Origin of the sequence: Planococcus versutus, assembly GCF_001186155.3 — a bacterium.
GTDB classification, from domain to species: Bacteria; Bacillota; Bacilli; order Bacillales_A; family Planococcaceae; genus Planococcus; species Planococcus versutus.
Window position 1 is genome coordinate 970,001 of the sequence record NZ_CP016540.2, and the last position, 57,671, is coordinate 1,027,671.

Genomic DNA, 57,671 nt, shown 5'->3' on the forward strand with positions numbered 1-57,671 from the left:
GTAGACGATGGACAACAGGTTGATATTCCTGTACCACCTCCCCGCCGTTTGAGCAATGGGGGGACGCAGAAGGATAAGGAGAGCGTGCCGTTGGTTGTGCACGTCCAAGCAGTGAGGCGTGGAATGAGGCAAATCCCATTCCTGATACGTTGAGCTGTGATGGCAAGAGGTTTACCTCAGAGTCCCTGATTTCACACTGCCAAGAAAAGCCTCTAGCGAGGCGGGAGGTGCCCGTACCGCAAACCGACACAGGTAGGCGAGAAGAGAATTCTAAGGTGAGCGAGTGAACTCTCGTTAAGGAACTCGGCAAAATGACCCCGTAACTTCGGGAGAAGGGGTGCTCTGGTAGGGTGAATAGCCCGAGAGAGCCGCAGTGAATAGGCCCAGGCGACTGTTTAGCAAAAACACAGGTCTCTGCAAAACCGTAAGGTGACGTATAGGGGCTGACGCCTGCCCGGTGCTGGAAGGTTAAGAGGAGTGCTTAGCGCAAGCGAAGGTGCGAATTGAAGCCCCAGTAAACGGCGGCCGTAACTATAACGGTCCTAAGGTAGCGAAATTCCTTGTCGGGTAAGTTCCGACCCGCACGAAAGGCGTAACGATCTGGGCACTGTCTCAACGAGAGACTCGGTGAAATTATAGTACCTGTGAAGATGCAGGTTACCCGCGACAGGACGGAAAGACCCCGTGGAGCTTTACTGTAGCCTGATATTGAATTTTGGTGCAACTTGTACAGAATAGGTAGGAGCCTTAGATTCCGGAGCGCCAGCTTCGGCGGAGGCGTCAGTGGGATACTACCCTGGTTGTATTGAAATTCTAACCCACAAGCCTGATCGGCTTGGGAGACAGTGTCAGGCGGGCAGTTTGACTGGGGCGGTCGCCTCCTAAAGAGTAACGGAGGCGCCCAAAGGTTCCCTCAGAATGGTTGGAAATCATTCGCAGAGTGTAAAGGCAGAAGGGAGCTTGACTGCGAGACGTACAGGTCGAGCAGGGTCGAAAGACGGGCTTAGTGATCCGGTGGTTCCGCATGGAAGGGCCATCGCTCAACGGATAAAAGCTACCCCGGGGATAACAGGCTTATCTCCCCCAAGAGTCCACATCGACGGGGAGGTTTGGCACCTCGATGTCGGCTCATCGCATCCTGGGGCTGTAGTCGGTCCCAAGGGTTGGGCTGTTCGCCCATTAAAGCGGTACGCGAGCTGGGTTCAGAACGTCGTGAGACAGTTCGGTCCCTATCCGTCGCGGGCGCAGGAAATTTGAGAGGAGCTGTCCTTAGTACGAGAGGACCGGGATGGACACACCGCTGGTGTACCAGTTGTTCTGCCAAGGGCATCGCTGGGTAGCTATGTGTGGCCGGGATAAGTGCTGAAAGCATCTAAGCACGAAGCCCCCCTCAAGATGAGATTTCCCATTGCGCAAGCAAGTAAGATCCCTCAAAGACGATGAGGTAGATAGGTTCGAGGTGGAAGCGTGGCGACACGTGCAGCTGACGAATACTAATCGATCGAGGACTTAACCAACAAACTGTACGCGAATCATGCACGATTTGTTTCACCTGTCGTTTATCCAGTTTTGAAAGAATAAGTGCAAGTTTTTGAAAAAAAGCTTGAAAATACCGGGAGTACTGGTATAATAAATCTTGTCTTTCAAAATAAAATCAGTCTGGTAATGATGGCAAAGAGGCCACACCCGTTCCCATCTCGAACACGGCAGTTAAGCTCTTTTGCGCCGATGGTAGTTGGGGGTTTCCCCCTGTGAGAGTAGGACGTTGCCAGTCTGAAAAAATATTCCGAAGTAGCTCAGTGGTAGAGCACCGCACTGTTAATGCGATGGTCGTAGGTTCGAGTCCTACCTTCGGAGCCAATATGGAGAGCTGTCCGAGTGGCCGAAGGAGCATGATTGGAAATCATGTAGGCGGGCAACCGTCTCAAGGGTTCGAATCCCTTGCTCTCCGCCAGAAGTTCTGTTTAAAAAAGCACGGCCCCTTGGTCAAGCGGTTAAGACACCGCCCTTTCACGGCGGTAACACGGGTTCGAATCCCGTAGGGGTCACCAATTTCATGGAGGATTAGCTCAGCTGGGAGAGCATCTGCCTTACAAGCAGAGGGTCGGCGGTTCGATCCCGTCATCCTCCACCATTTTCTTAGAAATCACATAAGTGTTTTTTGAAAAGTAGTATTATCGCGGGGTGGAGCAGTTCGGTAGCTCGTTGGGCTCATAACCCAAAGGTCGCAGGTTCAAATCCTGCCCCCGCAACCAATTGGTCCCGTGGTGTAGCGGTTAACATGCCTGCCTGTCACGCAGGAGATCGCCGGTTCGATCCCGGTCGGGACCGCCATTTTTAATAAATAAAGTGGGTCAGTAGCTCAGTCGGTAGAGCATTAGATTGAAGCTCTAAGTGTCGGCGGTTCGATTCCGTCCTGACCCACCATTTTTTTAATTTCTCCATGCCGGAGTAGCTCAACTGGTAGAGCAACTGACTTGTAATCAGTAGGTTGAGGGTTCAAGTCCTTTCTCCGGCACCATTCTTAGGTGGGGTAGCGAAGTGGCTAAACGCGGCGGACTGTAAATCCGCTCCTTCGGGTTCGGCAGTTCGAATCTGCCCCCACCACCAGTTTTAGGGGCATAGTTTAACGGTAGAACAGAGGTCTCCAACACCTCCGATGTGGGTTCGATTCCTACTGCCCCTGCCAATTTTAAAATTTTATGATGGCGGTCGTGGCGAAGTGGTTAACGCACCGGATTGTGATTCCGGCACTCGGGGTTCAATTCCCCTCGTCCGCCCCAAGTTTTCATTTCATTAAGTGAACTTATAAAATAGTAAAGTGGCGGTCGTGGCGAAGTGGTTAACGCACCGGATTGTGATTCCGGCACTCGGGGGTTCAATTCCCCTCGTCCGCCCCATCTTTTATTAGTGGGGTATAGCCAAGCGGTAAGGCAACGGGTTTTGATCCCGTCATGCCCTGGTTCGAATCCAGGTACCCCAGCTTTATTGCGGAAGTAGTTCAGTGGTAGAACGCCACCTTGCCAAGGTGGAGGTCGCGAGTTCGAACCTCGTCTTCCGCTCCACTATTTTGGCGGCATAGCCAAGCGGTAAGGCATGGGTCTGCAACACCCTTATCACCGGTTCGAGTCCGGTTGCCGCCTCCATAATAATTTGCCGGCGTGGCGGAATTGGCAGACGCGCGGGACTCAAAATCCCGTTCCTTCACGGGAGTGTCGGTTCGACCCCGACCGCCGGTATCATAAAGGACCTGCCTGTCCTTTCAAACCCCTTATCTATGAGTACTCATAGATAAGGGGTTTTTGTTTTGCTTATTAGGATGTAATAAACCCGAATGGAATATTCAGTTTTATTAAGGCTTTGTAAATTCAGTATAAAGCTAGTATTATTATTGTGTAAAATAAGCTATTATAATTTAGCCAAGAAATTATTTTACGAAAATAGGAGGCAAAGAAAATGGCGTTCAAAAAGAAGGATAAGTTCGCTTTACAGTTGAGTGATATTGCGTTGAATTTAAAAGAGAGCGCTACTTATTTTGCGGATTTTAAATTGGAAAATACAAATGATTTAATCGTTTTCTCCAATACCATGAAGGATTTCGAAACAAAAGGTGATTCTTACGTGCATTCGATTATTCAAGATTTGAATAACGCTTTTATTACACCAATTGAACGTGAAGATATCTTAGCTCTGGCCATGAGCATGGACGACGTTTTAGATGGATTAGAAAATACAGCTGCATTATTTGAAATGTATTCAATTGTAACAGCAGATGAATACATGCTTGAATTTGTAGAAGCTATTCAATTAAGTACTTTAGAAATTGAAGTTGGCGTAGAACTTATGGTTTCTAAAAAGCTGCCTCAAATGAGAGAACATGCCATTAAAATAAAAGAGTACGAATCTCAATGTGATGCAATCTTGCGCCGATCAATTAAAAATTTGTTTCACACAGAAAAAGATCCGATTCGAATTATTCAATATAAAGATATTTATGCAGAGTTAGAAGAAATCGCTGATCACTGTCAGAAAGTAGCAAATACATTCGAATCAATCATCATGAAAAACGCTTAAGGAGCAAAGAGACTTATGGATATGGTATTGCTGTTAACGGTATTGATCGTCATCTTTGCGATTATTTTTGATTTTATCAATGGATTTCATGATACGGCAAACTCTATAGCTACTGCCGTCTCTACAAAAGCACTAACTCCGAGACGGGCCATTCTTCTAGCCGCTATTATGAACTTTGTTGGCGCTATGGCTTTCACAGGAGTTGCCAAAACAATCACTAAAGACATTGTAGACCCTTTTCTGCTTAGTGATGGCTCTGTGGTTATACTTGCTGCCTTATTTGCTGCTATCACTTGGAACTTGTTGACGTGGTATTATGGCATTCCTAGTAGTTCTTCGCACGCATTAATTGGGTCTATTGCAGGTGCTGCCATAGCAAGTGCTGGATTTGCTGCTCTTAACTACAGTGGCTTTCTAGCAATATTGCAGGCGTTGATTTTTTCACCGATTCTGGCATTGATCATTGGTTACTTGATGTATAGTATTTTTAAAGTAGTGTTTAGAAATCATAATTTAACAAAAACCAATAGAAACTTCAGACTGATCCAAATAGCTACTGCTGCTTTGCAGTCATTTTCTCACGGGACAAACGATGCACAAAAAGCTATGGGGATTATTACAATGGCTTTGATTGTTAATAATTACCAAAATTCTGATGACGTGCAACTGTGGGTTCAAGCGACATGTGCACTTGCGATGGCTATAGGAACTTCTGTAGGTGGCTGGAGAATTATTAAAACAGTTGGCGGTAAAATCATGAAGATTCGTCCGGTTAATGGTGTAGCAGCTGATTTGACTGGAGCAGCGGTGATTTTCGGTGCTACATTAATTCATTTACCTGTCAGTACAACACATGTTATTTCCTCTTCTATTATGGGTGTAGGAGCAGCGCATCGTGTCAAAGGAGTTCAATGGGGAACAGCGAAAACTATGCTCATTACGTGGGTAATTACTATGCCGATTTCAGCATTGTTAGCCGCTATGTTTTATTTTCTTCTTAGCTTGGTTTTGTAGAAAAGAATAATTGATGTTCAAAATCTAGTATATTGCTAAAGTATTGGTTTGTTAAATCAGTTGTGCTATAATAATTCTTGTCCGCTAAATCATTACTTGCCGGCGTGGCGGAATTGGCAGACGCGCGGGACTCAAAATCCCGTTCCTTCACCGGAGTGTCGGTTCGACCCCGACCGCCGGTATACTGCAAGATTATATGAGAGGCCTTGACATTGTTGTTGGGCTTTTCTTTTTGAAATTTTTAAGATGGATTGCTGAGTATAAGTAGCAGTAAATAGATTCTTAAAAGAACTAGTAAAAGACCACCGCAAAAGCTAAAGCTTTTGCGGTGGTCTTTTGGTTAACGTTAAATAATTCCTTGAAATCGAAGAATGATTTCCGCAATGACTGCTGATCCAAGAAATGTTCCGAGCAGAACAACCATGCCAATTACGATAGTTTTCCACCCTAATTGTACAAAGTCAAACCATGAACGGCCAATGGATACGCCGGCATAAGCTAAGATAGGTGTGGCAATTGATAATAAAGTAACTTCCGTCGTGTAAGTGACAATTTGTGCTGCTCCTGGCATGCCGGGAATTGTTAAAACTAGACCGATAATGCCGATGTAAGCGATGCTAGGTAACTTGAATGGCAGCAAGCGATGAATAATCAATCCGGCCAGACTAATACCTATTAGGATGGCTATTCCGGGAAGTGCATCCCAAGGCAGTATGTCGTAGCCAATCCAATTGCCAATCAGCATGATAAAACCAATAATCATGAAGACCAGTATCCATTCTTTAAGACTTTTTATCATAGTCTACGCTTCCTTTCACTGCTTTTTTCTCTTTATTTTTAGAGAGGATTTCATACAGTTTAACAGTTAAAGGCAAACCGATAAAAATACTCATGTATAGACCTGTCACTGAGGAGATCAAGTTGCTGACTCCTGAAAAAGCAGTCAAGGTTTCACTCATCTCAGGAAATGCGGCAATTAAAGGGCCTAGAGAAGCTGCAGCCATACTGCCGCTGCCCACACCTGTTGCCATTGCGAAAGAAATTGGATGCAGGGGCGTAACAGTAGCTAAAAAGCCTGAAATCAACCCAATAAAGATCGATCCGAAGACGGTACCAAAAATATACATGGCCATAACGCCTCGTCCTTCGGGAGAGGATAAACCATATTTATCGGTAATCAAAGCAAGATTGGCTTCTCGTCCAATAGAATGCGTCATGCCGATGCTTTCTCTTTTGAGTCCTAGAAATACAGCTAAAGGAAGAGCCAATAAGATTGTGCCAAGATTACCAAATTCCTGCAATAATAAAGCAGGACCGGCTTCAATAATTTGAGGAAGAGCTGGTCCTGCTTGAACACCGAATTTAGCTATTAGTATAGAAACTGAGAGAAATACTAAAGGTTCTGCATTAATTGATTGTTTGTCGGTTACCAACGGAGTGAAATATAATCCGAGACCAATCACAACTGCATAAAGCATCGGTAACAAAAGAATGGTTCCAGGTCCAACTGGAATAGCGAATGTACCAATCGACTCAGTCACAGCTACAATCGCTAAAACGATGACATGCAGCCGCCAATCTTTCCACAATTTAAAAGCTTGTTCGCCCATTTAACATCTACTCCTTCTGTGTGGGAGAACTAGCTCTCCATTAGTGATTAGCTTTTTGCATAGTTAAGTGTCGCCATACCCAATGCTTTTGCGGCTATCAGCAAAGCACGTTCATCAATATCAAATTTTGGATGGTGATGTGGGTATGCCTCAGTGTTGTCTGGGCTCTGTGCACCCGTAAAAAAGAATGTTCCTTTTATGTGTTGAAGGTAATACGAGAAATCTTCGCCACCCATAACAGGTGGTGTTTCTCTAACTTCTTCTACTCCAGGGACAGAGGATACGAGGGCTGCTAGAAAATTTGTTTCTTCTTCGTGATTGACTGTCGTTGGATAACCACGTGTGTATGTATATTCATAATCTGCTCCTGAAACGAGACAAGTTCCTGCAATGACGCGTTCAATTTCTTCTTCAATAAAACTACGAATGTCTTCTTTGAATGTCCTTACAGTTCCAGTCATTTCAGCAGTATCCGCGATAACATTATAGGGATTTTTAGCTTCGAAATTACAAATCGAGACCACAGCAGATTCCAGTGGGTTTATTCGACGGCTGACGATTTGTTGTAAGTTATTAATCAGTTGTCCACCAATGACAATGCTGTCTTTTGTATCGTGAGGACTTGCAGCGTGCCCGCCTCTTCCAAGGATTTTAATATCAAAGCGATCTGGAGCGGCTTGAAGAGGACCAGAGCGATAACCAATTTCTCCAAGAGGCATTTGTGCTTGTAAATGCGTACCGAAAATGACATCAACGCCATCGAGACAGCCGTCTTCAATCATGGCGATGGCTCCGCCGGGTGGTAGTTCTTCTGCATGCTGATGCAAAAAGACAATCGTGCCTTCAATTTCTGAGTGCATGCTATTTAATGCTTTTGCTAAACCAAGTAGACTAGCTGTATGCCCATCATGACCACAAGCATGCATGACACCATCATTTTTAGATTTAAAAGGTACGTCAGTTTGTTCTTGAATCGGTAGAGCGTCAAAGTCTGCGCGCAAAGCAATGGTTGGACCAGGTTTGTCACCTTTTAAGTAGGCTAGCACACCATTGCCGCCAACATTTCTACGGACCTCGTGCCCTAATTTTTCATGGAAAAGAGCAATATATTCTGCTGTTTCTACTTCCTCAAAAGATAGTTCTGGGTATTCATGAAGATGGCGCCGAATATCGACGATCTCACCGTACAGTTCATCGAGCTTAGTGAATAATTGATCCAAAAAAAAACCTCCCATAGAATAATAGTCTTATACTATCATAATTTTCAGTAAAATTTAAATTTTTTTAGAAAATAAAATATATTCAGTTATATTTACTTCCATTACTGTTTCAAAAAGTATATTCAGAGTTACTAAGAGATAATTCTTGAAAGAAACAACTATAGACTACATTAGTAGTATAGATATAATGCATGCTCGAATTGATTTGTTTAGATAGTTAAAATAGTAAAATCAAATGGATTAGAAAGAGTGACTTGCTTTAAAAATAATAAGTATGGAATTTAATGATGAGTTATTTCTTCAATTTAAGATCAATTTTTTCAATAAGGCACTTTTGAATTTTTTCTCGTAAATGTGTATGCTAGACCTAATCAGTGATTCTGTATAATAAAGGAGAATTTGATGAAACCTATACATAGTGACATTTTAGAATTTAGAGGAAGTCATCATGAGTTTGGTGTTAAGCAAGGAGAATTGTTAAAAGAAAGTATTCTATTGGACAATCGAAGAAAACAGTGGAAAGCGAAAAGACCGCGATTTGAAATAGATGTAGAAGAAACAAAAGCTGCTTATTATCAATTTGCTCCAGGAATATGGGATGAATTAGCAGGGCTCCAAGAAAGCTTAGAGTTACCGATGGAAGAAATTTTGCGTGATTTTGGAGGCTATCGAATTGATGCCATGCCATCTGGCTGTTCGATCGTGACAGGAACAGATTTTATGGTTCGAAATTACGATTTTCACCCGCAGACCTATGAAGGACGTTTTAGTTTGTTTCAACCAGACGACGGGGGCTATGCAACGATTGGTCCAACATCACGGATTACGGGACGAATGGACGGCATGAATGAAAAAGGACTTGCTATGGGTTATAATTTTACACATCGAAAAAAGCCAGGAGACGGCTTTGTGTGTTATTTAATCGGGCGGATCATCCTAGAAACCTGTGCAACAATTGAAGAAGCGATAGAACTGTTAAAACAAATTCCTCACCGCGGGTCGTTCAGCTATATTGTCACAGATACAAGCGGGAGAACACGCATCATTGAAGCAAGTCCCCGTTCGGTTGATGTCCGCATCAGTAACGCATGTACCAATCATTTTGAAATTCAGCAGCACGAAAACCGCAATTATTTAAAGGATTCGTTTGACCGTTTAGAAGTTATTCAAAGTCAGCAAAGTCAAACGGCAAACGCATTGAAGGCATTTCGTTTATTTAACGATATAGACAAAGGTGTATTCTCGAAGCTTTACAAAAGCTGGGCGGGTACGATTCACACCTCTCTTTATTTGCCAAAAGACAAAAAAGTTTGGTTTGCACTTGGTGGAAATCAACAGCCAACCGTTTTTGATTTCGCAAGCTGGCTACGCGGAGAAAATTTGAACGTTCAGCAAATCCATGGAGTAGTAGATACGGATATTGGTTTTGCACATGTCGACAAACAATTCAGCTAAACAAAACAGGCGCCAGCAATTTATTTGCTGGTGCCTGTTTTTTATAGTTCTGCCATATGAGCAAATGGAAAATGTGTGTCAATATTCCCGTTGATCCGCTTGGCGTATAGTCGTTCACCTTGTAACCATTTATCGAAATCGAGCATCAGTGGAAGACGGTCAGGACCGATAGCAAATCCAATTTCGAGATTACGCGGAAAATAAGAAGCCGTATGCAACGTTCCTGAAGCGGTGCTGTACTTTGTTGAAAAGACACCTTGATTAGAGTCGTTCAATAGACGGAATGCACTATAGGCATCAATTTTATTTTGTTGTTGCTTTAACATTGCTTCTTCTCTTCTGCGAGAATCATCAATTTGGTAACGGTTTTCTTCTACGAGCAATTCAAAATGATTGGTCGACACAGCTGATTCACGAACAACGACAGAACGAGGAGATGCTTCAACGACCACTGATTTTCCTGTGCGATCAAGTAGAACATAGCTAAACGAACGACGGTGAGGCAGTTCTTCTAATAAATCGACTGCATCATCAATGGTTGCGCAATTCTCTAAAATCAAACGGCCAATCATATTACAAATAAAGCCATCTTCAGAGTTGCGTCGATTAATGAAGTTATACCCCATAACAAGCCCTTTTTCATTCATACCATCTGTGCGACCGGTTATTTGCATCGTAGGTCCAATTGTAGCAAATCCACCATCAGTTGGTTGATATAAAGCAAGTCGGCCTTCATAGCCTTGTGGGGAACTATCGTAATTACGAACCATAAAGTCGGATTCGGTATAAATCGAGCAACCACTTCGTGTGTATTCTAAATAATAGCCGCCGAATTCTCGAATGGCATCATGCAACGACCAATTTAACGCATCAGCAAGCCCGTTAATTTCTTCCCACACACGTGGTGCTAACGTTTGCAATATGTTTTTAGCGCGTTGTTCATCTATAATCAAATGGCGACTGGAAGCTGTTCGTTGTTTTTGACGATTGGCAAGAATTACGGACTTTTTCAATAATTCTCCTTGCATCTGGCCAAAATCATAATGGCTTCCACGAAACTGGACGATGTCACTGTGTACTCGTTTCACGTATTGATCCCTCTTTTACTAATTAATGTAAGAAGAGTTTACTTCATTTATCGGGAAATAGAAAAGAATCTGCCTATGTTCAGGAATTTAAGATTTTAATACGGTCTACACGAAAAAGTTATTCCATAAAAACAAAAAGTAAAAAGACGATTTTAGAAGCAAAGTAATGATTAAAATGTAAACTAGATAAAAAAACCCATACTCAAAAATTCGTAGCACGGATTTTGAGTATAAGTAATTAGATAACATAAAACTCGGCGTCCCCGCCGTTAATGCCAGTAAACATATTCGAAGCGGCGGTAAGCAGCTGCAGAGCCGTATCTTTTTCCATAGAAGGACGCAAGTAAAAGATATGCAGAGCGTTTTTAGTCTGCTCGTTAACTGCTGTCCGTTTAGAATCTACATAAGGGCTACCAAACGCGCCTTCAGCATCTTTGGATACGAGAATGCTGGTCAATGTATTGACGCGGTTATTCAAGCCCTCATAGCGGTCTGAGTTATTCCCAACTACGATTTCTATGTCGCCTTCAATTTGATCTGCGTCATATAAGCCCAAAGGGATTTCATATTGTAACGACAAGAAACTATTCATATCAACAGCCGAATTGACAACTGACAAGTAATTTTGTTTTTTAACACGACGAAATAATGCCTCTGCCGATGGGCGGTAACGACTTGGGTCGGCTCCTAAGGCTTTCCAAACTAGTTGCCATTCAAGCAAGCCTGGAAAATCCATAATTTCTTTATCGTCCAATTCAAAGTATAATTGCTCTTGAAAAAGTTGAAGACGGCCTTTTAACATTTGAGGTGAATCCGAAACGGTGATATTGTTATAATGAATGACACCAAGTTTAAAGTCACCTAGTATTTCGTTTATATAAGGATCGATTGTTAGCTTCATTGCAATCTTCCTTTCATTTGAAGGTTTTTATTATCGTATCATAGAATTGAGTGAGGGGTTACAACATGAATCTTGAACAATTTCAAAAAGATATTGTTGCGTATGCCTCGGATATCGGAATTGATAAAATCGGCTTTGCTTCTGCTGAACCTTTTTATAGCTTAAAGCATCAATTGATTCGTCAGCAACAGTTAAATTACCAGTCAGGCTTTGAAGAATCAGATGTGGAAAAACGCACGAGGCCCGAGCTGTTACTAAATGAAGCCGTCAGCATTATTGCCATTGCCATTGCTTATCCATCAAAAATGGTAGATGCACCGCAAGGAGTAAAAGGCGCGCGGCGGGGAATATTTTCTCGTTCCTCTTGGGGCAAGGATTACCATGCCGCGCTAAGGGAGCGGCTGACGCTACTTGAAGCGTTCATTGCGTCACGTTATCCAGAAGCACGGATGCGGTCAATGGTAGATACAGGAGAACTATCTGACCGAGCAGTGGCAGAACGAGCTGGCATTGGCTGGAGTGCCAAAAACACGAACATTATCACGCCAGAATTTGGTTCGTACGTGTATCTGGGGGAGATGATCACCAATATTCCGTTTCGGTTTGATGAACCAATGGAAGACCAATGCAGGGATTGTCGCTTATGTATCGATAGTTGTCCAACTGGTGCGATTGTAGAAGGTGGTCAATTAAATGCTCAGCGCTGCATTTCGTTTTTAACGCAGACAAAAGGATTTTTACCAGATGAGTTTCGAAGCAAAATCGGCAATCGGCTATATGGTTGTGACACGTGCCAAACAGTATGTCCAAAAAATAAGCGGAAAGCCAATCAAATCCACGCCGAATTTGACCCCGATCCGGAAATTGCCAAGCCATTGCTTGAGCCTTTATTGGCTATTTCCAATCGTGAATTTAAAGATAAATTCGGATATGTATCCGGTTCATGGCGTGGTAAAAAACCGATTCAACGCAATGCTATTTTAGCGTTAGCGCATTTTAAAGAACAGTCTGCAGTACCCGTACTGATTCAGTTGTTGCAAAGCGATGAGCGACCAGTCATTCGAGGAACTGCGGCTTGGGCAATTGGTAAAATCGGCACTGACGAAGGATTAAAAGCATTAAAGCAAGTGCAACAGCTAGAAAAAGATGGTGAAGTGCAAGAAGAAATTCAAAAAGGATTGGCATTTTTTGCTGAAAGATTGAAAGGATAAGTGACAGATTTGGCTATTCATATTGTATTGTACCAACCGCTGATTCCAGCAAATACAGGAAATATCGCGCGTTCATGTGCAGGGACTGGAGTTAAGTTGCATTTAATACGTCCACTGGGTTTTTCAACAGACGATAAAATGTTGAAACGTGCGGGGCTAGATTACTGGGAACATGTCGATATTCATTATTATGATGAGTTGCAGGAGTTGTTTGATAGCTACCAAGACGGAGTGTTCTACTATATTACCAAGTTCGGCGCAAAGCCGCATACTTCATACGATTTTTCGAATAAAGACAAAGACCATTTCTTCGTTTTTGGACAAGAAACAAAAGGACTGCCGAAAGAATTGATTGAACAAAATCCAGATCATTGCTTGCGAATTCCAATGAACAATCATATTCGTTCGCTTAATCTATCCAATACAGCATCAATTTTAATGTATGAAGCTTTGCGTCAGCAAGATTATCCAGGTCTAGAATAAAAAAAGGACAGCGGATTTCGCTGTCCTTTTAAACTATTCTCTTTCGTTTGTTCCAGGCTTGTCATCGTATCCAGCAGTGAAAAGAGCTACTAAGAACGAAACACAAACACCTAAAATAAGGATTAAGTTCATAAGAATGACCTCCTTGAAATGTGCATCTTTGTTTAGTATAGCTTACAAGCGGGAAAAATGAAATATAAAACAGGATTGAAAATGTGTATAATTTCTGACGTTCTAGTAAAAGTGAAACTTTTTCTATCTTCATTCGTATAAAGAAGATAAGAACGTTTAAAGAAGGGATGAAACGATATGAAAATGAAAATTTCTGTCGCTTTGCTTTGGATTACAGGTTTAGCTGAAGCATTTTTAGCGATTCCATTAATTGGCGGAGGCTTCGTTATTAGCACAGGTTATTCAGTTTTAGGTGTAATGTTCGTGCTTCATGCGATTACGTTATTCTTCAGCTTCCGTGAATATTCACCAAAATCAGGATCGATTCTTGGAGTCATTACAAGTACAATCGCTTGGATTCCAGGCATTGGTTGGGTATTCCACTTGATTACTGCAGCTGTTTTATTATTTTCAGCGGCATTTACAAGAAATAGAATCTAAACAAAAAAACCGCCAATTTGGCGGTTTTTTTATATCTACCTCAATGAGGTGCGATTAATAGTTGAATTGTAAACAAAATCGCAAAGACATACAGAATTGGATGAACCGACTTGCCTTTGCCTTTGAAAATTTTCATTAACGGATAAGAAATAAACCCAAAAGCAATACCCGTCGCAATGCTTGACGTTAACGGCATAGCGAGGACAATCAAAAAGGAGGGGAAGGCTTCGTCGAATTTTTCCCATTCAACTTGTTTGACTGCACCAATCATTAAACTGCCAACGATAATTAATGCGGGGGCTGTAATAGCAGCCACACTTGATAAAGAGCCGACTAGCGGTCCGAAAAACGCTGCGAGTATGAAAAGAACTGCTACGGTGAAACTTGTAAGTCCGGTCCGGCCACCCGCTGCAACACCTGCAGTAGACTCAACATATGCGGTAGTTGGACTTGTTCCAACCATAGCACCTGCAGTCGCTGCGAACGAATCTGCCAGTAAAGCTTGTCGCATTCTTGGCATTTTATTGTCTTTCATTAAGCCCGCTTGTTTAGCGACACCAATCATTGTGCCAGTCGTATCAAATAACGTCACGAGTAAGAATGAAAAGACAACGCCGTAAAGACCAAATTCAACAACTAATTGAAGAGCTTCTAGCGGATTCCAAATCAGAATGCCTTCAGGTAATGACGGCAATTTTATAAATCCGGCTTCAAACTTTAATTGGCCGGTGAAAAAAGCAACGATTCCCGTGACGATCATGCCGTAAAAAATACCACCATTTATATTTAATGACATAAAGATGACGGTAATTAGTAAGCCGAGCAACGTTAAGGCAACAGGTGGAGACGTTAAATCACCTAAGCCGACCAGGTTCGCCTCGTTTGCAACAATCAAGCCGCTCAGTCTCATGCCGATAAAAGCAATAAACAAACCAATTCCAGCAGTGATGGCATGCTTTAAGTTTTCAGGAATAGCTTGAATTAGCACTTTTCTCAAAGAAGTCAATGACAGTAAAACAAAAATGAGACCTGCAACAAATACAGCTGCAAAGGCGGTTACGTAATCGATAGCTCCATTTGATCCAAGTACCATGGAAGTGAAATATGCATTCAATCCCATGCCTGGTGCAATGGCAATGGGGTAATTAGCGGCTAAAGCCATCCATAAAGTTCCGATGGCAGCGGCGATAATTGTCGCTAAAAAGACTTGATCAAACGGCACACCGGCTGCACCTAAAATGACTGGATTGACGATGACGATATAAGCCATGGTTAGGAAAGTCGTCATTCCAGCGGTCACTTCAGTCTTTATCGTCGTATTGTTTTCTTTTAAATGAAACATAAAAACTCCTCCTGAAAAACGAACAATTTTACACAACAAGATATATATTATTCGTTTTAATCGGAGAGTGCAAGAGCTTGCATCGAAATCCTAAAAGTCGAATTAATCTAATATTATTTGTACAATAGAAGGATGAAAGGATGATGATAGATGGAGTTAACAATCAACTCAACGAAACAATTACATAATGGTGTAGAAATGCCACGCTTTGGCCTCGGTGTTTACAAAATGACCGATAAAGAAGCAGCAGTAGAAGCGATGATTACGGCGATTGGAGCAGGCTATACAGCAATCGATACGGCGACCATTTACGACAACGAAGCAGAAGTGGGCGAAGCGGTACGGAATTCGGGTGTCAAACGCGAAGACTTGTTTATCACTTCGAAAGTTTGGAACATAGACCAGGGCTATGACAAAACTTTACGTGCGTTTGAAGCATCATTAAAGCGTTTGGATTTTGATTATTTAGATTTGTATTTGACACATTGGGCGATTGAAGGAAAATACGTAGACACGTATCGTGCCATCCAGCGTCTTTACGACGAAAAGCTCGTTCGTTCTATTGGTGTTTCGAATCACCAAGAGCATCATTTGGAGAAAATTATGGCAACGGCCAACACAAAACCAATGGTCAATCAAATTGAATTGCATCCACAATTGACACAAGTGCCATTGCGAAACTTTTGCGACGCAAATGACATTGTAGTAACGTCTTGGTCGCCACTTGCAAGAGGTCGTTTGCTAGAAGATCCAGTATTATCAAAAATTGCTGAGCAACACAACAAGTCTATTGCACAAGTCATTATCCGTTGGCATTTGCAGAGTGATTTAGTCGTTATTCCGAAGTCGGTAACACCCTCACGCATTCAAGAAAACGCGGAAGTATTTGATTTCGCGTTGACTCCAGAAGAAATGGGTATAATCGATGGGTTAAACCAAGATTGGCGCAGCGGCACACATCCAGATGACATTACGATTTAAAAAATAATCTACTTAAGTAGATGAAATCAAAAAGAACGAAGAAAAGGACCTCCTTTTCTTCGTTCTTTTTATTATCTCGCAGTATCTTCAACTACTACTTTTTCGTGGGTGAACGGGTGGATGAACGACATGCGGAATGCGTGTAAATGATAAGCCCCGTCTTGTGTTGGCGGTCCGTCGTATAATGTATCTCCCATAATCGGATGTCCGATATGCGAAAGGTGTGTACGGATTTGGTGTGTGCGTCCGGTCTCCAGAGTCAAATGAAGCAAAGATTTGCCTTCCATTTGCTTTAGTACGCGATAATGAGTGACGGCACTTTGGCCTGTTTGTGAAACCATGCGACGCGTTGGGTGATGACGATCACGACCAATAGGAAAGTCAATGGTACCAGATTTATTATGAACTTTACCTTTAACAACCGCTTCGTAATCACGCACCAATTGTTTTTGTTCCAACATACGGTCTAATACGTTTTTGGCAACCGGATGTTTAGCGACCATTAACAATCCAGAAGTTCCTTGGTCTAAGCGGTGAACATGCTCGCCGTATGATCCGCCGTTGCGAATAATGTGACCAAGAACAGCATTGATAAACGTATCTGTTTGCCCCACTTCGTTCGGATGTGTTGCCATGTCTTTCGGTTTACGCGCAACGATAAAATGATCGTCTTCAAAAAGTACAGGTAGCTCGACATCGTGTTTTGGCTCATAAGGAGAATCGGCAGGAGGGAGGTCAAAATGCAAAACAGTTCCTGCAGGTAGTGGCTCTTTCCAAATCACTTCCTGAAATTTATCGTTTTTCACGCTTTTGGCCATACGCATTTGATGGACTACTTTTTTTCCTAATCCCCATTCGGTTCTTAGTAATTCTTCTACCGTCATGCCTTCATCTTTAATTTCGTAACTCCACATCATTCGATTTCCTCCATACAAAAGGATCATGTGCAAGACACATGATCCTTTTGTCAGTTATTTTTTAACTACGTCAGTGAAAAATAGTTCGATATTTTCTTTCGGCTGAGCGCCAACCCAACGTGAAACTTCTTTACCGTCTTTGTAATGTATCAAGGTAGGTGTTGCTTCGATTTGGTACGGTGCAGCTTCTTCTTCATACTCTAACAGATTATACTGTAAAACGTCTACATCCATCTCTTCAGCAACTGGCATCAAAACAGGTGTCGTTTGTTGGCAATAGCTACAAAGTGGACTATAGAAATAAACAGTCGTTGGTTCACCACTCGCAATTTCTTTTTCTAAATCAGCGGGTAAGATAATGTTTTGGTAATCTTCATCATCCAATTGGTCGATGGTTGCTTGATTTAACTCTTCTGTATCGTACGGATTATTCGCTAACTTTTCATCGTTCGCTTGATTAGTTAAAAAGATAATTCCGATGAATACGACAACGACAATTCCTGCAATGATAAATAACTTCTTCATTGTTGTTTTTCCTCCTTAAGGGTCTTCATTAAATAAATACTCATTCCTGCAATTAAAATAAATGCAGTTAGCGCTAAAAAAGGAATGGTAATAAATCCAAGAAGGTTGATGTATTCTCCGTTACATGGAACAAGTCCGCATGAAGGAGTGGCTTCTGCTAGAAAATCGAGTTTTTGCAAACCGTAATGGTAAATTGAAATTCCGCCACCGATAATTGAAAAAACTAATGCAGTCGCTGCAATTCGAACATTTTTCTGAACAAAAGCGGCACCGAGAACAATCACAAGTGGATACATAAAGATGCGCTGAATCCAACAAAGTTCGCACGGAGCATAACCACGAATTTCAGAAAAATAAAGTGAACCTGCTGTAGCAATCAGTGCCACAATCCACATGGTAAGCAAAACATTTTCTTGGCGTTTTGTCATTTGGTGGCTCCTCTTTTCAAAAATTGTTTCCTTAGAATTATAATTGTTATCGACAGACAAGTAAAATAATATCAACCTGAGTGACTATCCGATATAATAAAGTATGAAACTTTTGTGAAGGAGAGCTGTGCTGTGACAGAACAATATGATTTATCCCATTTTGAAAAAAGCATGATCATTCGTGAAATGACTTATGCAGATATAAATCCCATCTTGGAAATGCAGCGCTTATGCTTCCCGGGAATGGATCCATGGAAAGAAGAACAACTAAGAAGTCATTTAGGTGTATTTCCTCAAGGGCAACTAGTTGCCGAACTAGATGGTATAGTGATTGGTTCTTGCTCGAGTTTGCTGATAAATTTTGATGAATACGACGATCGCCACACGTGGGACGATGTAACAGATGCAGGTTACATAACCAATCATAATCCGGATGGGTACAATATGTATGGCATCGAAGTGATGGTGCATCCGGAATATCGACGTATGAAAGTTGGTCAGCGTCTGTATGAAGCACGCAAAGAATTAGCACGTGAACTAAACTTGAAGTCTATTATTATTGGAGGGCGCATTCCAAACTATCATAAGCATGCAGATGAAATGTCGCCACGTGAATATGTAGACTCTGTTTCACGTCATAAGATTTATGATCCAGTGTTAACATTCCAATTAATGAACAACTTCCAGTTAATGCGCATCAATCCCAATTATTTGCAAGACGATGTGGCTTCAGGTAAATATGCGACGTTAATGGAATGGAACAATGTGGACTACAAACCAATTTCTAAGCGTCATTTCAAAACAAGTTTGCCGGTTCGTATTTGTGTTGTGCAATATTTGATGCGCGCGATTAAATCATTTGATGACATGGCAAACCAAGTTGAATATTTTGTAGATGTGGCATCCGATGCACATTCGGATTTTGTCGTGTTCCCTGAGATTTTTACGACGCAGTTAATGTCGTTCTTAGACGAACCATCACCAAGTCAAGCTGTTCGTAAACTGACGGAATACACACCTCAGTATATTGAACTGTTTACGGATTTGGCTGTTCGCTACAATATCAATATTATTGGTGGCTCTCATTTCGTCAAAGAAGAAGACGACGAAATTTACAACATTGCCTACTTGTTCCGCAGAGATGGGTCAATCGAAAAGCAATACAAGATTCACATTACGCCAAATGAACGCAAATGGTGGGGAATTTCTGCAGGAGATTCTGTTCGTGTCTTTGATACGGACTGCGGTAAAATCGCCATTCAGATTTGCTACGACATTGAATTCCCAGAACTTGCACGTATTGCGACAGATATGGGTGCCAATATTATTTTCACACCGTTCTGTACAGAAGATCGCCAAGGTTATTTACGCGTTCGTTATTGTGCACAAGCGCGTGCGGTAGAAAATCAAATTTATACGGTTATCTCAGGTACGGTTGGCAACTTACCACAAACAGAAAATATGGATATTCAATATGCTCAGTCAGGTATTTTTGCGCCGTCTGATTTTGAATTTGCGCGTGATGGCATTGTTGGAGAAACCAATGCCAACCTTGAAATGGTCTTGATTGGCGATGTCGATTTGGAAATTCTTCGCCGTCAACGTCAAAACGGAACAGTCAAGCAATTAAAAGATCGTCGTCATGATGTTTATCGGGTAGAGTACAAGAAAGACTAAACAAAACCGCTTCCAAAATGGGAGCGGTTTTTCTATGTACGAGTTACTAAACCAAAGATTGTCTCAAGAGATTATATGTAATCCTTATGTTAGTTGCTTTACATAGATCTTTTGAAGGAAAGCGTATGGGTCTTGTAGAATGTTAGTATATAGGCGAGAATTATTAGTTCTACTACTGCCAAAATGAATGGAGGAATCTATATGTCATGGAAAGAACGCATGAAACGATGGATGGATCACAAATCGATTGATGAAAAAACGCGTCAATCCTTAAACATTTTAAAAGACGATGAAAAATCAGCAGAAGATGCCTTTTATCAAGATCTGGTTTTTGGTACAGGAGGAATGCGCGGAGAGATCGGTCCCGGAACAAACCGGATGAATGTCTATACTGTCCGCAAAGCATCTCAAGGAATCGCGGATTACATAAAAGACCAGGGCGAACTTGCAATGGCTCGTGGCATGGTGATTGCGTACGATAGTCGGCGCATGTCTCTTGAGTTTGCGGAAGAAGCCGCACGTACATTTGCAGCGAATGGCATTCATACGTATTTATATAGTGCTCCTAGAACGACGCCTCAGTTATCATTTAGTGTTCGCTATTTAAGTGCGTTTATGGGAATCGTCATTACGGCAAGTCATAATCCACCTGAATACAATGGCTATAAAGTATATGGAGAAGATGGTGCTCAATTAAATCTTGAAGATGCGGATCGTGTAATTGATTATGTTGGACGTGTTGAAGACGAGCTAACTATCAACAACACTGATTTTGAAAAATCTTTGCTCGTTCGAATTGATGAAAAAATCGACAAAGTATACCTCGAAAATGCTTTAACTGTACAAGAACATTCAGCAAGTCCGATTCAAGCTGTTTTTACACCGCTTCATGGAGCTTCAGGTAAAACAGTTAAGCGATTGCTCGACCAAGCTGGCTATAACGAAATTACGTATGTAACTGAACAAATGGAGCCAGACGGTGAGTTTCCAACGGTGACTTCGCCAAATCCAGAAGAGGGGTCGGCATTCGAATTAGCTAAAGAATATGGCAACAAATCAGGAGCTGACTTGTTGATAGCAGTCGATCCTGATGGAGATCGTGTCGGAATTGCGGTTTGGAGCGGCAGTCAGTATGAATTGCTGAGCGGCAACCAAACTGGAGCTATATTGATTGAGTATTTGTTGAGTCAAAAACAAGCAAAAGGCACGTTACCTAAAAATGGTCGTATTTTTAAAACCATTGTCACATCAGAATTTGGTCGCGTTGTCGCGGAATCATACGGTGTAAGTTCAGAAGATGTATTGACTGGATTTAAATTTATTGGTGAAAAATTAAAACATAACGACGATCATCCAACATTCGAGTTCTTGTTCGGCTATGAAGAAAGCTATGGCTATTTAATCCGTGATTTCGCGCGTGATAAAGACGCGGTGCAGTCTGTTTTACTACTAGTAGAAGCAGCGGCTTTTTATAAAAAACAAAATAAAAATCTACATGACGTCTTGATCGAATTGTACAATAAATTCGGATGGTATCAAGAATCACTTGTGTCTGTTACAAAAAAAGGAATTGATGGTGCGCGTGAAATCACAGCATTACTTGAGAACTTACGTAAACAACCAATCAGCGCACTTGCTGGAATTGCTATTGCTTCGATCGAAGATTATGAAACGCAAAATCGTCAATTTATCAAATTAGAGACCAATGAAAAAATCGAATTGCCTCAATCTAATGTCATCAAGTATTTTTTAGAAGACGGGTCGTGGGTATGTGTCCGCCCGAGTGGCACTGAGCCGAAAGTAAAGTATTACTTTGGCATCACAGCAGAGACACAACAAGAAAGCGATGAAAAAATGGAGTTGCTGAAAGAATCGTTTATTACAGAAGTTAATGATCGGTAGTGAAAAAAGTCCCCTAGTACAGGGGGCTTTTACTTTACTAGTTAATAACTGACTTTGCTTTTCAATGTTGTCTAGAAATGAGGTTAGTGAGATGGAAGAACCGTCAAACGTAGCATTGTTAAAAGAAATTGCAGAACTATTAAATGAAGAAATGGATATGTCACGTATGCTTGATGGAGCTATTCGGAAATTATTGAATGGCTCTATTTTTGAGACAGCTTGGATTTTTTTTATAAATGAAAAAGGCAAGCATCAATTAGTGGCACAGGCGAATTTGCCAACTGCGTTAGCAAATAATGATTGCCGTCATTTGCAAAAAGGAGGATGTTGGTGTGTTAAACGTTATCATAATGGAGATCTCGAAAAAGCATCAAACATTATTGCTTGTCAACGAATTGAAAATGCTATGCCTGAAAATAAACGGACAGACCATCCTGGGAGCATCACGCATCACGCAACAGTGCCTTTGCAATCGGGAGAAGAAAAGTTTGGCTTGCTAAACATCGCGGCTCCGGACACGGTTGAGTTTTCAAAAGATGAACTTGCCTTATTAGAGTCAGTGGCTTTTCAAATTGGTTCAGCGATTAAACGAATTCGATTAACAAAGCAAGAGCAGGAACTTGCACTTGTTAAAGAACGCAACCGTTTAGCACGTGACTTACATGATTCTGTCAATCAATTGTTGTTTTCTGTGACATTAACTGCACGTGGTGGAGTTGAAATGTCGGAAGACCCAGCTATTCAACATACGTTTCGTGATATTCAGCACTTAACGCAAGAAGCGTTAAACGAAATGAGGGCGTTGATTTGGCAGTTGCGTCCAAAAGGTCTCGAAAGTGGATTGCTTGAAGCGATAAAAGGATATGGTGAAATGTTAGGAATTGCTGTTGAAACAAAAGTGACAGGTGTTATTCAATTGCCTTCTCGTATAGAAGAAACCTTATTCCGGATTGCGCAAGAATCTTTGAACAATGTGCGAAAACATGCAGAGGTCAACAAAGTTGAATTGTATTTATCCGTCACGACAACCGATGTATTATTGGTTGTAAAAGATGAAGGGAGAGGTTTTGCATTAGATCATAACGTTGATTTGCCATCTATCGGTATTCAGAGCATACGAGATCGCGCAAAAGCAGAAGGTGGAACAGCTGACTGGTCAAGTGAAATTAACAAAGGAACGGAAATTCTAGTAAGGATTCCATATTAAGTAAGAGGTGAAAAAACGATGAAAGTATTAATAGCAGATGACCATCATGTAGTTCGAAGAGGATTGTTGTTTTTTTTAAAAACCCAAAAAGATATAGAAGTAGTAGGAGAAGCAACAAATGGCAAAGAAGCAGTTGAAATGGCGGGTGCACTACAGCCTGACATTGTCTTAATGGATTTGGTTATGCCCGTAATGGATGGCATTGAAGCAACACGCATGATTAAAAATCGGTATCCACATATTATTGTTTTAATGCTTACAAGTTTTTCAGACCAAGATCATGTCGTACCAGCAATTGACGCGGGAGCAGCAGGTTATCAATTAAAAGATATTGAGCCTGATGAGCTTGTAGCTTCGTTGCGAAGTTTGATGCGTGGTGAAAATACACTTCATCCAAAAGCTTCATCAGAGCTATTAAAAGCACCAACCGAGCCAGCACCACATACTGTAAATCAGCTGACACCACGAGAAGAAGAAGTGTTAGCAGAGTTAACAAAAGGTAAAAGTAATCGAGAAATTGCATCTGCACTATTCGTCACAGAAAAAACAGTGAAAACTCATATTTCGAACATTTTCATTAAACTCACTGTTCAAGATCGCACACAAGCAGCACTTTACGCTGTCAAGTATGGCTTAACAGAATTGGATAGAAAGTGAAAAAAAGTGCAACGGAATTTCCGTTGCACTTTTTTTATCGTTTTTTCATAGATCGCTTTCGACTGTCTTTTGTTACTTGCTTCCATTTAGCGCGTGCTGCTTTTTGAGCAGCCGCGTTGCTTTTTCTTTCCATATGAGCAAGCTCACGCGTAAGCTTTAAATAACTTTGGTAACGTCCAGGATCTAATTCACCAGTTTGAAGTGCTTCTTGAACACGGCAACCGGGCTCGTCACGATGAACACAGTCACGGAACCGGCAAGAAGATGTCAACTCTTCAACATCGCGAAATCCTGTTTCAATGCCTTCCGAATAATCACCAAGCTGAAATTCACGCATGCCTGGTGTATCAATCATCAAGCCGCCTTCAGGCAGTAGAACCATTTCACGGTGTGAGGTTGTATGACGCCCTTTGCTGTCGTCTTCTCGTATATCTTGTACTGCCATTTGTTCACTGCCGGATAAGGCATTGATCAACGATGATTTTCCAACTCCTGAAGACCCAAGCAAAGCTCCAGTTTTAGAACCGGATAGGTGAGTATGCAAAGTTTCGATACCTTCTCCGGTATGAGCTGATACAGCATGAACGGGAACACCAACTGCTATCTTTTTAACTTGGCACAAAAAAGGTTCAATATCCGAACATTGATCTTTTTTCGTCAATACAATAATTGGATTGGCACCAGAATCCCAAGCTGCTAGTAAATAACGTTCCAAACGTCGTATATTAAAGTCATTATTTAAAGACATCGTCAAAAATACAAAGTCTATATTAACGGCAATCAATTGAATGTTCGCTGTTTCGCCCGCTTCTTTTCTAGAAAATTGTGAAATGCGTGGGAGTACTTGGTGAATGATGCCTCTTGCTTCACCTGGCATTTGCTCGACCATGACCCAGTCTCCGACACACGGAAACTGAATGCCACTATATTGGTATCGGTATTTTCCAGATAACGAACAAAGCCATTCACCTTGTTCAGTTACCACACGGTATAAATTTTTGTGTTCAAGTGTGACACGGCCTGGAGCACCAGAAGTCGTAACTTTTTCTTGCCAACTTGTATTCCAGCCGTATTGTTCAATTTTCATCAATGTTGTTTCCTCCTAATTATGCAAAATAAAAAACCACGGATGCGCGCAATTCGCAGTCGTGGTCTCCAGGCATAATGGAAGAAGCATATCGTTAACGATACACAGAAGGAGACACGATAAACTGGAATTGCGTATTTTTTAGTAAAATAGCCATAATGTCTCACCTCTTTCTTCGAGTTAACTTAACGATAAACTAAATACTATTTTCAGTCAATAGAAATTTTAGAATAATGAGAAAGAGCTCTGTTCAGCTTGCAATAAAGAAATGATAACGCTAAAATTGAGTGACTATTCCAATTATTTTAAATCAATTAGAAATACATTTAAAGAGGTGACACGATGACAAAGCATCAAGATGTAATAATTTCAGTAAGAGCAGGAGAAGAGCTTGATAAGGTTCGTCTTGAACAATTTCTACGACGAGAGATTAAAGATTTACCAACAGGTCAACTTGAAATTCGACAGTTTGGTATGGGACACTCTAATTTAACGTACGCGTTGCAAATGGGAAATTGGGAAGCAGTGTTAAGACGACCACCGCTTGGTCCAGTTGCGCCTAAAGCACACGATATGGAACGTGAATACAAAATATTGTCTGCCATATATCCAGTTTTCCCAACAGCTCCAAAGCCTTTTGTTTTTTCAGACGATCACTCAATTGTCGGCGGCCCGTTTTTTGTTATGGAAAGACGATTTGGAGTTGTATTGGACAGTGATTTTCCAAAAAATGTAAAAACGACTCCGGAATTGGGACAAAAAATCTCAGAGAAAATGGTCGATTTATTAGTCGAGCTTCATTCACTCGATTATCAGAAGACGGCTTTGACGGAAATGGCAAAACCAGATGGCTTTATGCAGCGACAAGTTGAAGGGTGGATTGGGCGCTATGAACGCGCACAAACTGATGAAATTAGAGAGATGGAAACTTTAACCGAATGGATGCGTTCAAATATTCCTATCTCACAAGAACCGACAATTATTCATTATGATTTCAAATTGAATAACGCGTTGTTTTCAGAAGATTTTTCGGAAATAACGGGATTGTTTGATTGGGAAATGACCACAGTCGGAGATCCGCTAGCAGATTTAGGTGCAGCAATGAGTTACTGGATTCAAGTAGATGATCCAGAGTTACTAAAAGAAGGATTTGGCAAAGTACCTGTTACGGTGATGGACGGCTTTTACAGTCGTGAGGAGTTTATCACGAGTTATGGCGTGAAAAGTGGACGAGATGTATCGGATATGAATTTCTATTTAACATTCGCTTATTTCAAACTAGCTGTTATCATTCAGCAAATTTATTATCGATACAAAAAAGGACAAACACAAGATCTACGTTTTATGCACTTTGGTCAATATGTGAACAGTTTAATGAATCATGCTTTATCCATTGCATTAAAAAACTAGTTTTACAGTGGAAGTGAAAGTGAGTAGACATTAAAAGGCTAGTTAATTGCTAGCCTTTTTGTTTGTCTATAAGGCATCGAGGGAAAAGAAAGAAAGCAATAAGGAAGGAGAATGACTGTGAAAGCATTATCATTTTGGTTAAAAGAAAAACTTTGGCTTACCCCTGCTATTTACATCGTAATTGCAATTCTCTTATCGATTAGTTTTTTTTATGTAGATTTATTGTATATTGAGAAAATGAAGCCATACATTCCCGCAATTCTTTTAACAAATGTTGATTTGGCGAAGACAATTATGGGGAGTTTATCTGGAGCTCTTTTAACGATGACAACGTTTACTTTTTCTACAATTTTAGTTGTCTTGACAATGTATTCTTCTCAATTTTCACCAAGAACGTTGAAAAATTTTGTGCAAGATAAAATTACTTGGCGTGTATTAGGAATTTTTCTTGGCGGATTTATTTACAATACGTTATCTTTACTATTTATGAGAGATGATTTATATCAAACAGACGTTATTTCTACATTTGTTGGAATTGTCATTGCATTCTTTTGTCTTTCTACATTTGCTTATTTTATCCACTATATTGCGACCAATGTTCAAGTTGGTCAGTTAATAACTGAATTGATCATGGATGCTGAAGAAGCTATTGCTAAGCTTAAAAATTTACAAGAAGAAGAAGAAGTCAGTACAGAAAAAGTTGAGTGGAATCCAATTGGGCTCAAAGAAACTCATTACGCCGATGGAGAAGGGTACGTACAATATTTGTCTTTCAAGAAGCTTGTTGACTACGCGAATGAGCAACACTTAAAAGTGAATATTCTCGTTAACCCCGGTGATTACATATACGAAGGCAAACCTATTTTTCATGTGTATAAAACCGAGAGAACAGAAGTTTCTGTTAGTAAATTCTATTCACTTGGTACTTCAAGAACTTCAGAACAAGATTTGGATTTTGCTATTCAAAAAATGGTAGAAGTTGCACTTCGTGCGATTTCTCCAGGAATTAATGATCCGAACACAGCCAATGATATTATTATTCGTTTGGGGCGGTTGCTAGGGCAATTAGGAGCGTTGAAAACGGGTGCTATGACGTTGGGGAAAGGGCGCGTACTGTTTCAGTTTCCTTCCTTCAAAAAGGTATTGTATAAAACTTTTTATCAATTGTCGCATTATGGAAAAGAAGATATATCTGTATTAATTTCTATTCTGGAATCTTTGAATGTCACGGCAGCACTAGTGCCGGCTCGTCATCATATCGAGTTGTGGGAATTGCATAGTTATGTATTAGAAGCTGTGGATATTCCGAAACTAAAATCATTCGATCATGAAGAACTTCAAGAAAAAATTGATAAGTTAGCCAAAGCTACAAATCAACATTCGTACAATCTTCTTTTTGTGGAGAATGAACAGAAAGAAATCTAGGATGTCGATCAGCGAAGGAGAGAAGTTATGCAAAACAACCAGCTAATTGAAAAAAGTGCTTTTTTAAAAGATTTGTCCATTTCTGAATTTCTGTTGTTCTTTTTTTACTTAGCAATTCTGCTCGTAGTGAAAATTTTCGTCTTATGGTTGTTGAGAAAATTCATCTCATCCCAAAAATTCAAAACGCAAGTTTATCCTGTGATTGAAGATGTCTTGAATTGGCTTGTGCTATATGGCAGTATTCTTTTCTTTTTGTTTTATTTTTCAAAAGAAAAATGGCTAACGACTTCTTTTTATGAAACAGAAGGTGTGGAAGTATCGGTATTGCTTATTATTGTAGCTGTTTTGATTGTGACATTTGCAAGTCGTGTTACAAAGGCGATTACGCGATATGTGATGCCATTTGTTTATGGACAATTTGATGTTGACCTTGGTATGAGTTACACCATAAACCGACTGTTGTATTACATTGTGATGTTTTTAGCTTTAGCTATTAGTTTTACAACGGTGGGACTTGATTTGACAGCACTTGGTGTAGTATTTAGTGTGCTTGGGATTGGTATAGGGTTTGGCGTTCGTAATATTGCAGCTAATTTTGTATCAGGAATTATTATCCTTTTTGAGCGACCAATGGAAGTCGGTGAAATGGTCGAAATCGATGGCAAGATTGGACGAATTACTAAAATCAAGCTACGATCAACCGTAGTCGAAACCTTAAAAGAAGGAACACTCGTCGTTCCCAATCAATATTTTATTGAGCAAATTGTTAAAAACCGATCGAGTGCGCAAATGTATGCGCGTGTTATGGTCAGTGTTGAATATGGCAGTGACACGAAAAAAGTAGAACACATTCTTGAAACAGCAACGTTAAAAATAATTAGTTTGCGAGATGAAATTTCTCAAAAACAAGCAGAAGTTCGTTTTGTTAATTTCCGAAATTCTGCGATGGATTTTCAAGTAGAAGTGCATGTAGGCGATGTAGAAATGAAAGAAAGTCTCGAAAGTCAAATTCGTCATGCGATCGCAGAAGCTTTTATCCAACACAATATTAAGTTAGCTAAAGAAACCTACGAAGAATGAGAAAAGACCATAGCTTAAAAGTATGGTCTTTTATTCATCTTTTTCGATAACGAGAAATGATGTATCGGGTTCAATGTGAACAAGTATCACACAATCCGGTTTTATGAATTGAATTTTCCTTTCGATTTCTTCTGTAATCCAATGGCTTTCTACCACATTTAGCTTGGGATCTACGCTGACTGTTAAGTCAATAAACATGACGTTACCGTGATTGCGCCCTTTAAAGTCGCGAAGCGTAATGACACCGGGCACTCGCCCAACCAAAACAGACAAAGTTTCAACTTCATCTTCATCAAAAGCATCAGTTAAAGTTAAGACAGACTCTTTGAAAATATCAAAAGCAGTCTTGATAATGATTAATCCGATAATAAAAGCGGTGACAACATCCAAAATTGGAGCACCGAAAACGGCTCCGATGATTCCGATACCCGCACCGATACTGACAAGTGCATCTGATCTGTTGTCGTAAGCGGCTGCGCGTACTGCGGAGCTTTTAATTTCTCGGCTCAGCTTTAAATTATAACGATAAACGGCGTACATAATCACTGCAGAGAAAAAAGAAACCCAAGCGGTGATTAACGAAGGTGTAGCAGTGGCTGGTTCGAAAAGAGATTGAACAGCATTGACCAATACTTGCAAACCAATAGCAGCCATAATAAATGAAGCAAAGAGAGAAGCGATAGTTTCAGCACGCAAGTGACCATAATGATGATTTTCATCTGGTGGTTTCTGCGAAATTCTTAATCCAATGAGCACAGCGATAGATGCGACAATGTCAGTTAAGTTATTAAAGCCATCTGCTTTTAATGCTTCAGAAGTACCTAAATAGCCGAATATCAATTTAACGGTACTGAGAAATACATAAGCACCAATACTAATCCAAGCTCCTTTTTCCCCTTTGCGTAAATTTGTATAAAGCTCCATAATGTTTCCCGCCTCCAAGTCGCTGAAACAAAGTGAAACGACCCTCAGATGAGGGCCGTTTCACTTTCGTTATTTATTATTTCAAATAGTAAGATGGTTTTTTTAGAATGGGAACGAATAAGACCATGTACTGTTTATTAAATCCATGCTTGTCTCACAACAAAAATACCCGTTTGGTTTAATAGGTATTCTTTTAATAGTATCAAGCTCTTTATCGGTAATGTCAATCTGAAATCAGCTTTTCCGCTAGCAAATATAAAATTTACACAACTGTAATGACTAGCTATATAACTGAACAGTTGTAATTGAAAAAACTATTTAGTTAAAGAAGAAGCTTATGATTCCTAAAAGGAAAAATAACTATCTTGATATTTTAAAATCATCTACAAAATTTAGATTTATTTTTTCAAATGATTGAGGCATTGCCATTTTGGATTATAATTCGTACAAAATCTAGTATACAAGCAACATTAAAAAGAATTAATGCTAGTGTTGTTGGAATTTTACTGATCGCTCTATACGATTCTGTTTTACGTCAAGAGTTGAGGTCTTGCCGACTTTGCAATTGCGATAATTGCCTTTACAATGTTAGTCTATTTTAAACTAGCTCCGTGAATAGTTGTATTGGCTACAACAATTCTTGGTGCAATCGCTTATGCGGTTTGATAACAAAAAGGAGATGGATTAGATGATGAGCAAAGAATTGGATAAACAAGATGTACTAGCAGATTACAAGCAAGAGTTTTTTGTAGCAAAAGATACAGTTTATATGGATGGTAATTCTCTTGGTTTGATGTCGAAACGATCTGAAGCAACACTACAAAGCTTGATAGATAGCTGGAAAACTTTTGGGATTGATGGATGGACAGAAGGCCAAAATCCTTGGTTTACTTTAGCGGAAACGATGAGTGCTCGCATTGCACCATTAGTTGGTGCAGAGGCGCATGAAGTAATGATGACAGGATCAATTACTTCAAATATTCATCAAATGCTCTCGACTTTATTTCAACCGACTGCTGAGCGCTCCGTTATTCTTGTTGATGACTTGAACTTTCCTTCAGATATCTATGCGGTGGAAAGTCATCTTCGCTTACGCGGACTCGATCCAGTAAAAACAATGCGAAAAGTTACAAGTCGAGACGGCTATACGTTAGAGCTTGAAGATATTTTGGAGCAACTAACAGATGACGTAGCGATTTTACTGTTGCCGTCTGTTTTGTATAGAAGTGGTCAGTTGTTACAAATTGAAGAAATTACAAAAGCTGCGCATAAAAAAGGCGTACTGGTCGGATTTGACTTGGCTCACTCTATTGGTGCAATGCCACATCAATTGCACGACGCAGGAGTTGATTTTGCTGTTTGGTGTCATTATAAATACATGAACTCTGGGCCAGGTGGAACAGGCGGACTTTATGTGCATGAGCGTCATCACGATTTGCAGCCAGGAAATGCAGGCTGGTTTGGTTCGGACAAAGCACGTCAATTCGATATGGACCATGAATTTTCAAAAGCACAAGGAGCTGGAGCTTATCAAATTGGCACACCACATATTTTTAGTATGGCGCCTTTACTCGGTAGTTTAGAGTTGTTTGAAGAAGCGGGTATTCACAATATTCGTCAAAAATCTCTTCAGCTGACTGCACTATTAAGACAGCTGGTTGAAAACCAAGTCCCTGAATTAACGGATGTTACACCTATACACGATGATGCTAGAGGTGGACACATTGCGTTTGCACATCCAGAAGCTGCGCGAATTTGCAAAGCATTAAAAGAAGCAAAAATCATTCCGGACTTTCGTGCACCTAACATTATTCGGTTAGCACCTATCGCATTTTACACATCATTTAGCGATGTTAAAAAAGTAGCTAACGAGCTTCAAGATATTATGGAAAATGAAACATATAAAAACTTTAGTAATGAACGAAATGTGGTGGCTTGAGTGAAACCAAATAAAATTATTGACATTTCAATGAAATTAAATGAAACGACACCAGAGTGGCCAGGGGATTTGCCATTCTATTATGAGCTCTCTGTAACCATGGAGCAAAGCGGTTCGGTAAACATTGGGAAATTGCAAACAAGCACACATATCGGAACGCATATCGATGCGCCATTTCATTACAATAGTCTAGGACTCAAAACACATGAATTGCCGCTAGACGTTTATTTGACTACGGCGCAAGTCATGGATGTTAACGGTTTAGAAAAAATTAGTTTGGCAGATTTAAAACCGCTTGAAAAAGATGTGGAAGCAGTCTTGTTAAAAACGGCATCTTGGCAAAATCGGAGTCAATTTCCGGCACAATGGCCAGTATTTGACGAGTCAATTGCCGAATGGATGGCTGACAACGGCGTGAAACTGTTGGGAGTAGATGTTCCTTCTGTAGATCCTGAAAGTAGTAAAAAATTACCAATGCATCAAGCTATGAATCAACACCAACGATTCATACTAGAAGGTATCGTATTGGATAATGTTTCAGAAGGTGTTTACCAATTAGTTGCATTGCCCTTAAAAATCGAAGGCGGAGAAGGCAGTCCGGTTCGGGCTGTTTTATATACGTAAAAAGATAAATAAACCCTTCACCTTTTACAGGTGAAGGGTTTATGCATAATCTGCACGGAAATAAGATTCCATGTTTTTTATATTTACGGCAATTTCATCGCAAATTTCCTGGTAAAGTGCCCACTGTTCTGTTACATCGTTACTGCGTAATTCGGGATTACGGATATCCCAATGCACCAATTTTTGACTTGGCAAGTCTGTTGGAATATCTGCGTGTTCGAAATCGCCATCGTGCAAAGCAATAATTAAGTCAGCTTGGCTTACTTCTTTCGAGTTGTAAGCACGTGGTTCAACTGAAGGTAAATCCATAATGATTTCTTTCATGATTTCTAACGGCATTTCGTTAAAAGTAGATTCGGAACCTTGAGTCCAAGATGCACTGCGAATATCCCAATCAGGAAGCATTAACCGATTCGCCCAAATCTCTGCCATGAGTCCGCGATGTTGATGAGGAGATAAAAAATATACAGTTTGCTTTGACATGGTCAATCCCTTCTTCCTTTTGTAAAGCCAGTTTTCCTGTTAGTAATGTTTACCCATCAAGAAGAAAATGAAACTGTTAAATTTGTGATGATATTATGACTATTCGATATCTAATTAAAAACCGATTCTGCCAACAAGTGATTACTTGCTTAGTAGAATCGGATTTTATACCCTTTTAGCGATCAATTATGCTTATTTAACGACTAAAATAGAACTTGAAGAGTCTTTAATTAACTTTTTGCTGACAGATCCAATAAAGAATTTCTGCAAACCCGACTTACCGCTGTTACCGATGATTAGCAAATCAATGTTTTGCTCTTCAATGAAAGCAACAATTGTTTTAGTGGCATTTCCTTCTAGAGCAAGAACAGATGCACGTGTGTCATGGATGTCTAACTGCCTTTGGATAGATTCTTGAAGATGTTTTGAATATTCAGCTGTTGTATCGTCGTACTCTTTTGTATGGGCAAGCCGTTCGTCACCCATTCCGTGGGGCATAAATTGAGCATAGTTACTATCAACATTAGCTGAAATTACAGGAGCGGATACAGTACCTGCATCCATATAACCAACACTTTCCCGATAATCTTCGTTGACATAAATAACCGAAAGCTTAGCATTTGGCATTATTTTTACAAATTCTATTGCTTTTTCCAACGCCATTCGACTTCCATCAGATCCGTCGTAAGCGACTGCCATATTCGTATACATTTTCTTCACCTCACCTTAATTCTCGTTACTATAAAATACCCTCCGTCTATGAAATGAAACATGTGTGAAGACAGACAAAATAAATAATCTCGAAATATCTTGACAATTCAAAAAGTTTTTTGATATTCTAGCATTAACTAATAAAAGGGAACGGAGGCTATGATGATGAAAAAATTGGAAATGGACATTCAAACTAAATGCATAGCAACATCAGGCCGTCCTATAATTTTTTTCTAAATCTATTTCGGAATTAGAAATATTCTGGGCAAGTCTGCAAAATTGTCCTGTTTTCATGAGCATGCGCCCATAAACTAGGCGCATGCTTTTTTGTGTGCAGTAATTAAAGCAATCCAAAATGAGCATGAGCTTCAAGAATAAGCATTGATTTGGGGATAGAAAGTAGGCGTAGTAAATGTTTGATGTGTTATGGAAATTAAAATGGTTTTTTAAGGAAAATTGGCTGCGTTATACAACAGCAATTGGTTTGCTCTTCATCGCAAATATTCTAGAAATTATTCCACCTTGGCTAATTGGCGTAGCGATTGATTCAATAGCGCAATCTCAATTGACTGTGTCTTTAATGTGGCAATATATATTGGTGCTTTTTGTCTCATTAGTGTTGGCTTATTTAATTAACTTTGTTTGGCAGTACCAATTGTTTGGAGGCGCGTATGTAATTGAACGACAGCTTCGGTCTAGTTTAATGGGACAATTTTTGAAAATGTCACCAACATTTTATGAGAAAAATCGAACAGGCGATTTAATGGCGCGTTCGACAAATGATTTAAAAGCGATTTCTGAAACAGCGGGATTTGGTATTTTAACGTTAGTAGATTCTACTTTGTATATGGCGACAATTATTGTGGCTATGGGGATTTTGGTTTCTTGGGAATTAACGTTTTTCGCGATGTTGCCATTACCAATTTTAGCGATTATTGTACAGTTACTGGGGAAAAAAATTCATGTTCGATATATGGAAGCGCAAGAAGCATTTGGTGATTTGAACGATAGTGTACTCGAGTCAGTTGGAGGTGTCCGTGTAATTCGTGCCTATGTTCAAGAACGTGCTTCAGAACAGCGATTTGCTGAAATGACAGAAGACGTTTATGAGAAAAATATGGCTGTAGAGCGAATAGATGCACTGTTTGCACCTGTAACAAAAGTGTTAACGTCTATCAGCTATATGATTGGGCTCGGCTATGGCGCTTTTTTAGTAGCTGAAGGAACGATGTCGTTAGGTGATTTAGTTGCCTTTAATGTCTATCTTGGAATGATTGTATGGCCAATGTTCGCTATTGGAGAAATGATTAATATTTTGCAGCGTGGCAATGCTTCGTTGGATCGCGTGAATAAGACTTTAGATTATCCAGAAGACGTGACAGACTCAGAAAAACCAATTGTCACGGGAAAACCAGAGCGAATTGGCTTTAAAGAGTTTAGCTTTACGTATCCCCAATCGAGTTCTATTAATTTGCAGGGCATAAATTTATCGATGAATAGTGGACAAACATTAGGTATTGTAGGCAAAACCGGTAGCGGTAAAACAACGTTTATCAAACAATTGATGAGAGAATACCCAACAGGGGAAGGTTCTATTTTGATGAACGGCATCGAATTAAAAAGATTAACAAAAGATCAATTGCGTAGTTGGATCGGCTATGTACCACAAGATCACGTCTTGTTTTCACGCACCATTCGTGAAAATATTTTATTTGGTAAGTCAGATGCCAGTGAAGAAGAGTTGATCAAAGCGCTTCGTTTGTCTTATTTTGAAAAAGATTTGGCGTTATTACCAAATGGATTAAATACACTTGTAGGTGAAAAAGGAGTCGCATTGTCTGGGGGTCAAAAGCAGCGCATTTCCATTGCGCGTGCATTGATAAAAAATCCGGAAATTTTAATACTCGACGATTCTTTATCTGCAGTCGATGCAAAAACAGAAGCTCGCATCATTGAAAATATCCAGGCAGAACGTTCTGGCAAGACGACGATTATTACAACGCACAGACTATCAGCGGTAAAGCATGCAGATTGGATCGTAGTGCTTGATGATGGACAAATTACTGAAGAAGGAACTCATGATGATTTAGTAGAAAAAAACGGTTGGTACAATGAACAATTCCTCCGTCAGCAAATCGAGGAGGTGTAGGCATGGGGACAGGAAAACGATTAGTACAATATGCATTGAATTTTAAAGCGGTTTTGATTACTGGCTTGAGTATGCTCGCAATCGCTGTGGCTGCAGATTTGGCAGCACCATTAATTGCTAAAGAAATAATCGACAATCACATAGCGGTTTCAGGTGGAGCAGTAGATTTCGAGCCGATTGCTTACTTATTGATTTTGTTTTTTGTTTTAGCGATTATTACAGCGTTCTTCCGGTATTGGCAGTCTATCCTACTACAGAGAGGCGCTAATCGCATTATTCGTAAAATGCGAAACGATGTATACGAACATACACAAACTCTGCCGATTCGTTATTTCGACAATTTACCAGCAGGCAAAGTAGTGGCGCGCATTACTAATGACACAGAAGCAATCCGTGATTTGTTTGTAACGGTATTGGCTCAATTTGCGACTAGTTTTATGTATATGGCCGGTATTTACATCGCGTTATTTTACCTTGACTGGAAAATGGCGGCAATGACGTTGGTATTAGTTCCGTTATTGTATGTTTGGATGTTGGTTTACCGAAAGTATGCGGCTCGTTACAATCATGTTGTTCGCGAAAAAGTCAGTGAAATGAACGCGATGATCAACGAATCTATTCAAGGAATGACTATTATTCAAGCATTCCGACGTGAACGCAAAATGAAAGAAGAGTTTGAAGAATTAAATGATGAACATTACGATTATCAAAAAAAATTATTAATTCTTGAAGGTGCAGCTTCTTACAACTTAGTTGGTGTTCTCCGCTCGATGACATTTATTTTGTTTGTTTGGTATTTTGGAACAGGTTCTATGTCAGGCGATACAGCTATCACAGTAGGTGTGTTGTATGCGTTTATCGATTACATTATTCGTTTGTTTAATCCCATTAGTGGCATCGTCAATCAATTTGGTCGTTTGGAACAATCATTAGTCGCAGCTGAACGTGTATTCCAAATGCTCGACCAACCAGGAGAAGCAGTTGTCGACAAAAAAGTACCGCGCTATCAAGGCGATGTTCATTTTGACAAAGTTTGGTTTGCCTACAGTGAAAACGACTATGTTTTAAAAGACATTTCGTTTCAGGCAAAACAAGGTGAAACCGTAGCGTTAGTCGGCCATACAGGATCAGGAAAAAGTTCAATCATGAACTTACTATTTCGTTTTTACGATGTCTCTAAAGGTACGATAACAATCGATGGTGTAAACATATTAGACATGCCTAGACAATCAACTAGAGAGCACATGGGCATCGTTTTACAAGATCCTTACTTGTTTAGTGGCACAATTGAATCGAATGTCACAATGGGTGACAAACGGATTACAAGAGAAATGGTCATAGCTGCATTAGCTGCGGTTGGCGGCGAACGTGTTTTGAATCATTTGCCAAAAGGAATTGATGAACCTGTTGTGGAAAAGGGCAGTACGTTGTCTTCAGGACAGCGCCAATTGGTGTCTTTTGCACGGGCATTAGCATTCGATCCCGCAATTTTAATATTGGACGAAGCGACATCTAATATTGATACAGAGACAGAAGAAATCATTCAGCACGCAATGAATGTCTTGAAAAAAGGCCGTACAACCTTTATCATTGCTCATCGGTTGTCGACCATAAAAAATGCCGATCGCATACTTGTGTTAGAAAAAGGAGAAATTGCAGAAGCCGGTTGTCATGAAGAATTAATGAAACTTGGCGGCATTTACTATCAAATGTATAAAATTCAATCAGGAATGTCCCAAACCCAAACTATCGGGTAAAGGGCCATTCCCTTTTCTATTGCAAATGATTGATGAATCATTTTGTGCGAGCAGAATGTGCGACTAAAGTAAATTCTTCGTTTCATCCTTTTAAAATAGTTAAGAAGCTATCGCTGTTAAATTAAGCCAAGCTTCCTTATAATTAAAAGGCAAACAAAAAAACGCTGAAACATTCCAGCGTTTTAATCGTATACATGATAGAGCATTAGCTCATGAATCATTGTTTTGATGGTTTCTTCATCTTGAGGAGGATTTGAACTCCAGACAATGGTACCATCGGGATGGTATTCACCAGTGATGCGTTCGTTTTTGTGGAAAAAAGAAATGTTCCATCCTGGTAGTTGATGATTATCGAACATAGGCTTAAATTTAAAATGCTGAAGCATATGGATCCTCCTTTGCTTTCTTCTCTTCAGTATAGGGGATTAAAAAAAATACACAAAGCAGAAAAAGAAAAGAGTGACAAAAGTGACTATTATTGTGACATTAGTTTTTATGGCGGTTGTGGGAGCGCTGATCGGTGGGGTTACAAACCACTTAGCGATTAAGATGCTTTTTTGGCCTTATGAAGCAAAGTATATCGGCACGTTTCGAGTCCCATTAACACCTGGACTTATCCCGAAACGACGCGATGAGTTATCTCGTCAATTGGGCCGAACAGTGGTTGAGCATTTATTAACACCCGAAACTTTCAAAAAACGTTTTTTCAATGAAGAAATGCGTGTAAAGAGTGAAAAGTGGATCAATCGGCAGCTAAACAAGCATTTATTTGATTCGCCAAAATCATTTAATGATTGGTTGCAAGCAGCTGGACAAGAAGGAATGGATGTTAAAATTGAAGCAAAGTTGGATGAATTAGTTGAGCTTCAAAAAGATTCGTTACAAGCGTACATTGCAGGAAAAACTATTCGCGAACTTATGCCAGCAAACTGGAAAGCAGAAGCAGAAGCAAAACTATATGAAGGTGTCGAATACGCCATTAATCAAGGAACAACTTATTTTGAATCACCACACGGCAGACAAACCATCAAGTCATTGCTTGATGAATTTTTAGAGTCTCGCGGGCGCTTTGGGCATATGTTGCATTCGCTTTTGGGAGAATCCAAGCCATTAGTGGATCGCATTCAACCGGAAATCATTAAATTTCTCAATTCGCCAAGAACTTTCGAATTAGTTGGAACTTTAGCATTTAGTGAATGGGAAAAAGTACAGGACCGAAGAGTTGATGCATTATTGAAGGAATTTGATTTTGATACAGCTCTAGAGACGGTAAAGCAATACGTTCGTGAAAAAGCAGTGATTTCTACGCGTTTAAACGCAACACTTGCAGAGACTTGGCCTGGAGGGTTAGAATGGACAAGTGTCAATATTACGCCACTTGTCATAGACTTTGTCTTCGAGCAAGGAGAGCATAAACTGGAAGAAACCATATTGAAGATTGATATGGAAGGTATGGTAAAAGAGCAAGTCGATTCTCTGCCGCTCAGTCGCCTAGAAGAATTGGTGCTTGGGATATCCCGGAGAGAATTTAAGATGATTACCGTATTGGGCGCATTTCTCGGAGGCTTTATTGGCGTCTTCCAAGGAATTTTCGTCATGATACTAAACTAAAAACAGAGGAGATGGATGAACATGACAGTAAACATTTATGACGACATTAACAAATTAGAAAGCACGTTCCGTTCAACAGACGAATTCAAGAAATTAGAGGAAGCTGTTGCACAAGTAACTGCTGATGCAGAAGCAAATGAATTGTTCAAGACTTTCCGCGACTTGCAAATTACGCTACAACAAAAACAAACAGAAGGACAAGAAATTACAGAAGAAGAAATGATGAATGCACAAAGCACAGCACAAGCTGCTCAGGAAAATGAAAAAATTCTGGCTATGCTAGAAGCTGAAATGGGCTTAAGCCAAATGATCGAAGAAGTAAATCGTGTCTTGATCAAGCCTGTTCAATCTTTATACGAAAGCATGTAATTTTAAAAAAATAAAGGAATAATGAAGAGAGATGCCGAATACGTAAAGGTGAATGACAATTCATCTTTACGAAGGGGTGTCTCTTTTTATGTATGAAACAATCGAATTGACAAAACAAGGACGAATTGGCCAATTGGTACTGAATCGTCCAAAATCCATGAACGCGATGAATGGCAAGATGATGAAAGAATTAGCGGATTGCTTCGAGTCTTTGCTACAAGATAGCACATTACAGGTGCTTATCATACGCGGAGAAGGAAGAGCCTTTTCAGCAGGTGGAGACATTAAAGAAATGATGGATCCAGAAAATCCCATGGACATCGACTCTGTAATGATAGAGGTTAGTCGATTAGCGAAAGCGCTCTACACGTTACCGCAAATTACGATTGCTGCGATTCACGGCGCTTCAGCGGGTCTTGCTTTTAGCATGGCTTTAGCATGCGATCACGTTATTGCCGAAGAAAATAGCAAATTAGCCATGAACTTTATCGGCATTGGCTTAGTACCTGACGGTGGTGGCCACTTCTTTATGAAAGAACGAGTAGGTGTTCCAAAAGCGAAGCAAATTATTTGGGCAGGTCAAACCTTAAAAGCACATGACGCGCTTTCCAAAGGATTGATTGAAGAAGTTACTGCAGAAGGACGAGGTCTTGAAAGAGCGGAAGCATACGCGGCTGAAGCAATTGCATCTCCTTTAAGGGCCAAATTAGCTTCTAAACACATTCTTCATCAACCCAAAGTAGATGAACTAATGAAGACATTAGAAATGGAAGCAACCGCACAGTCTGCTATGCGAAAATCAGCGGATCATTTAGAAGGTATAGAAGCTTTTGTTGGCAAAAGAAAGCCGAAGTTTACAGGTCAATAAAAAAGCATGGCGGAAAATTAAATCCGCCATGCTTTTTACTTTTATGAATGAAAAAGAATAAGTTTACCAGTAGGAGATGCTAATCGGTGTGTTTGTTTTGTTAGCTCTTTTTCCTCTAACAAGGCTTCTCCTTTGCCGCGTGCTTCCACATCTGTCTCCGCAGTAAACGTTTCGTCTAATATCTGTTTACCAGTTTGTTCGAATGCCGTCAATTTATATGTTCTCAACTTGAATCAATCCTTTCTGAATGCATATTTCATTTCTAGTATAAAGGCTATTTATGAAAAAGTCCTGTATTTTTGAAACATCACAGCAGCTGCTTCGTAGTAAGTAGAAAGAAAGGAGCGAATAGAAATGGGTTTGCATATCGAGCATGTAACAAAAAAATTTGGCGACTTTACAGCAGTAGACGATCTTTCGCTAATTATTCAAGAAGGCGGTATGCACGGATTTCTTGGAGCAAATGGAGCAGGAAAAACAACGACATTTCGAATGATTTTAGGATTATTAGATCCCACAGCAGGTTCAGCTTGTTGGAAAGGTAAGCCTATTACATATGCTAACAGTTCTGAGATTGGTTATTTGCCAGAAGAACGAGGACTTTATCCTAAGATGAAAGTCGAAGAACAATTGGTTTACTTAGCACAGTTACGCAAAATGTCTAAAGGTGATGCGAAACGCGAAGCAAATGCATGGTTAGAGCGCTTTGAAGTTCCGTATTACAGACAGAAAAGAGTAGAAGAGTTATCAAAAGGAAATCAGCAAAAAATCCAATTAATTGCCTCTCTTTTGCATAAACCGTCGTTGTTAATATTGGATGAACCGTTTTCAGGATTAGATCCAGTTAACGTAGAAATGTTAAAAAAAGCTATTTTGGATTTTCAAAAACAAGGAGCCACAATCGTCTTTTCTAGTCATCGTATGGATCATGTAGAAGAACTATGTGATGAGGTGAGCATTTTAGATCGTGGAAAAGTAGTGATTGGAGGTTCAATTAAAAAAGTGAAAAAGTCATTTGGCAAGCAAAAAGTTCGCTTGAATGTAGATGCAGACCTTAGCAGTTTGAGTAGAGTAGCAGGTGTTGATAATTTTATAAAAACAAAAGAAGGCGCAATTTTTCAAATTACAGACGAACGTGTCGCACAAACTTTATTGGCTAAAGCAATGGAACTGGGAACACTTCGTCATTTTGCAGTAGAAGAACCTTCGTTAGAAGAAATCTTTATCGCGAAGGTAGGAAAACAGCTTGCATAGCTTTTGGATTATTTTCAAGCAAGCCTTTCTAACAAAAGCAAAAACAAAGTCATTTATTATCACAACGATACTTGTCGTCGCTTCCTTTTTTTTGTTAGCAAACGTCTCAAACATCATCGCTATTTTCGATGAAAAACAACCTGACGAAAATGTCTTGCACGTTTGGAGTGAAGAGATCAAGCTACTCGAAAGTTTACAAGTGCAATTAGCGTTGATGGAAGCTGATATTGAAGCGGTTCCAACCTATTTGACAGAAACGGAATTGCAAGAAAGTATTACAGAAGGCACTATTGATGACTATTTAGTATTAACACGTAATAAGCAATTGGCAGCTCGTTATGTGTCTAAGTCTGCCAGTGAACTAGGTAGTGGGAACAAAATTGAAGAGGCTGTTCAAGCAATTCATACTGCAACAACTGCGGAATCACTCGGCTTGGATAACAGGCAAGTCAATCAATTGTTTATGCCAGTCGATTTTGAACGACAAGCTGTATCCGAATCTTCCAAATCACAAGAAGAACTGAGTCAGGCACGGGGACTTGTTTACGTGTTAATTATGCTGATTTATATCGCAGTTATTTATTATCCAAATATGATTGCCATGGAAGTCGCAACGGAAAAATCATCGCGAGTTATGGAAATATTGATTTCAAGTGTTTCTCCTGTCAAGCATATGTTCGCTAAAATTGCCGGCATTGGTAGTCTTGGTATTTTACAAATGCTGACTTTTGGAACTGCTGGCTATTTGGCTATTAAAACAGCGGGTACAAATTTGACGGAAGGTATCTTTAGTGTAATGGGTTTTTCGGAAGTCAAAATCAGCACATTCTTATTTGCTATACTCTTTTTTCTACTTGGTTATTTTTTATATGCTGTGCTCGCAGCATTACTTGGCTCGTTAGTCAGCCGAACAGAAGACGTGCAACAACTAATGTTGCCAATGATGATTTTAATCATTATCGCGTCATTGATTGCATTTTCTGGAATTACAATACCGGAAGCTGGCTTTGTAACGGTTTCTTCGTTTATCCCGTTTTTCGCACCGCTAGTCATGTTCTTGCGTGTAGGAATGCTCGACTTGCCATTATGGGAGCCTTTGCTATCCATTGCTATTATGCTAGTGACCATTGGAATTTTAGGTTGGTTTGGAGCACGTATTTACCGTGGAGGCGTCTTGATGTACGGTTCTTCACAATCACTTAAAGATATTCGAAAAGCTATTCGTCTAGGCAACAAAAAATAAAAAACTGTTTGCACAAAAGTTTTCTGCAAACAGTTTTTTAACCAGCTTCGTCATGGTAAAATAGGAACAAATATTCGGTACTCAAAAGGAGTTTAGTTATGGAATCGATTCGATTTATCCATACGGCAGATTTGCATTTAGGAAGCCCTTTTATTGGCATGAGAGATTTGCAAAAAGATCAGTGGAAAAAATTAAAAAACAGCACTTTAGAAGCATTTGATCGTCTAATACATTATGCATTAAAAACTAAGCCTGATTTTGTGTGTATTGTCGGTGATATTTACGATGGAGAAGATCGCAATATTCGCGCGCAAGCTCGTTTTCAAAAAGGCATGCAACAACTGGCAGAGCAAAATATTCCCGTCGTTATGTGTTATGGCAATCACGATCACTTGAGTGGCAATTGGACTCATTTTGAGCTTCCAGATAATGTGCACATCTTTGATGAAACAGTATCTCAATTCAAAATTGATACTATTGCAGGAGCTGTAAACTTTACTGGTTTTAGTTATGGTAAACGTCACATTAGCGAGTCTATGGTTGAGTATTATCCGATTGCACAAAACCAAGAATATCATATTGGTTTTCTCCATGGCAGTCTTGAAGGAGATTCAACCCATGCTGTTTATGCGCCGTTTAAAAAAGAACAGCTACTTAGCAAACAATATGACTATTGGGCATTGGGGCATATCCATAAACGTCAAGAGCTTTATAGCAAGCCAGCGATGATTTATCCTGGAAATATTCAAGGACGTCATCGTAAAGAGTCAGGTGTAAAAGGTTTTTATGAAGTGACTTTGTCAAAAGCAACAACACAATTAGAGTTTATTCCAACGTCCGTTGTTCAGTTTGATACAGTTGCTGTTTCTGGGAAAGGTATTTTTCATATGAATGAATTGATCGATGCTTGTCAAAAGGAATTAGGTCTTTTTAGTGAAATAGCAGGAACCGCTGTTATTGAATTGGTGTTTACAGAACTGGACCAAGAAGGCTACCAGCTACTTGCTGAAATTCCTGAGAGTGAGCTGTTGGAAGTGCTTAGGGAATCGATGGACGGATTAGATAATTTTGTTTGGATTCAAGCAATTTATCTAGAACAAACAAAACAAGACGCTGAACTTTCTCCACTTGGTGAGACGTTGATTGACAGGATGGAAGGCTGGGAAAAGGATGATTGGAAAATTATATTACAAGACTTGTATCGACATCCAAAAAGTAGCAGGTTTTTAAAAACTGTTGAAGATCAAACCATTGATGAATTTCAACTTGCAGCTGCGCAAAAAATTAGGCGTACGATGCAGGTAGGAGAGTGACAAAATGAAAATCGAAAAACTAGTAATTTATGGTTTTGGTAAGCATGAAAATCGGACCATTCGATTAGGAGAACAACTGGTTTTGTTCTATGGTCCGAATGAGGCTGGTAAAACAACGATTCAGCAATTTATTATTCAACTTCTTTTTGGATTTCCAGCGCGCAATCAAACACACTTGCGCTATGAGCCAAAAAGCGTAGGGAAATACGGTGGACAGCTTTATATAGATGATCCCGATTATGGAAAACTGGTGATTGAGCGGATTAAAGGAAAATCGGCTGGAGAGGTCACAGTAACTTTTGAAGATGGCCGACGAGCTGGCGAAGCTGCGTTAAAGCAAGTATTACGAAATTACGACCGCGCTTCTTTTGAAGCGGTTTTTTCATTTTCGATTCATGAATTGCAAGGACTCGGTCAGCTTAGTGAAACAGAATTGAGCCGAACTTTGTTGGCTTCGGGAACAACAGGCATCGATGCCTTGACTAATTTAGAAAGTCAGCTTGAAAAACAAATGGCTGAGCTGTTTAAAAAGAGTGGTCGCAAACCACAATTAAATGCATTAGCTGAAGAACTTCGGGAACTAGAAGGAGAGCTAAAAGACTATAGGCAACGTGCACAGCTCTATAGTCCTTCAATTGAACGATTACAAGCTATCGAACACCGTTTAAGGGCTATTGAAGACGAAGAAATAGCACAAGACAAGAAACTTAAAGACATTAGCAAATGGCAACAAGCAGCACCATTATTTGCAAACAAATCAAAGTTGACAGAGCAGCTAAATAAGTTGGAAATTAACCGATTTCCAACAGAAGGTAGAAGACAAATGGATCGATTAGTAGATAAATTGACTCAAACCAAAGCAGATAAAGAGTATTTAACAAACCAACAAGCTCATTTGATCGATCCAAATCAAGTGGATGCTATGGAATCTATTGAAAATTTGTTGAATCGTGAATCTGATTGGCATCAACTAAACGGTCAATTGGTCCAAAAGCACAATGAAACAATTGAGTTGAGAGAAGAATGCGAAGAATTATTGTTCCTCCTAGGACTTACTGAACAACAAGCGATGGCTATTGATGTTTCGTTAAGCCAAGAAGAGCAACTAGCTGAACGTTTAAAAGACTTGGATATAGAAGAAGAAAACCAACGTTTTAACCAACGAAGTTTGCAAGAAGAAAAAAGTAAATTGGTAATTGCAGAACAAGATCTGGCAAGGTTTTTAACAAAAGAACCAACTGAAAAAGAAAGACTGGCTGCAGAACAATGGCCACGTGTTTCAGCTCAGTTAGCAGAAGCTAAGGCAGAGTCGAAAGTTCAAAAGAGTAAAGCAGGACAAGACCGAATCGTCCATTTTGCATTACTTGGACTGGGACTTCTTGTAGTAGCTTATGGCATTATCCAATCTATTGTTTTTTTAATTGTCATTGGACTTGCAGCAATAGCTACAGGTGTATGGCTATTTATAAAATCTGGTAAATCAGAAGAATTGCTAACAAACTACTCTGACATTATCGAAAAATATGGCGATAAAGAACATAACTACGCAACGATTATAAGAAAAGTTACAGAGTTTGATCTTCAGTTAGATGGATTGATGAGTAATGTGGAGACAATCAAAAAAAATATAAACAGCCTTTCTTCGATGGAATCAAGTTCTCAAGCAAAAAAAGCCTATCAGCAATTACTACTTGAAATCGGTTTGAGTCCAAATACTCGTCGTACGATGGTGATAGAACTTTTTGAAAAGTTGCGCAAAGTTCATGCCAATCATTCACGTCTACTGCGTATTGAAGATGATATCGGCAAACTAGAAGCGCAGCAAAAAGAGTGGGTAAACAAAGCACAACTAGCATGTGGAAAAGACTTAGCAATCGAGGGATTGACTGCGTCATTGCGCTCAGAGCTATCGGTGCGCAAACAAAAGCAAGACCACTGGAAAAAAATCAAAGGTGAACAAATCGATTTATTGGAAAAATTGGGCCGATTGCAGGCACTTCAAGAACAACTTGAAAAAGAACAACAGGATTTACTGATATATGCTAACGCACAAGAAGTTTTTGATTTCTATCATTTGGCTGATAAATGGGAAAAGAAACAAGACGTTGAAAAATCACTCGAATTGACTAAAGAACAATTAAAGTCTATCGGAGAAGTAAAGTTACGAAGTAGCTGGGCACCTGAGCATGCGCAACAGGAAATCGAGCAAATTCAAGCACAATTGACACAGCTAAAAGCCGAGCGCAATGAGCTGTTGGGAGAACAAGCAGATAAACAACAACTGACTCAACACTTAGTATCTGATACTTCGTACGAAGAAAAACTACAGCAATTTGAAGAAAAAAAAGCAAAGTTTGTTGATTTAGCTAAGCAATGGTCTGTCAATAAAGCGATTGTCACAGCAATCAATCAAACAATGGACGAACTCAAAGAGAAAAAGCTTCCTTCAGTATTGATGCGTGCTCAGCTGTATTTCAGTAAACTGACAAATGGTACTTACCAAGAATTACTTATAAATACAACGGGCTATTTTGAAGCGAAAAGCCAAGATGGTACTTATTTTCCTATTGCCGAACTGAGTCAAGCGACAAAAGAGCAAGCTTATTTGGCTTTAAGGTTGTCCTTAGCAGTATCGATGAAGAAAAGTCATCCATTCCCAATTATTATGGACGATGCTTTTGTTCATTTTGATCGCAGTCGGCTACAGCAAGTGATAAACTTAGTTAAAGAGTTGCAAGAAGAGCATCAATTTATTTACTTTACTTGCCACGAAGACATGAAACAAGCTTGGCCAAATGCACAAATTATTCAATTGGCTAATATGGGAAGGAGCGTTCATTCATGACCAAAGGAATTACAGAGTATGCAGTTGGAGAGACGGTTGATGTATTCTTGCTGATTAAGCAATCAGTTAAAGGAGTCACGACTACCGGAAATCCATTTATCTCGCTCGTTTTGCAGGATAAGAGCGGAGATATTGAAGCGAAATTGTGGGACACTAAAGATGAACAAGAATTAATGTTTGCAGCTGAAGTAATTGTCCGTGTAGGTGGAGAAATCCATAATTACCGAGGAAAAAATCAATTGCGTATAAAAAGCATTCGTCCAGCAAAACCAGAAGAAAATCAGTCGATTTCGGACTTGATGCCATCGTCAGAGAAATCAGCGGATGAATTGCTCGAAGAAGTAATGAAGTATTTGTTTGAAATGGAAAATCCTCAAATTCAACGAATCACGCGCTTCATGCTTAAAAAATATCAACAGCAATTCTTAACGTATCCAGCAGCAACACGTAATCACCATGATTATGTATCAGGGCTAGCCGATCATGTGGTGTCTATGTTGAAATTAGGCAAAGCGCTAGTAGAGATTTACCCAGGACTCAACAAAGACTTGTTATTTGCAGGAATCATTCTTCATGATATTGGAAAAGTAATCGAACTATCGGGTCCAATCGCAACGACATACACGGTAGAAGGTAATTTAATTGGTCACATCTCAATCATGGTTACGGAAGTAGCAAAAGCAGCAGAGGAGCTAGAAATTGAAGGCGAAGAAGTAATGTTGTTACAGCATATTATTCTTTCTCATCACGGAAAAGAAGAATGGGGTAGCCCGAAAAAGCCGATGCTCAAAGAAGCCGAAATTCTTCATTACATTGATAACATCGATGCGAAAATGATGATGTTAGATCGCGTTCTCGGGAAAACCAAAGAAGGCGAGTTTTCAGAGCGTGTATTTGCTTTAGATAATCGTTCATTTTACAAACCCAAAATTCAATAAAAGATATAAAGAAGATCGAAGGGTTACGCTACCTGTAGATGATCTAAGAGAGCGGCAATTTTGATATTCGATAAGTTTTCAGAGCCATCGTCTTTGCTTTACCTAGAACAACTAGCTCGATTATGTGTAATTTAAAAAAACTGCCTTAAAGTTATGATCATAGCTTTAAGGCAGTTTTTTATTGTTTTTTTATTCTCCGGCTGGAGCAGCAGGTGCTGGTGGATTTAGAATATCATCCAAAGCGCCTTTTAAGTCTTCATCTTGAATTTCTACATTTGCTTCTTTCATCAGTTCGGCAACTTTTGGAAGTAATGTTGTTTGATCCGCTTTTGTAAGTGCAATTTCAGAACGGATTTCTTCTTTTTGATCTTCTAAAGCAGGTTGGTCTTTCACTTGACGCTTTTCAAGAACTTGAATGATATGGAAACCAAACTCAGATTGAACCGGATCACTGATTTTGTCAATTTCAAGGTTGTATGCAGCTTCTTCAAATTCAGGAACCATAGCTCCTGGACCGAACCAATCGACATTTCCGCCTTTTGCAGCAGAACCTGTATCTGTAGAGTTTTCTTCCGCCAATTTAGCGAAATCAGCGCCTTCATCTAATTGTTTTTTTAAAGAGTTGGCTGTTTCTTCATCCGCTACAAGAATGTGACGTGCATTTAACTCAGTTCCTTGACGGTCATATTGAGCTTGGATTTCTTCGTCTGTAACGTCGATGCCTTCAGTTAATGCTTTTTCTTGTAGTAAATTCAAGCGAATTACTTTTTTATAGCTTTCTTCTGTTTGATTATTTTGCTCAAGAAACTGATCAAAGCTTTCGCCAAGCTCTTCTTTATTACTGTCGTATTCTGCGTTTACTTCTTTGTCTGATACATCAAAGTTTTCGGCAAGAACTTTTTCAATCAGTAAAATTTGTATCGCTTGTTCACCGATAGATGTTTTCATTTCTTGATAAAGCTCTTCTTTTGTGACATCGCCAACATCAGAGGTGACGATCGCTTTTTCATCACCGCCATCGCTACATGCGGATAAAGCCAATACAGACGCTGCTAAAGTAAATGTTAAAAAAGATTTTTTCATTAGATTTCGCTCCCAACTTTCTATATAAATGCAGTATTTACTATACTATAAACGTATTACACTATGCAAAGTTCCGAAAAAAAGACACTTGCCAAGAGGCAAGTGTTTTTAAGGGGTAAATTCTACGCCTACATACAACGATACCAGTAAAATCGTAATTAATATATTAATCGTCCGGAATATTTTTTGGTGATTTTCTTCCGGGATTTCCCGAGAAGTAACTAATGCTAATGTCATCCGGTTGATTTGGAAAAGATAAAACACGGAGAACATAACAATAAATGCGATAATCATGGGTTTCCTCCCCTCTAACTTTACTTCCTAGTATAACAAAGACGAGAAGAAAAAGCAGATATTAGCTAACGATAGGAGGAACAAGAATTTCAAATCCTGTGTCTGTTTCTTCAATAAATGAATACTTAGGTGAACGTGATAGGTTGCGAATGTAGATAATGTCCGTTAAACATAGGGCGCAGTGATACGCCAACAGCATAGTAAAGTAGTGACTATAAGCAGGCATCGTGATGCTTGCTGTAACAAGAACTGTATTCAGCACGAGAAAAGGTGTCGCAAGTGACAACAAGAAACGTATTTTTGATACAGGTTCATTGATATGAAGCAAAATAGCCGGACAAACTTTCAGTTGTTTTCGTATAATGAGTTTCAATGATTTATGACAACCGATTAATGGCAAAAAATGCAAAATTTTATGAAGCGGATAAACAGCAAGTAAAGCTAGTATGAAAAACAGAAAATGCTGATCCGATAAAGGAGTAGCATAGGCAATTGCTAGCCCAATGTAAGATGTCATAAAAACAGCTGTTCCAAAAAGTGCTGAGATCATGAATAGCCGGTCAAATCCATATTGTTTTTTTAAGTTAATTGTTTTCCAGCAGTGCATATGTGCATCCCCACTTACTAATTTCATTTTGGTTTCGTTACATACACTACAACGAATTATCGGGAAATGCAACCCTAAAATAGGTATAAAAAATAAGGATTATTGCAGGTCTTTTTGACGCGTGATGACTTGGTTTTCCTCACTAAAGCGGTTCTCAATATTTTTGAAAGAAGCTTCGAAGATTTCCATAAAATCTTCGCCATAAATATTGCGGATAACAGCCATTACATCCATAAATTCAGGAAACTTCCCGTATAATTTCCGCAAAGGAAGAGAGCCATCAATAACTGAATGAGGCGTTTCGTGATAATTTTCAATCATTTCCTGCATTAATTGCTCGCCTTTTTCTGTTAGTTCAACGTAAGTATTTCGTTTATCCGTATCTCGTTTTGAAAAAGACAGCAATTCGCGTTCTTCTAATTTTTTTGAGAAGTTAAAAGCAGTCGAAACATGCATCACACCAAATTTAGCGACATCTGATATAGAAGCACCTTTTAAGTGATAGGAAATCCAAAGAATATGATGTTCATTAATATTCAAGTCATAAGGTTTTATCCACATTTGCCAATCTTTTTCTACGGCTTTCCACAATGCTTTTGACAATTGACCGATGCGTTGACTAAACAACATAGCTTCTTTCATGGAATATTCTTTCTCGTTCACACAAGCACCAACTTTCTTCCGAAACTTTTTCTTTATTATAGCAGTAAAGCAAACGTAATTAAAGTAAGAATAGTAAAATAATTTACAGTAGTCGCATACATAGAAGTTTGTGGTATTTATTGCAACGGAATAACTAGGTAGTTATTTCATATTAGCTATTTTAAAAATAGTTTATATGCGCCAAAGACTGATGTGAGCAAATACAACAATACAGCAGAGCTACGCAACAACCACAAAGTAAGTAAAAGTTCTTAGAGATGAAAAAAACAGCGGCCCGAAGGCTGCTGTTTTATGCACTTTGTGTATCGTCGTCAACTTTTTCAGATTTTGGTTTATCAACATTTTTTTCTTTTTTGTCTTTACTAATCGTGTTTTGCAATTCCTCAATGGCATTTTGGATCGCCATAATTTCCAATTGAAGATGTTCTTTGGCAGGAGCAGTGCTTTCCGTCCAAGTTTCAAGTGAAGCTTTTAATCCCTCAACTGCTTCAGGTAATTGTGATTTTGCTTCTTCTGTTAACTGATTAAAAGATTCTTTTACACCATTTACTTTTTCTTTTAGTTCATTTAAGTATTCTTTCCATTCAGAGGATGTGGATTTCATGGTAGAGCGGAATTTCTGTCCTGATTGTGGTGCAGAAAATAAAGCAGTTGCAGCGCCAGCTGCTAACCCAGTTGCAAGTCCTAAGAAAAATCTTGATGCTGTCATGTATAAAACGCCCCTTTCTTTCTATAGTGTTCTTTTCCTCTATTATACCTAATTAAAACATATAAATGAATGACTATTCAAAAAAAAGAGCTTTTCACCATAAAAGATGATGAAAGCCCTTTTTTTAAGCGGCTTGTGAAACAGCCGTTTCGAATTTTGATCGCTTAACCAATGTAATCACAATCGGGTAAATAAAAGCGAAAGCGATTCCGTTTAACAAGACCGCAGGCAACACTACTGTGACAAACAACAAACTAAAAGGAATGTTTGCACCAATAACGAAAATAGCAGCAGAAAGGAAGATCGTTCCCGATAATACAGTTCCCATTGCAACAAGGGCAATCGTAACGGGTAACTTAGAAACGAATTTTTTCAATAGCATGACCAAAGCAAGGAACACAAACGCTGTGATAAATTTATCGATAATATTCGGGAAAAAGCCACCTGGGAATGTCGAGAATAGACCTGATAAGACACCGGTCGTTACTGCTAATAAGAAGACGTTTTTTACATTTGGGAATAGCAGAATTCCGACAAACATCATTGTCAACATAAAGTCGGGCTTCATCCCGCCGTTGATGCCTGGAATCACTACATAAAGTGTGGCTCCGACGCTGACTAGCAACGCCATTAAAACTAGATTTTTCGTATTCATTTCTCATCTCTCCTCAGCTATATGCTAGTTTCTTTTTCCCGGACGTGTCCTCATGACCGCCGGCGAAAAACTTAACCTGATTTTATCTTGTCTACTTCAGAAAATCAAGCTTTAGCGTTTAATTTTTCTTTTACGCATTCTGCTAGTTCCTGTATACGTTCAGAAGTAAACTCTTTTTCTTTCGTTATCCATTTCGCACCGAATCCATCACTTTGTCCATAGCGTGGAATAAAATGCAAATGAAAATGAAAGACACTTTGTCCAGCTTTAGCACCGTTGTTGTTTAATAGGTTCATACCTTCTGGTTGAAAAGTTTCATTGATTGCTTTAGCGATTTTAGGTGCCACCGCAAACAAATTACCTGCTTCTTCTGGTGTCATATCGTAAACAAATTCACGATGTGTTTTCGGGATAAGTAAAGTGTGACCTTTAGATAATGGCATAATGTCCATAAAGGCGAAAACATGTTCATCTTCGTAAATTTTTACGCTCGGAATTTCTCCAGCAATGATTTTACAAAAAATACAATTTTTCATGAGGATCATCCTTTCCATTTTTCTTAGTTTACCATAATTGTCATAACATAAAAGAATTCGACAGTTAGTTTTGATACAATGGGTTACATAGAAAGAAAGAGGTGTAGCAGATGGCTATTTTGGAAGTGGACGCGTTAACGGGGGGATATACACGTAAACCCGTTTTACAAGAAGTAACATTTTCGATAGGCAAAGGGGAGCTTGTTGGGTTGATCGGCTTGAATGGAGCTGGCAAGAGTACAACCATTAAGCACATTATTGGATTAATGCAGCCCAAGTCAGGACAAATTCGATTAAATGGCAAAACTTTTGAAGAAGATATGGACAGTTATCGTTCTTCATTTTCGTATATTCCTGAAACACCGGTTTTATATGAAGAACTAACGTTGCGTGAGCATCTGGAACTAACAGCCATGGCTTATCATATAGATTCCCAACAATTTGAACAGCGCTCTGCCGAATTGTTAAAAGAATTTCGTATGGAAAAGCGTCTAAAATGGTTTCCTTCGCATTTTTCTAAAGGAATGCGTCAAAAAGTAATGATCATGAGTGCATTTTTAGTAGATCCTGCGCTTTACATTATTGATGAACCTTTTGTTGGGCTAGATCCACTTGGTATCAAATCGTTATTAGAGCAAATGGAAAAACAAAAGAAAAAAGGCGCTTCTGTGCTAATGTCGACGCATATTTTATCTACTGCCGAACGATATTGTGATCGTATTATTTTGCTTCATAACGGTCGTGTTCGAGCAAGTGGCACGATGAATGACTTACGCAAAGTATTTAATATGCCAGAAGCATCATTAGATGACTTGTATATTGCGATGACTGAGGATGAACTAAATGAAGAATTTGCATGATATTTGGTCTAGAAGACTTCAAAAATATACAGTAGAAGTTCAAAACTACTTGAAATTTATCTTTACAGGTCATATTGCAGTTGTGTTGCTTTTTGCACTTGGAGCAGCAGGATTTGCTTATAGTGAATGGATTCAAGATGTGCCGCCTCAATTTCCAGGGGCATTGTTATTGGCAGTGATTTTTGGCTTATTACTAGCGCTTAGTCCACCATCAACCTTGTTAAAAGAAGCAGATATGGTTTATTTTTTACCGTTAGAAAGCAAATTAGACGATTTTTTAAAACCTGCTTTAAAATGGTCGTTTTTATCTCAATTATATTTGCCGATTATCGTCTTTATTGTTTCATTGCCGATGATTAATGCATTATATGGCTTATCGTCAGCATTTTTAGTTGGTTTTCCAATTTTGTTATTATTGCTCAAATGGTGGAATGTTCAAACTGAATTTGCTTTTCGAAAGCAAGGAGCTGGAAAAGAAGTTTGGCTTGATCGGTTGTTTCGTTTTCTGCTGGTGGGCTTGTTTGCCTACTTCTATATTGAAAAACACCTAGTAGTGGCTGTGCTTATTTTATTTGTCATTATTTTTTATGGGAAATGGATCGCGCGCAAAGCAGTTGGAAAACCTTTTGCTTATGAGCATTTTATTGGCCTAGAAGAAAACCGCATGTTGCGCTTTTATCAATTTGCGAATTATTTTACTGATGTTCCTCATTTAAAAGGTAAAATAAAGGCAAGAACATGGCTAAATTGGATTTACAGATTTATTAAGTCCAGTTCAAAAAACGCACATTTGTATCTTGTTTGGAGAACGTTTATCCGTTCAGACGAATTGTTTTACTTATGGGTAAGGCTAACAGCGATTATTTTAGTGGGTGCATGGTTCATGTCTTTCCAAATTGGAATGGTTTTGTTTGCAGGAGCTTTGGCGTTTGCGACGACTATTCAAATTTGGCAAGGACTGACACATACACAGCATTTTCGAATGGACAATTTATTTCCATTGACGCGTTATAGCAGACAAGACGCTGTCTGGAAACTCATCATCCAGTTGCAAATAGTGCAAAGTATAATAGCGGCCATTGTTTTACTCATTGTGGGTGAATTTATCACTGCGTTGTTAACGTTTTTTGTGATATTAGCCGTTTCTCTTATTACGGTTAGTGTATTAAAAAATAAAAAAAATTAAACAGAGCGAGACATGTAAATAAGCATGTCTCGCTCTGTTTTTTATTTATAATTAAATTGAATAGCAGCTGTTCCTAAAGTTTTAGCAGCAATCAGCATCGCTTCTTCTTTAAAATCGAATTTTGGATGGTGATGCGGATAAACATCTCCCTCAGGCATCGCACCTGTAAAGAAAAAAGACCCTGGAATTTTTTCTAAGTAATAAGCAAAATCTTCGCCACCCATTTGAGGTGGACAGTCGTATACTTCAGTAACGCCTGGAATTGTTTGTGCGATATCTTTAACAAACAAGGTTTCTTGTTCATGGTTCACCACTGCGGAATAGCCACGTGTAAATTTAAAATCGCACTCGCTATTGGTAGCTAAAGTAATTCCTTTAATCACACGTTCCATTTCCGTTTCCATTAAGCTCCGAATATCTTCTTTGAAGGTGCGAACCGTACCAGATAAAACCGCTTGATCTGCGATAATATTAAACGGATTTTGTGCAACAAACGAGCCAATGGACAATACAGCTGACTCTAATGGATCCACGCGGCGAGAAACTAAGGTTTGTAGTGTAGAGACAATTTGAGCACCTGTCACCACTGCATCAACAGTTTCGTGAGGACTGGCTCCGTGGCCACCACGACCTTGTACTTTTAACGTGAAACTATCGGCAGCCGCCATGATAGGACCCACGCGTGTGTCAATTCGTCCGTAAGGTGTCGTAGACCAAAGATGCGTGCCGAAAATCGCATCAACTCCATTTAACACACCCGCTTCAATCATCGATTTTGCACCACCTGGAACAAGTTCTTCAGCATGTTGGTGAATCAATACATAAGTTCCAGACAATTCTTCTCGCATGTTGTATAAAGTTTTTCCAAGCACTAAAAGTGTAGCAGTATGACCATCATGGCCACAAGCATGCATGACTCCATCAACTGTGGAACGATAAGAAACGTCTTCTTTTTGATCTTGAATGGGTAACGCATCAAAATCAGCGCGTAATGCGACAGTTTTTCCAGGATGTGCTCCTTGAATTTTTGCGACGACTCCATTGCCACCGACACCGTGTTCAACAATGATTCCTAGTTGTTCGTAATAATCTCGAATATAGCGAGCTGTATTTGTTTCATGAAATGAAGGTTCAGGATTCATATGCAAATGGCGTCGGATTTCTACCATTTCAGAATAGGCAGCATCTAATTGATTATATAATGTAGTCAGCATCGTCAAACCCCTTTCTTTTGTAAAATCATATCATATAAAACGATAAAGAATAAAAAAGTATCAACTTAATAGATACAGAACGTGAAAATATAAAAATACACAACCAACTCTTACTAACAGAGTAGGTTGTGTGTGTTGGTGATTAATAAGTAAAGTTTAAGTAAGATGCTGCAAAATACACGATGAGGATAATTACAGATGGTAATGCATAAGACCACGTAGAAGCACTTTCTTTTCTATAAAGACCAAACAAAGCCAACAATGACATAATCAGCACACCAACTGCAATAATCATATTCGCCCCAGAAACACCTGAAATAATTGTTCCAGACGTATAAACTGGATCAGATAAAGCTAAAATAATCATATTGAAAATGTTACTGCCAAGAATCGCTCCAACCGCCATATTGACGTTGCTCAACCGTAAAGCAACAAAAACAGAAATGGCTTCTGGAAGAGAAGTAGCTGCTGCAATAAGGAAACTCCCGATAAAACTAGATCCAATACCAGTAATAATCGCTATTTCATCTCCTGTAATCGACAACGCAGTACCAGCTGCCAAAATCACTAAAGCCGCAATAACAAAGCGGAAAATAGCAGCTTTGGATGACAGGGAAGCACTTGGGTTGTCGGGTTCTTCTTCTGACTCTGCTACCGCTTCTGCTTCAGGGTCAAGTGAAGGTAATTTATTGATGACAACCATACCAACAATATAAGTAATTGCGATAATTAATGCATCTAATCCTACACCTAAAATTTGCGTATCTAAACGCAACCAAAGTGCTAGTATTACCAACACAGTTAATAAAGTACCGAGAAGTGCTGTGTAAATATTGTTACGTGACGCACGATTTAAAATACGACGTCCTCGCAAAAGAAAATCAAAGCCAGCGAGAATGAACAAATTGAACAGGTTAGAGCCAATCATATTTCCAACTGCAATATCGGCGTTGCCAATCGCCGCTGCTGAAAAACTAGTTGAAACTTCAGGAAGAGAGGTAGCACCTGCTAACAACAGCGTACCTACCATCATTCCGCCCATAGCTGTTTTAGAACTGATTACATCGGCGTACTGAGACAGCTTGATGGAAGCGAAAACTGTAAGTGCCGCTGCTAATATGAAGATAACGAAAACCAATTTATTTCCTCCTTAGGATATCCAATAAACTACTATACGAGGTTTGCGTTTATCATTCCTCTTCTGGTTTTGCTCGGTAAGTGCTGATATGTGAAACGCCTGAGAAAATATTTGGAAGTTGTGTACTGACTTCGCTTTCAGGCTTAGCCGAATGAGCTTTTGCAAAAGCTTGAGATTCTTTCCATTGTTCATAAAAAGCAGGAGACTCCCACTCTGTCAAAACAATATACGTATCTGAATCAAGTGGTCTCAAAACTCGGAATGCGATATAGCCAGGCTCATTTTCAATAGCACCAGCTCGGTTTTTAAAACGGTGTTCAAAAATAGGACGTCCTTCTTCTGAAACTGGAATATTGTTAAGAACAAAAAATCCTTTTTCATTGAAATGTCCTGTTCCATCGACTACTTCATAACGACGAGGTGTTTGAAAAATAGTTTTGCCTTCCGTTTCATGCATCATCAAAGTGGTTCCTTCACCTTGCATAAGGACCATCGTTTCTTGTGGATACTTATCGCGCATTTTTTTCATGAAATCGTATGTTCCTGTTGTCATATAAAAGTTCACTAATACCCCTCCTAATTATAGATACTTACTAGTATATACTTCCCCATAGAAAACTACACGAAACAGGTTTGTCGAACAAGTGAAAAGAGAAGCGTCTAATTTATGACAAATGAGCTTAGAATCTATACAATGTAGTACGTAACGTCTATAGTATAAACGGATATAGGAAGACAAAAAAAGTGTGGCACATCGAAGGGATGAAGAATTCATGACATTCAATGATACTTATCTTCGCGCAACGCGTGGAGAAAAAACAGATCACGTACCGGTTTGGTATATGAGACAAGCTGGACGTTCACAGCCAGAATATCGCAAAATCAAAGAGAAATATTCACTAGAAGAAATTACGCATCAGCCAGAACTATGCGCATACGTAACAAAACTTCCCGTAGATCAATACAATAACGATGCAGCAATTCTTTATAAAGACATCGTAACACCGCTACCAGCAATTGGAGTGGACGTGAAAATCAAATCAGGAATCGGTCCTGTTATCGATAACCCAATTCGTACAATGGCAGATATCGAACGTTTAGGAGATATCAATCCGGAACAAGACGTTGATTATGTTCTTGAAACAATTCGCATACTAACGCAAGAACAATTAAATGTGCCGTTGATTGGATTTTCAGGGGCACCTTTCACATTAGCGAGTTATATGATTGAAGGAGGTCCTTCAAAGAGCTACAACAAAACAAAAGCAATGATGGTATCTGAACCCGCTATGTGGTTCGCCTTGATGGACAAACTAGCCGATACCATTATTCCTTACGTAAAAGCACAAATAAAGGCAGGAGCGAAAGCAATCCAAATTTTTGATTCGTGGG

Annotated in this window: 54 protein-coding genes, 17 tRNA genes and 2 rRNA genes (2 of these 73 running past the window's edge); 48 read left to right on the forward strand and 25 right to left on the reverse strand. The window is 39.5% G+C overall.

Features of this window, described 5'->3' with window-relative positions; genetic code table 11:
* The 21 genes from I858_RS04810 to I858_RS04910 all read left to right on the forward strand — a co-directional run.
* Positions 1–1,517 (forward strand): 23S ribosomal RNA (locus tag I858_RS04810); it begins 1,415 nt to the left of the window's first position.
* 141 nt (positions 1,518–1,658) lie between these two features.
* Positions 1,659–1,774: ribosomal RNA gene (rrf, locus tag I858_RS04815) — 5S ribosomal RNA — on the forward strand.
* An 11-nt stretch (positions 1,775–1,785) separates the two neighbouring features.
* Positions 1,786–1,860 (forward strand) — tRNA-Asn (locus I858_RS04820).
* A gap of 4 nt (positions 1,861–1,864) precedes the next feature.
* Positions 1,865–1,954: transfer RNA gene (locus I858_RS04825), tRNA-Ser, on the forward strand.
* A gap of 22 nt (positions 1,955–1,976) precedes the next feature.
* Positions 1,977–2,051: transfer RNA gene (locus I858_RS04830), tRNA-Glu, on the forward strand.
* 7 nt (positions 2,052–2,058) lie between these two features.
* Positions 2,059–2,134 (forward strand) — tRNA-Val (locus I858_RS04835).
* A gap of 44 nt (positions 2,135–2,178) precedes the next feature.
* Positions 2,179–2,255 (forward strand) — tRNA-Met (locus tag I858_RS04840).
* 3 nt (positions 2,256–2,258) lie between these two features.
* Positions 2,259–2,334, forward strand: a tRNA-Asp gene (locus I858_RS04845).
* Between the two features lie 17 nt (positions 2,335–2,351).
* Positions 2,352–2,427, forward strand: a tRNA-Phe gene (locus I858_RS04850).
* Positions 2,428–2,445: 18 nt separating this feature from the next.
* Positions 2,446–2,521, forward strand: a tRNA-Thr gene (locus I858_RS04855).
* 6 nt (positions 2,522–2,527) lie between these two features.
* Positions 2,528–2,610: transfer RNA gene (locus I858_RS04860), tRNA-Tyr, on the forward strand.
* Positions 2,611–2,615: 5 nt separating this feature from the next.
* Positions 2,616–2,689, forward strand: a tRNA-Trp gene (locus I858_RS04865).
* A 19-nt stretch (positions 2,690–2,708) separates the two neighbouring features.
* Positions 2,709–2,783: transfer RNA gene (locus tag I858_RS04870), tRNA-His, on the forward strand.
* Between the two features lie 41 nt (positions 2,784–2,824).
* Positions 2,825–2,900 (forward strand) — tRNA-His (locus tag I858_RS04875).
* Positions 2,901–2,911: 11 nt separating this feature from the next.
* A tRNA-Gln gene (locus tag I858_RS04880) sits at positions 2,912–2,983 on the forward strand.
* A gap of 7 nt (positions 2,984–2,990) precedes the next feature.
* A tRNA-Gly gene (locus I858_RS04885) sits at positions 2,991–3,065 on the forward strand.
* Positions 3,066–3,072: 7 nt separating this feature from the next.
* Positions 3,073–3,146, forward strand: a tRNA-Cys gene (locus I858_RS04890).
* Positions 3,147–3,155: 9 nt separating this feature from the next.
* A tRNA-Leu gene (locus I858_RS04895) sits at positions 3,156–3,239 on the forward strand.
* Between the two features lie 217 nt (positions 3,240–3,456).
* Complete coding sequence (locus I858_RS04900) at positions 3,457–4,074, forward strand: DUF47 domain-containing protein (RefSeq protein WP_049694233.1); 618 nt, start codon at positions 3,457–3,459, stop codon at positions 4,072–4,074.
* Positions 4,075–4,089: 15 nt separating this feature from the next.
* Complete coding sequence (locus tag I858_RS04905; RefSeq protein WP_049694234.1) at positions 4,090–5,088, forward strand: inorganic phosphate transporter; 999 nt, start codon at positions 4,090–4,092, stop codon at positions 5,086–5,088.
* 98 nt (positions 5,089–5,186) lie between these two features.
* Positions 5,187–5,270 (forward strand) — tRNA-Leu (locus I858_RS04910).
* A 164-nt stretch (positions 5,271–5,434) separates the two neighbouring features.
* Here the strand turns inward: I858_RS04910 and I858_RS04915 are convergent.
* Genes I858_RS04915 through I858_RS04925 form a run of 3 tightly spaced genes read right to left on the reverse strand, consistent with a single transcriptional unit; the run spans position 5,435 to position 7,918 of the window.
* Positions 5,435–5,887, reverse strand: coding sequence for a hypothetical protein (locus I858_RS04915; RefSeq protein WP_049694235.1), 453 nt, complete (start codon positions 5,885–5,887; stop codon positions 5,435–5,437).
* Positions 5,871–6,698: a DUF3100 domain-containing protein gene (locus tag I858_RS04920; RefSeq protein ID WP_049694236.1), complete on the reverse strand. Its 828-nt coding sequence runs from the start codon at positions 6,696–6,698 to the stop codon at positions 5,871–5,873. Before I858_RS04920 ends, I858_RS04915 begins: the two co-directional genes overlap by 17 nt.
* Positions 6,699–6,745: 47 nt before the next feature.
* The gene (locus tag I858_RS04925; RefSeq protein WP_049694237.1) at positions 6,746–7,918 is read right to left on the reverse strand and encodes a M20 family metallopeptidase; all 1,173 of its coding nucleotides are present in this window, start codon (positions 7,916–7,918) and stop codon (positions 6,746–6,748) included.
* 402 nt (positions 7,919–8,320) lie between these two features.
* Between I858_RS04925 and I858_RS04930 the strand changes: the two genes are divergently transcribed.
* Positions 8,321–9,373, forward strand: coding sequence for a C45 family autoproteolytic acyltransferase/hydrolase (locus I858_RS04930; protein WP_049694238.1), 1,053 nt, complete (start codon positions 8,321–8,323; stop codon positions 9,371–9,373).
* 41 nt (positions 9,374–9,414) lie between these two features.
* On the opposite strand, the gene I858_RS04935 is transcribed toward I858_RS04930, so the two are convergent.
* Positions 9,415–10,461, reverse strand: a complete 1,047-nt coding sequence (locus I858_RS04935) for a C45 family autoproteolytic acyltransferase/hydrolase (RefSeq protein WP_049694239.1) — start codon at positions 10,459–10,461, stop codon at positions 9,415–9,417.
* A 238-nt stretch (positions 10,462–10,699) separates the two neighbouring features.
* A complete protein-coding gene (locus I858_RS04940) occupies positions 10,700–11,362 on the reverse strand; it encodes a B3/B4 domain-containing protein (RefSeq protein ID WP_049694240.1) in 663 nt (220 codons plus the stop codon).
* A 65-nt stretch (positions 11,363–11,427) separates the two neighbouring features.
* On the opposite strand from I858_RS04940, the gene queG reads away from it, so the two are divergent.
* From queG to I858_RS04955, 3 genes are all read left to right on the forward strand, one after another.
* Complete coding sequence (gene queG, locus I858_RS04945) at positions 11,428–12,573, forward strand: tRNA epoxyqueuosine(34) reductase QueG (RefSeq protein ID WP_049694241.1); 1,146 nt, start codon at positions 11,428–11,430, stop codon at positions 12,571–12,573.
* Between the two features lie 9 nt (positions 12,574–12,582).
* Positions 12,583–13,056: a tRNA (uridine(34)/cytosine(34)/5-carboxymethylaminomethyluridine(34)-2'-O)-methyltransferase TrmL gene (gene trmL / locus I858_RS04950; protein WP_049694390.1), complete on the forward strand. Its 474-nt coding sequence runs from the start codon at positions 12,583–12,585 to the stop codon at positions 13,054–13,056.
* A gap of 309 nt (positions 13,057–13,365) precedes the next feature.
* The gene (locus I858_RS04955) at positions 13,366–13,668 is read left to right on the forward strand and encodes a hypothetical protein (protein ID WP_083553659.1); all 303 of its coding nucleotides are present in this window, start codon (positions 13,366–13,368) and stop codon (positions 13,666–13,668) included.
* Between the two features lie 40 nt (positions 13,669–13,708).
* Here I858_RS04955 and I858_RS04960 read toward each other — a convergent pair whose 3' ends face one another.
* Complete coding sequence (locus I858_RS04960) at positions 13,709–15,010, reverse strand: NCS2 family permease (RefSeq protein WP_049694242.1); 1,302 nt, start codon at positions 15,008–15,010, stop codon at positions 13,709–13,711.
* Between the two features lie 150 nt (positions 15,011–15,160).
* On the opposite strand from I858_RS04960, the gene I858_RS04965 reads away from it, so the two are divergent.
* Positions 15,161–15,991 carry an aldo/keto reductase gene (locus I858_RS04965; protein WP_049694243.1) on the forward strand — a complete coding sequence of 277 codons (831 nt, stop codon included), beginning with the start codon at positions 15,161–15,163 and terminating at the stop codon, positions 15,989–15,991.
* A gap of 71 nt (positions 15,992–16,062) precedes the next feature.
* On the opposite strand, the gene I858_RS04970 is transcribed toward I858_RS04965, so the two are convergent.
* From I858_RS04970 to I858_RS04980, 3 genes are read right to left on the reverse strand one after another with little or no spacing between them, the layout of a single operon-like run.
* Positions 16,063–16,908 (reverse strand): RluA family pseudouridine synthase, encoded by an 846-nt coding sequence (locus tag I858_RS04970; protein WP_049694244.1) that lies wholly within the window; start codon positions 16,906–16,908, stop codon positions 16,063–16,065.
* Between the two features lie 54 nt (positions 16,909–16,962).
* Entirely contained in the window at positions 16,963–17,433 is a 471-nt protein-coding gene (locus I858_RS04975) for a thioredoxin family protein (protein WP_049694245.1), read from the reverse strand.
* Positions 17,430–17,861: a disulfide oxidoreductase gene (locus I858_RS04980; protein ID WP_049694246.1), complete on the reverse strand. Its 432-nt coding sequence runs from the start codon at positions 17,859–17,861 to the stop codon at positions 17,430–17,432. Before I858_RS04980 ends, I858_RS04975 begins: the two co-directional genes overlap by 4 nt.
* 132 nt (positions 17,862–17,993) lie before the next feature.
* On the opposite strand from I858_RS04980, the gene I858_RS04985 reads away from it, so the two are divergent.
* From I858_RS04985 to I858_RS05000, 4 genes are all read left to right on the forward strand, one after another.
* A complete protein-coding gene (locus I858_RS04985) occupies positions 17,994–19,538 on the forward strand; it encodes a carbon-nitrogen hydrolase family protein (protein ID WP_049694247.1) in 1,545 nt (514 codons plus the stop codon).
* A gap of 201 nt (positions 19,539–19,739) precedes the next feature.
* Positions 19,740–21,440: a phospho-sugar mutase gene (locus tag I858_RS04990; protein ID WP_049694248.1), complete on the forward strand. Its 1,701-nt coding sequence runs from the start codon at positions 19,740–19,742 to the stop codon at positions 21,438–21,440.
* Between the two features lie 91 nt (positions 21,441–21,531).
* Positions 21,532–22,647, forward strand: coding sequence for a GAF domain-containing sensor histidine kinase (locus I858_RS04995; RefSeq protein ID WP_049694249.1), 1,116 nt, complete (start codon positions 21,532–21,534; stop codon positions 22,645–22,647).
* 18 nt (positions 22,648–22,665) lie between these two features.
* The gene (locus tag I858_RS05000; RefSeq protein WP_049694250.1) at positions 22,666–23,304 is read left to right on the forward strand and encodes a response regulator transcription factor; all 639 of its coding nucleotides are present in this window, start codon (positions 22,666–22,668) and stop codon (positions 23,302–23,304) included.
* 34 nt (positions 23,305–23,338) lie between these two features.
* Here the strand turns inward: I858_RS05000 and rsgA are convergent, their stop codons facing one another.
* Complete coding sequence (gene rsgA, locus I858_RS05005; protein ID WP_157886481.1) at positions 23,339–24,394, reverse strand: ribosome small subunit-dependent GTPase A; 1,056 nt, start codon at positions 24,392–24,394, stop codon at positions 23,339–23,341.
* Between the two features lie 339 nt (positions 24,395–24,733).
* Between rsgA and I858_RS05010 the strand changes: the two genes are divergently transcribed.
* The 3 genes from I858_RS05010 to I858_RS05020 all read left to right on the forward strand — a co-directional run bounded on the left by I858_RS05010 (position 24,734) and on the right by I858_RS05020 (position 28,306).
* Positions 24,734–25,801: a phosphotransferase family protein gene (locus tag I858_RS05010; protein ID WP_049694252.1), complete on the forward strand. Its 1,068-nt coding sequence runs from the start codon at positions 24,734–24,736 to the stop codon at positions 25,799–25,801.
* Between the two features lie 117 nt (positions 25,802–25,918).
* The gene (locus tag I858_RS05015; protein WP_049694253.1) at positions 25,919–27,226 is read left to right on the forward strand and encodes a DUF2254 domain-containing protein; all 1,308 of its coding nucleotides are present in this window, start codon (positions 25,919–25,921) and stop codon (positions 27,224–27,226) included.
* Positions 27,227–27,253: 27 nt separating this feature from the next.
* Positions 27,254–28,306 carry a mechanosensitive ion channel family protein gene (locus tag I858_RS05020; protein ID WP_049694254.1) on the forward strand — a complete coding sequence of 351 codons (1,053 nt, stop codon included), beginning with the start codon at positions 27,254–27,256 and terminating at the stop codon, positions 28,304–28,306.
* A 30-nt stretch (positions 28,307–28,336) separates the two neighbouring features.
* Here I858_RS05020 and I858_RS05025 read toward each other — a convergent pair whose 3' ends face one another.
* Positions 28,337–29,230 carry a cation diffusion facilitator family transporter gene (locus tag I858_RS05025; protein WP_049694255.1) on the reverse strand — a complete coding sequence of 298 codons (894 nt, stop codon included), beginning with the start codon at positions 29,228–29,230 and terminating at the stop codon, positions 28,337–28,339.
* 688 nt (positions 29,231–29,918) lie between these two features.
* Here I858_RS05025 and kynU point away from each other — a divergent pair.
* Together kynU and I858_RS05040 are read left to right on the forward strand one after the other, a co-directional pair.
* Positions 29,919–31,169, forward strand: a complete 1,251-nt coding sequence (kynU, locus tag I858_RS05035; RefSeq protein WP_049694256.1) for a kynureninase — start codon at positions 29,919–29,921, stop codon at positions 31,167–31,169.
* Entirely contained in the window at positions 31,170–31,793 is a 624-nt protein-coding gene (locus I858_RS05040) for a cyclase family protein (protein WP_239457221.1), read from the forward strand.
* Positions 31,794–31,832: 39 nt separating this feature from the next.
* Here the strand turns inward: I858_RS05040 and I858_RS05045 are convergent, their stop codons facing one another.
* Entirely contained in the window at positions 31,833–32,276 is a 444-nt protein-coding gene (locus I858_RS05045; protein WP_049694257.1) for a low molecular weight phosphatase family protein, read from the reverse strand.
* Positions 32,277–32,468: 192 nt separating this feature from the next.
* Positions 32,469–32,987 (reverse strand): universal stress protein, encoded by a 519-nt coding sequence (locus I858_RS05050; RefSeq protein WP_049694258.1) that lies wholly within the window; start codon positions 32,985–32,987, stop codon positions 32,469–32,471.
* A 412-nt stretch (positions 32,988–33,399) separates the two neighbouring features.
* Between I858_RS05050 and I858_RS05055 the strand changes: the two genes are divergently transcribed.
* A complete protein-coding gene (locus tag I858_RS05055) occupies positions 33,400–35,136 on the forward strand; it encodes an ABC transporter ATP-binding protein (protein WP_049694259.1) in 1,737 nt (578 codons plus the stop codon).
* Positions 35,137–35,138: 2 nt separating this feature from the next.
* Entirely contained in the window at positions 35,139–36,893 is a 1,755-nt protein-coding gene (locus tag I858_RS05060; RefSeq protein WP_049694260.1) for an ABC transporter ATP-binding protein, read from the forward strand.
* A 182-nt stretch (positions 36,894–37,075) separates the two neighbouring features.
* Here the strand turns inward: I858_RS05060 and I858_RS05065 are convergent, their stop codons facing one another.
* A complete protein-coding gene (locus tag I858_RS05065; RefSeq protein ID WP_049694261.1) occupies positions 37,076–37,279 on the reverse strand; it encodes a YheE family protein in 204 nt (67 codons plus the stop codon).
* A gap of 82 nt (positions 37,280–37,361) precedes the next feature.
* Here I858_RS05065 and I858_RS05070 point away from each other — a divergent pair, with 82 nt between their 5' ends.
* The 3 genes from I858_RS05070 to I858_RS05080 all read left to right on the forward strand — a co-directional run bounded on the left by I858_RS05070 (position 37,362) and on the right by I858_RS05080 (position 39,741).
* On the forward strand, positions 37,362–38,504 hold the full coding sequence (locus I858_RS05070) for a DUF445 domain-containing protein (RefSeq protein WP_239457222.1): 1,143 nt from the start codon (positions 37,362–37,364) through the stop codon (positions 38,502–38,504).
* 21 nt (positions 38,505–38,525) lie between these two features.
* Positions 38,526–38,873, forward strand: coding sequence for a YlbF family regulator (locus tag I858_RS05075; protein ID WP_049694262.1), 348 nt, complete (start codon positions 38,526–38,528; stop codon positions 38,871–38,873).
* 88 nt (positions 38,874–38,961) lie between these two features.
* Positions 38,962–39,741 (forward strand): enoyl-CoA hydratase, encoded by a 780-nt coding sequence (locus I858_RS05080; RefSeq protein WP_049694263.1) that lies wholly within the window; start codon positions 38,962–38,964, stop codon positions 39,739–39,741.
* A gap of 41 nt (positions 39,742–39,782) precedes the next feature.
* On the opposite strand, the gene I858_RS05085 is transcribed toward I858_RS05080, so the two are convergent.
* On the reverse strand, positions 39,783–39,968 hold the full coding sequence (locus I858_RS05085) for a YhzD family protein (protein WP_049694264.1): 186 nt from the start codon (positions 39,966–39,968) through the stop codon (positions 39,783–39,785).
* Between the two features lie 127 nt (positions 39,969–40,095).
* Between I858_RS05085 and I858_RS05090 the strand changes: the two genes are divergently transcribed.
* The 5 genes from I858_RS05090 (at position 40,096) to yhaM (ending at position 47,334) form a co-directional block, all read left to right on the forward strand.
* Positions 40,096–40,995: an ABC transporter ATP-binding protein gene (locus tag I858_RS05090; protein WP_049694265.1), complete on the forward strand. Its 900-nt coding sequence runs from the start codon at positions 40,096–40,098 to the stop codon at positions 40,993–40,995.
* On the forward strand, positions 40,988–42,238 hold the full coding sequence (locus I858_RS05095; protein ID WP_049694266.1) for an ABC transporter permease: 1,251 nt from the start codon (positions 40,988–40,990) through the stop codon (positions 42,236–42,238). Before I858_RS05090 ends, I858_RS05095 begins: the two co-directional genes overlap by 8 nt.
* 98 nt (positions 42,239–42,336) lie before the next feature.
* Positions 42,337–43,551, forward strand: a complete 1,215-nt coding sequence (locus tag I858_RS05100; RefSeq protein WP_049694267.1) for a metallophosphoesterase family protein — start codon at positions 42,337–42,339, stop codon at positions 43,549–43,551.
* Positions 43,552–43,555: 4 nt separating this feature from the next.
* A complete protein-coding gene (locus tag I858_RS05105) occupies positions 43,556–46,396 on the forward strand; it encodes an ATP-binding protein (RefSeq protein WP_049694268.1) in 2,841 nt (946 codons plus the stop codon).
* Entirely contained in the window at positions 46,393–47,334 is a 942-nt protein-coding gene (gene yhaM, locus I858_RS05110) for a 3'-5' exoribonuclease YhaM (protein ID WP_049694269.1), read from the forward strand. The genes I858_RS05105 and yhaM overlap by 4 nt, the downstream gene beginning before the upstream one ends.
* Before the next feature lie 189 nt (positions 47,335–47,523).
* Here the strand turns inward: yhaM and I858_RS05115 are convergent, their stop codons facing one another.
* The 7 genes from I858_RS05115 to I858_RS05145 all read right to left on the reverse strand — a co-directional run bounded on the left by I858_RS05115 (position 47,524) and on the right by I858_RS05145 (position 51,881).
* On the reverse strand, positions 47,524–48,417 hold the full coding sequence (locus I858_RS05115) for a peptidylprolyl isomerase (RefSeq protein ID WP_049694270.1): 894 nt from the start codon (positions 48,415–48,417) through the stop codon (positions 47,524–47,526).
* 108 nt (positions 48,418–48,525) lie between these two features.
* On the reverse strand, positions 48,526–48,711 hold the full coding sequence (locus I858_RS05120) for a hypothetical protein (protein ID WP_006828367.1): 186 nt from the start codon (positions 48,709–48,711) through the stop codon (positions 48,526–48,528).
* A gap of 61 nt (positions 48,712–48,772) precedes the next feature.
* Complete coding sequence (locus I858_RS05125) at positions 48,773–49,318, reverse strand: DUF3267 domain-containing protein (protein ID WP_049694271.1); 546 nt, start codon at positions 49,316–49,318, stop codon at positions 48,773–48,775.
* 99 nt (positions 49,319–49,417) lie between these two features.
* A complete protein-coding gene (locus I858_RS05130) occupies positions 49,418–49,981 on the reverse strand; it encodes an HTH-type transcriptional regulator Hpr (protein ID WP_049694272.1) in 564 nt (187 codons plus the stop codon).
* 289 nt (positions 49,982–50,270) lie between these two features.
* Positions 50,271–50,690 (reverse strand): YtxH domain-containing protein, encoded by a 420-nt coding sequence (locus tag I858_RS05135; protein ID WP_049694273.1) that lies wholly within the window; start codon positions 50,688–50,690, stop codon positions 50,271–50,273.
* A 124-nt stretch (positions 50,691–50,814) separates the two neighbouring features.
* The gene (locus I858_RS05140) at positions 50,815–51,345 is read right to left on the reverse strand and encodes a tryptophan transporter (protein WP_049694274.1); all 531 of its coding nucleotides are present in this window, start codon (positions 51,343–51,345) and stop codon (positions 50,815–50,817) included.
* Between the two features lie 104 nt (positions 51,346–51,449).
* Positions 51,450–51,881: an HIT family protein gene (locus tag I858_RS05145; protein WP_049694275.1), complete on the reverse strand. Its 432-nt coding sequence runs from the start codon at positions 51,879–51,881 to the stop codon at positions 51,450–51,452.
* Between the two features lie 110 nt (positions 51,882–51,991).
* On the opposite strand from I858_RS05145, the gene I858_RS05150 reads away from it, so the two are divergent.
* Positions 51,992–52,741, forward strand: a complete 750-nt coding sequence (locus I858_RS05150) for an ABC transporter ATP-binding protein (RefSeq protein WP_049694276.1) — start codon at positions 51,992–51,994, stop codon at positions 52,739–52,741.
* Positions 52,725–53,927 (forward strand): ABC transporter permease, encoded by a 1,203-nt coding sequence (locus tag I858_RS05155; protein WP_049694277.1) that lies wholly within the window; start codon positions 52,725–52,727, stop codon positions 53,925–53,927. The genes I858_RS05150 and I858_RS05155 overlap by 17 nt, the downstream gene beginning before the upstream one ends.
* A gap of 41 nt (positions 53,928–53,968) precedes the next feature.
* On the opposite strand, the gene I858_RS05160 is transcribed toward I858_RS05155, so the two are convergent.
* The 3 genes from I858_RS05160 to I858_RS05170 all read right to left on the reverse strand — a co-directional run bounded on the left by I858_RS05160 (position 53,969) and on the right by I858_RS05170 (position 56,844).
* Positions 53,969–55,141, reverse strand: coding sequence for a M20 metallopeptidase family protein (locus tag I858_RS05160; protein WP_049694278.1), 1,173 nt, complete (start codon positions 55,139–55,141; stop codon positions 53,969–53,971).
* Between the two features lie 142 nt (positions 55,142–55,283).
* Positions 55,284–56,279: a sodium:calcium antiporter gene (locus tag I858_RS05165; protein WP_049694279.1), complete on the reverse strand. Its 996-nt coding sequence runs from the start codon at positions 56,277–56,279 to the stop codon at positions 55,284–55,286.
* 52 nt (positions 56,280–56,331) lie between these two features.
* A complete protein-coding gene (locus tag I858_RS05170) occupies positions 56,332–56,844 on the reverse strand; it encodes an antibiotic biosynthesis monooxygenase family protein (RefSeq protein WP_049694280.1) in 513 nt (170 codons plus the stop codon).
* A gap of 208 nt (positions 56,845–57,052) precedes the next feature.
* On the opposite strand from I858_RS05170, the gene hemE reads away from it, so the two are divergent.
* Positions 57,053–57,671, forward strand: partial view of a uroporphyrinogen decarboxylase gene (gene hemE, locus I858_RS05175; RefSeq protein ID WP_049694394.1) — the 5' portion only. The gene runs 428 nt beyond the window's last position; the window shows 619 of its 1,047 coding nt (coding positions 1–619); its start codon is at positions 57,053–57,055; its stop codon lies beyond the right edge, outside the window.

Coding starts and splice junctions, on each gene's coding strand:
- I858_RS04980 (WP_049694246.1), bottom strand. CDS start 17,861: ATGACAAAACGCCAAGAAAATGTTTTGCTTACCATGTGGATTGTGGCA.
- I858_RS05150 (WP_049694276.1), top strand. CDS start 51,992: ATGGCTATTTTGGAAGTGGACGCGTTAACGGGGGGATATACACGTAAA.
- queG (WP_049694241.1), top strand. CDS start 11,428: ATGAATCTTGAACAATTTCAAAAAGATATTGTTGCGTATGCCTCGGAT.
- I858_RS05145 (WP_049694275.1), bottom strand. CDS start 51,881: ATGAAAAATTGTATTTTTTGTAAAATCATTGCTGGAGAAATTCCGAGC.
- I858_RS05055 (WP_049694259.1), top strand. CDS start 33,400: ATGTTTGATGTGTTATGGAAATTAAAATGGTTTTTTAAGGAAAATTGG.
- kynU (WP_049694256.1), top strand. CDS start 29,919: ATGATGAGCAAAGAATTGGATAAACAAGATGTACTAGCAGATTACAAG.
- I858_RS04940 (WP_049694240.1), bottom strand. CDS start 11,362: ATGAAGCTAACAATCGATCCTTATATAAACGAAATACTAGGTGACTTT.
- I858_RS04960 (WP_049694242.1), bottom strand. CDS start 15,010: ATGTTTCATTTAAAAGAAAACAATACGACGATAAAGACTGAAGTGACC.
- I858_RS05090 (WP_049694265.1), top strand. CDS start 40,096: ATGGGTTTGCATATCGAGCATGTAACAAAAAAATTTGGCGACTTTACA.
- I858_RS05065 (WP_049694261.1), bottom strand. CDS start 37,279: ATGCTTCAGCATTTTAAATTTAAGCCTATGTTCGATAATCATCAACTA.
- I858_RS05100 (WP_049694267.1), top strand. CDS start 42,337: ATGGAATCGATTCGATTTATCCATACGGCAGATTTGCATTTAGGAAGC.
- I858_RS04965 (WP_049694243.1), top strand. CDS start 15,161: ATGGAGTTAACAATCAACTCAACGAAACAATTACATAATGGTGTAGAA.
- I858_RS05105 (WP_049694268.1), top strand. CDS start 43,556: ATGAAAATCGAAAAACTAGTAATTTATGGTTTTGGTAAGCATGAAAAT.
- I858_RS05045 (WP_049694257.1), bottom strand. CDS start 32,276: ATGTCAAAGCAAACTGTATATTTTTTATCTCCTCATCAACATCGCGGA.
- I858_RS04990 (WP_049694248.1), top strand. CDS start 19,740: ATGTCATGGAAAGAACGCATGAAACGATGGATGGATCACAAATCGATT.
- I858_RS05025 (WP_049694255.1), bottom strand. CDS start 29,230: ATGGAGCTTTATACAAATTTACGCAAAGGGGAAAAAGGAGCTTGGATT.
- I858_RS04955 (WP_083553659.1), top strand. CDS start 13,366: ATGAAAATGAAAATTTCTGTCGCTTTGCTTTGGATTACAGGTTTAGCT.
- I858_RS04915 (WP_049694235.1), bottom strand. CDS start 5,887: ATGATAAAAAGTCTTAAAGAATGGATACTGGTCTTCATGATTATTGGT.
- I858_RS05140 (WP_049694274.1), bottom strand. CDS start 51,345: ATGAATACGAAAAATCTAGTTTTAATGGCGTTGCTAGTCAGCGTCGGA.
- yhaM (WP_049694269.1), top strand. CDS start 46,393: ATGACCAAAGGAATTACAGAGTATGCAGTTGGAGAGACGGTTGATGTA.
- I858_RS04900 (WP_049694233.1), top strand. CDS start 3,457: ATGGCGTTCAAAAAGAAGGATAAGTTCGCTTTACAGTTGAGTGATATT.
- I858_RS05060 (WP_049694260.1), top strand. CDS start 35,139: ATGGGGACAGGAAAACGATTAGTACAATATGCATTGAATTTTAAAGCG.
- I858_RS05135 (WP_049694273.1), bottom strand. CDS start 50,690: ATGACAGCATCAAGATTTTTCTTAGGACTTGCAACTGGGTTAGCAGCT.
- I858_RS05010 (WP_049694252.1), top strand. CDS start 24,734: ATGACAAAGCATCAAGATGTAATAATTTCAGTAAGAGCAGGAGAAGAG.
- I858_RS04975 (WP_049694245.1), bottom strand. CDS start 17,433: ATGAAGAAGTTATTTATCATTGCAGGAATTGTCGTTGTCGTATTCATC.
- I858_RS05155 (WP_049694277.1), top strand. CDS start 52,725: ATGAAGAATTTGCATGATATTTGGTCTAGAAGACTTCAAAAATATACA.
- I858_RS04970 (WP_049694244.1), bottom strand. CDS start 16,908: ATGATGTGGAGTTACGAAATTAAAGATGAAGGCATGACGGTAGAAGAA.
- I858_RS04995 (WP_049694249.1), top strand. CDS start 21,532: ATGGAAGAACCGTCAAACGTAGCATTGTTAAAAGAAATTGCAGAACTA.
- I858_RS05020 (WP_049694254.1), top strand. CDS start 27,254: ATGCAAAACAACCAGCTAATTGAAAAAAGTGCTTTTTTAAAAGATTTG.
- I858_RS04930 (WP_049694238.1), top strand. CDS start 8,321: ATGAAACCTATACATAGTGACATTTTAGAATTTAGAGGAAGTCATCAT.
- I858_RS05120 (WP_006828367.1), bottom strand. CDS start 48,711: ATGATTATCGCATTTATTGTTATGTTCTCCGTGTTTTATCTTTTCCAA.
- I858_RS05115 (WP_049694270.1), bottom strand. CDS start 48,417: ATGAAAAAATCTTTTTTAACATTTACTTTAGCAGCGTCTGTATTGGCT.
- I858_RS05050 (WP_049694258.1), bottom strand. CDS start 32,987: ATGTATACGAATATGGCAGTCGCTTACGACGGATCTGATGGAAGTCGA.
- I858_RS05075 (WP_049694262.1), top strand. CDS start 38,526: ATGACAGTAAACATTTATGACGACATTAACAAATTAGAAAGCACGTTC.
- I858_RS05000 (WP_049694250.1), top strand. CDS start 22,666: ATGAAAGTATTAATAGCAGATGACCATCATGTAGTTCGAAGAGGATTG.
- I858_RS05160 (WP_049694278.1), bottom strand. CDS start 55,141: ATGCTGACTACATTATATAATCAATTAGATGCTGCCTATTCTGAAATG.
- I858_RS05125 (WP_049694271.1), bottom strand. CDS start 49,318: ATGCACTGCTGGAAAACAATTAACTTAAAAAAACAATATGGATTTGAC.
- I858_RS04920 (WP_049694236.1), bottom strand. CDS start 6,698: ATGGGCGAACAAGCTTTTAAATTGTGGAAAGATTGGCGGCTGCATGTC.
- I858_RS04905 (WP_049694234.1), top strand. CDS start 4,090: ATGGATATGGTATTGCTGTTAACGGTATTGATCGTCATCTTTGCGATT.
- I858_RS05080 (WP_049694263.1), top strand. CDS start 38,962: ATGTATGAAACAATCGAATTGACAAAACAAGGACGAATTGGCCAATTG.